General features: G+C 60.5%; 55 protein-coding genes, 1 tRNA gene and 1 other RNA gene (1 of these 57 running past the window's edge). 16 read left to right on the top strand and 41 right to left on the bottom strand.

From position 1 onward, the window contains the following. The 3 genes from WFM45_RS17500 to WFM45_RS17490 form a co-directional block, all read right to left on the bottom strand. A protein-coding gene (locus tag WFM45_RS17500; RefSeq protein WP_025304112.1) for a GMC family oxidoreductase crosses the window boundary here: on the bottom strand, window positions 1-1258 show its 5' portion. 395 nt of this gene lie to the left of the window's left edge; only the first 1258 of its 1653 coding nucleotides appear in the window; it begins with the start codon at window positions 1256-1258; its stop codon lies off the left edge, out of view. After that, a complete protein-coding gene (locus tag WFM45_RS17495) occupies window positions 1255-1845 on the bottom strand; it encodes a sugar dehydrogenase complex small subunit (protein ID WP_336956584.1) in 591 nt (196 codons plus the stop codon). The genes WFM45_RS17500 and WFM45_RS17495 overlap by 4 nt, the downstream gene beginning before the upstream one ends. 374 nt (window positions 1846-2219) lie before the next feature. Then, on the bottom strand, window positions 2220-2690 hold the full coding sequence (locus WFM45_RS17490; RefSeq protein ID WP_015378962.1) for a YhcH/YjgK/YiaL family protein: 471 nt from the start codon (window positions 2688-2690) through the stop codon (window positions 2220-2222). Between the two features lie 571 nt (window positions 2691-3261). Here WFM45_RS17490 and WFM45_RS17485 point away from each other — a divergent pair. Together WFM45_RS17485 and WFM45_RS17480 are read left to right on the top strand one after the other, a co-directional pair. Then, window positions 3262-4212, top strand: a complete 951-nt coding sequence (locus tag WFM45_RS17485) for a 2-hydroxyacid dehydrogenase (protein WP_103687356.1) — start codon at window positions 3262-3264, stop codon at window positions 4210-4212. Between the two features lie 85 nt (window positions 4213-4297). Further along, window positions 4298-5608, top strand: a complete 1311-nt coding sequence (locus WFM45_RS17480; protein WP_082997432.1) for an MFS transporter — start codon at window positions 4298-4300, stop codon at window positions 5606-5608. 200 nt (window positions 5609-5808) lie between these two features. On the opposite strand, the gene WFM45_RS17475 is transcribed toward WFM45_RS17480, so the two are convergent. The 6 genes from WFM45_RS17475 to xerD form a co-directional block, all read right to left on the bottom strand. Then, window positions 5809-5882 (bottom strand) — tRNA-Gly (locus tag WFM45_RS17475). Between the two features lie 135 nt (window positions 5883-6017). After that, on the bottom strand, window positions 6018-7535 hold the full coding sequence (gene lysS, locus WFM45_RS17470) for a lysine--tRNA ligase (RefSeq protein WP_172574927.1): 1518 nt from the start codon (window positions 7533-7535) through the stop codon (window positions 6018-6020). 9 nt (window positions 7536-7544) lie between these two features. Beyond that, window positions 7545-8643 (bottom strand): peptide chain release factor 2 gene (gene prfB, locus WFM45_RS17465; protein WP_096242572.1). Its coding sequence is split into 2 segments (ribosomal slippage): window positions 7545-8567 and window positions 8569-8643, totalling 1098 coding nucleotides; the frame shifts between segments, so codons are not numbered across the junction. A 166-nt stretch (window positions 8644-8809) separates the two neighbouring features. After that, window positions 8810-10543 (bottom strand): single-stranded-DNA-specific exonuclease RecJ, encoded by a 1734-nt coding sequence (recJ, locus tag WFM45_RS17460; protein ID WP_336956580.1) that lies wholly within the window; start codon window positions 10541-10543, stop codon window positions 8810-8812. Window positions 10544-10549: 6 nt separating this feature from the next. Beyond that, window positions 10550-11266, bottom strand: a complete 717-nt coding sequence (dsbC, locus tag WFM45_RS17455; protein ID WP_004931688.1) for a bifunctional protein-disulfide isomerase/oxidoreductase DsbC — start codon at window positions 11264-11266, stop codon at window positions 10550-10552. Between the two features lie 26 nt (window positions 11267-11292). After that, on the bottom strand, window positions 11293-12192 hold the full coding sequence (gene xerD / locus WFM45_RS17450; RefSeq protein WP_004931685.1) for a site-specific tyrosine recombinase XerD: 900 nt from the start codon (window positions 12190-12192) through the stop codon (window positions 11293-11295). A 106-nt stretch (window positions 12193-12298) separates the two neighbouring features. Between xerD and fldB the strand changes: the two genes are divergently transcribed. Next, complete coding sequence (gene fldB / locus WFM45_RS17445) at window positions 12299-12817, top strand: flavodoxin FldB (protein ID WP_004931683.1); 519 nt, start codon at window positions 12299-12301, stop codon at window positions 12815-12817. 34 nt (window positions 12818-12851) lie between these two features. Here the strand turns inward: fldB and creD are convergent, their stop codons facing one another. The 5 genes from creD to sdhE form a co-directional block, all read right to left on the bottom strand. Continuing rightward, a complete protein-coding gene (gene creD, locus WFM45_RS17440) occupies window positions 12852-14216 on the bottom strand; it encodes a cell envelope integrity protein CreD (RefSeq protein ID WP_336956575.1) in 1365 nt (454 codons plus the stop codon). An 80-nt stretch (window positions 14217-14296) separates the two neighbouring features. Continuing rightward, window positions 14297-15715, bottom strand: a complete 1419-nt coding sequence (gene creC, locus WFM45_RS17435; protein WP_033632173.1) for a two-component system sensor histidine kinase CreC — start codon at window positions 15713-15715, stop codon at window positions 14297-14299. Next, window positions 15712-16407 carry a two-component system response regulator CreB gene (gene creB / locus WFM45_RS17430; RefSeq protein ID WP_033632172.1) on the bottom strand — a complete coding sequence of 232 codons (696 nt, stop codon included), beginning with the start codon at window positions 16405-16407 and terminating at the stop codon, window positions 15712-15714. Before creB ends, creC begins: the two co-directional genes overlap by 4 nt. Next, a complete protein-coding gene (locus WFM45_RS17425; protein ID WP_033632171.1) occupies window positions 16407-16829 on the bottom strand; it encodes a protein YgfX in 423 nt (140 codons plus the stop codon). The genes creB and WFM45_RS17425 overlap by 1 nt, the downstream gene beginning before the upstream one ends. Next, window positions 16810-17076 (bottom strand): FAD assembly factor SdhE, encoded by a 267-nt coding sequence (sdhE, locus tag WFM45_RS17420; RefSeq protein WP_004931679.1) that lies wholly within the window; start codon window positions 17074-17076, stop codon window positions 16810-16812. The genes WFM45_RS17425 and sdhE overlap by 20 nt, the downstream gene beginning before the upstream one ends. Before the next feature lie 321 nt (window positions 17077-17397). Between sdhE and ygfZ the strand changes: the two genes are divergently transcribed. Next, window positions 17398-18390, top strand: a complete 993-nt coding sequence (gene ygfZ, locus WFM45_RS17415; RefSeq protein WP_085337105.1) for a tRNA-modifying protein YgfZ — start codon at window positions 17398-17400, stop codon at window positions 18388-18390. 38 nt (window positions 18391-18428) lie between these two features. Here ygfZ and WFM45_RS17410 read toward each other — a convergent pair whose 3' ends face one another. Together WFM45_RS17410 and trhA are read right to left on the bottom strand one after the other, a co-directional pair. Then, window positions 18429-18926 (bottom strand): DUF2165 family protein, encoded by a 498-nt coding sequence (locus WFM45_RS17410; RefSeq protein WP_004931675.1) that lies wholly within the window; start codon window positions 18924-18926, stop codon window positions 18429-18431. Between the two features lie 150 nt (window positions 18927-19076). Beyond that, window positions 19077-19751, bottom strand: a complete 675-nt coding sequence (trhA, locus tag WFM45_RS17405; RefSeq protein WP_033632168.1) for a PAQR family membrane homeostasis protein TrhA — start codon at window positions 19749-19751, stop codon at window positions 19077-19079. 183 nt (window positions 19752-19934) lie between these two features. Between trhA and WFM45_RS17400 the strand changes: the two genes are divergently transcribed. Beyond that, complete coding sequence (locus WFM45_RS17400; RefSeq protein ID WP_033632167.1) at window positions 19935-20543, top strand: HD domain-containing protein; 609 nt, start codon at window positions 19935-19937, stop codon at window positions 20541-20543. A 40-nt stretch (window positions 20544-20583) separates the two neighbouring features. Here WFM45_RS17400 and rbsK read toward each other — a convergent pair whose 3' ends face one another. The 12 genes from rbsK to WFM45_RS17340 all read right to left on the bottom strand — a co-directional run bounded on the left by rbsK (window position 20584) and on the right by WFM45_RS17340 (window position 30661). Beyond that, a complete protein-coding gene (gene rbsK / locus WFM45_RS17395) occupies window positions 20584-21510 on the bottom strand; it encodes a ribokinase (protein WP_015378971.1) in 927 nt (308 codons plus the stop codon). Beyond that, on the bottom strand, window positions 21507-22415 hold the full coding sequence (alsK, locus tag WFM45_RS17390; RefSeq protein ID WP_033632166.1) for an allose kinase: 909 nt from the start codon (window positions 22413-22415) through the stop codon (window positions 21507-21509). The genes rbsK and alsK overlap by 4 nt, the downstream gene beginning before the upstream one ends. A 10-nt stretch (window positions 22416-22425) precedes the next feature. After that, window positions 22426-23097 (bottom strand): D-allulose 6-phosphate 3-epimerase, encoded by a 672-nt coding sequence (alsE, locus tag WFM45_RS17385; protein ID WP_033632165.1) that lies wholly within the window; start codon window positions 23095-23097, stop codon window positions 22426-22428. A 31-nt stretch (window positions 23098-23128) separates the two neighbouring features. Further along, the gene (locus WFM45_RS17380) at window positions 23129-24163 is read right to left on the bottom strand and encodes an ABC transporter permease (protein ID WP_004931662.1); all 1035 of its coding nucleotides are present in this window, start codon (window positions 24161-24163) and stop codon (window positions 23129-23131) included. A 10-nt stretch (window positions 24164-24173) separates the two neighbouring features. Then, on the bottom strand, window positions 24174-25160 hold the full coding sequence (locus tag WFM45_RS17375) for an ABC transporter permease (protein WP_004931660.1): 987 nt from the start codon (window positions 25158-25160) through the stop codon (window positions 24174-24176). After that, window positions 25153-26670: a sugar ABC transporter ATP-binding protein gene (locus tag WFM45_RS17370; RefSeq protein ID WP_336956569.1), complete on the bottom strand. Its 1518-nt coding sequence runs from the start codon at window positions 26668-26670 to the stop codon at window positions 25153-25155. Before WFM45_RS17370 ends, WFM45_RS17375 begins: the two co-directional genes overlap by 8 nt. 2 nt (window positions 26671-26672) lie before the next feature. Continuing rightward, window positions 26673-27656 carry a substrate-binding domain-containing protein gene (locus tag WFM45_RS17365; RefSeq protein WP_025304134.1) on the bottom strand — a complete coding sequence of 328 codons (984 nt, stop codon included), beginning with the start codon at window positions 27654-27656 and terminating at the stop codon, window positions 26673-26675. 47 nt (window positions 27657-27703) lie between these two features. Then, window positions 27704-28522: a DeoR/GlpR family DNA-binding transcription regulator gene (locus tag WFM45_RS17360; protein ID WP_033632161.1), complete on the bottom strand. Its 819-nt coding sequence runs from the start codon at window positions 28520-28522 to the stop codon at window positions 27704-27706. A 381-nt stretch (window positions 28523-28903) separates the two neighbouring features. After that, the gene (locus tag WFM45_RS17355) at window positions 28904-29221 is read right to left on the bottom strand and encodes a BrnA antitoxin family protein (protein WP_004931651.1); all 318 of its coding nucleotides are present in this window, start codon (window positions 29219-29221) and stop codon (window positions 28904-28906) included. After that, the gene (locus WFM45_RS17350; RefSeq protein WP_072062332.1) at window positions 29184-29507 is read right to left on the bottom strand and encodes a BrnT family toxin; all 324 of its coding nucleotides are present in this window, start codon (window positions 29505-29507) and stop codon (window positions 29184-29186) included. Before WFM45_RS17350 ends, WFM45_RS17355 begins: the two co-directional genes overlap by 38 nt. A gap of 77 nt (window positions 29508-29584) precedes the next feature. Then, the gene (locus tag WFM45_RS17345; protein ID WP_033632159.1) at window positions 29585-30331 is read right to left on the bottom strand and encodes an SDR family oxidoreductase; all 747 of its coding nucleotides are present in this window, start codon (window positions 30329-30331) and stop codon (window positions 29585-29587) included. Window positions 30332-30427: 96 nt separating this feature from the next. Beyond that, window positions 30428-30661: a hypothetical protein gene (locus WFM45_RS17340; protein WP_033632158.1), complete on the bottom strand. Its 234-nt coding sequence runs from the start codon at window positions 30659-30661 to the stop codon at window positions 30428-30430. 189 nt (window positions 30662-30850) lie between these two features. On the opposite strand from WFM45_RS17340, the gene WFM45_RS17335 reads away from it, so the two are divergent. Genes WFM45_RS17335 through WFM45_RS17325 form a run of 3 tightly spaced genes read left to right on the top strand, consistent with a single transcriptional unit; the run spans window position 30851 to window position 33460 of the window. Beyond that, window positions 30851-31510, top strand: a complete 660-nt coding sequence (locus WFM45_RS17335; RefSeq protein ID WP_004931642.1) for a response regulator — start codon at window positions 30851-30853, stop codon at window positions 31508-31510. A 4-nt stretch (window positions 31511-31514) separates the two neighbouring features. Further along, window positions 31515-32921: an ATP-binding protein gene (locus tag WFM45_RS17330; protein WP_021505718.1), complete on the top strand. Its 1407-nt coding sequence runs from the start codon at window positions 31515-31517 to the stop codon at window positions 32919-32921. Between the two features lie 11 nt (window positions 32922-32932). Next, window positions 32933-33460 (top strand): GNAT family N-acetyltransferase, encoded by a 528-nt coding sequence (locus tag WFM45_RS17325; protein WP_049240107.1) that lies wholly within the window; start codon window positions 32933-32935, stop codon window positions 33458-33460. Window positions 33461-33470: 10 nt separating this feature from the next. Here the strand turns inward: WFM45_RS17325 and WFM45_RS17320 are convergent, their stop codons facing one another. The 8 genes from WFM45_RS17320 to WFM45_RS17285 form a co-directional block, all read right to left on the bottom strand. Continuing rightward, complete coding sequence (locus WFM45_RS17320; RefSeq protein ID WP_048324709.1) at window positions 33471-34436, bottom strand: quinone oxidoreductase family protein; 966 nt, start codon at window positions 34434-34436, stop codon at window positions 33471-33473. A 108-nt stretch (window positions 34437-34544) separates the two neighbouring features. Then, window positions 34545-37424: an aminomethyl-transferring glycine dehydrogenase gene (gene gcvP / locus WFM45_RS17315; RefSeq protein WP_015378983.1), complete on the bottom strand. Its 2880-nt coding sequence runs from the start codon at window positions 37422-37424 to the stop codon at window positions 34545-34547. 92 nt (window positions 37425-37516) lie between these two features. After that, window positions 37517-37903 carry a glycine cleavage system protein GcvH gene (gene gcvH, locus WFM45_RS17310; RefSeq protein ID WP_004931633.1) on the bottom strand — a complete coding sequence of 129 codons (387 nt, stop codon included), beginning with the start codon at window positions 37901-37903 and terminating at the stop codon, window positions 37517-37519. Between the two features lie 46 nt (window positions 37904-37949). Beyond that, window positions 37950-39047 carry a glycine cleavage system aminomethyltransferase GcvT gene (gene gcvT, locus WFM45_RS17305; RefSeq protein ID WP_004931631.1) on the bottom strand — a complete coding sequence of 366 codons (1098 nt, stop codon included), beginning with the start codon at window positions 39045-39047 and terminating at the stop codon, window positions 37950-37952. 506 nt (window positions 39048-39553) lie between these two features. Continuing rightward, window positions 39554-40756 (bottom strand): FAD-dependent 2-octaprenylphenol hydroxylase, encoded by a 1203-nt coding sequence (gene ubiI, locus WFM45_RS17300; protein ID WP_004931629.1) that lies wholly within the window; start codon window positions 40754-40756, stop codon window positions 39554-39556. Between the two features lie 81 nt (window positions 40757-40837). Beyond that, a complete protein-coding gene (gene ubiH / locus WFM45_RS17295; RefSeq protein ID WP_118891727.1) occupies window positions 40838-42016 on the bottom strand; it encodes a 2-octaprenyl-6-methoxyphenyl hydroxylase in 1179 nt (392 codons plus the stop codon). 1 nt (window position 42017) lies between these two features. Then, window positions 42018-43334 carry a Xaa-Pro aminopeptidase gene (pepP, locus tag WFM45_RS17290; RefSeq protein WP_076741298.1) on the bottom strand — a complete coding sequence of 439 codons (1317 nt, stop codon included), beginning with the start codon at window positions 43332-43334 and terminating at the stop codon, window positions 42018-42020. 55 nt (window positions 43335-43389) lie between these two features. Then, complete coding sequence (locus tag WFM45_RS17285) at window positions 43390-43968, bottom strand: YecA/YgfB family protein (protein ID WP_004931622.1); 579 nt, start codon at window positions 43966-43968, stop codon at window positions 43390-43392. Window positions 43969-44287: 319 nt separating this feature from the next. On the opposite strand from WFM45_RS17285, the gene zapA reads away from it, so the two are divergent. The 3 genes from zapA to WFM45_RS17270 all read left to right on the top strand — a co-directional run bounded on the left by zapA (window position 44288) and on the right by WFM45_RS17270 (window position 45502). Next, window positions 44288-44617 carry a cell division protein ZapA gene (zapA, locus tag WFM45_RS17280; protein WP_004931621.1) on the top strand — a complete coding sequence of 110 codons (330 nt, stop codon included), beginning with the start codon at window positions 44288-44290 and terminating at the stop codon, window positions 44615-44617. Window positions 44618-44658: 41 nt separating this feature from the next. Beyond that, window positions 44659-44841: non-coding RNA, 6S RNA (gene ssrS / locus WFM45_RS17275), on the top strand. Between the two features lie 52 nt (window positions 44842-44893). Beyond that, the gene (locus WFM45_RS17270; protein ID WP_033632150.1) at window positions 44894-45502 is read left to right on the top strand and encodes a 5-formyltetrahydrofolate cyclo-ligase; all 609 of its coding nucleotides are present in this window, start codon (window positions 44894-44896) and stop codon (window positions 45500-45502) included. A 48-nt stretch (window positions 45503-45550) separates the two neighbouring features. Here WFM45_RS17270 and serA read toward each other — a convergent pair whose 3' ends face one another. Together serA and rpiA are read right to left on the bottom strand one after the other, a co-directional pair. Next, window positions 45551-46789, bottom strand: a complete 1239-nt coding sequence (gene serA / locus WFM45_RS17265) for a phosphoglycerate dehydrogenase (protein WP_004931617.1) — start codon at window positions 46787-46789, stop codon at window positions 45551-45553. Window positions 46790-47081: 292 nt separating this feature from the next. Then, window positions 47082-47738: a ribose-5-phosphate isomerase RpiA gene (rpiA, locus tag WFM45_RS17260; RefSeq protein ID WP_004931614.1), complete on the bottom strand. Its 657-nt coding sequence runs from the start codon at window positions 47736-47738 to the stop codon at window positions 47082-47084. Between the two features lie 204 nt (window positions 47739-47942). Between rpiA and WFM45_RS17255 the strand changes: the two genes are divergently transcribed. Beyond that, complete coding sequence (locus WFM45_RS17255; RefSeq protein ID WP_004931613.1) at window positions 47943-48836, top strand: LysR family transcriptional regulator ArgP; 894 nt, start codon at window positions 47943-47945, stop codon at window positions 48834-48836. Window positions 48837-48884: 48 nt separating this feature from the next. Here the strand turns inward: WFM45_RS17255 and WFM45_RS17250 are convergent, their stop codons facing one another. From WFM45_RS17250 to WFM45_RS17240, 3 genes are all read right to left on the bottom strand, one after another. After that, window positions 48885-49616, bottom strand: coding sequence for an oxidative stress defense protein (locus tag WFM45_RS17250; protein WP_031300626.1), 732 nt, complete (start codon window positions 49614-49616; stop codon window positions 48885-48887). 121 nt (window positions 49617-49737) lie between these two features. Beyond that, the gene (gene argO, locus WFM45_RS17245) at window positions 49738-50355 is read right to left on the bottom strand and encodes an arginine exporter ArgO (protein ID WP_336956555.1); all 618 of its coding nucleotides are present in this window, start codon (window positions 50353-50355) and stop codon (window positions 49738-49740) included. Window positions 50356-50480: 125 nt separating this feature from the next. After that, entirely contained in the window at window positions 50481-51299 is an 819-nt protein-coding gene (locus tag WFM45_RS17240; RefSeq protein ID WP_033632146.1) for an IclR family transcriptional regulator, read from the bottom strand. 374 nt (window positions 51300-51673) lie between these two features. Here WFM45_RS17240 and WFM45_RS17235 point away from each other — a divergent pair, with 374 nt between their 5' ends. From WFM45_RS17235 to WFM45_RS17220, 4 genes are read left to right on the top strand one after another with little or no spacing between them, the layout of a single operon-like run. Continuing rightward, window positions 51674-53227 (top strand): sugar ABC transporter ATP-binding protein, encoded by a 1554-nt coding sequence (locus tag WFM45_RS17235; protein ID WP_085337108.1) that lies wholly within the window; start codon window positions 51674-51676, stop codon window positions 53225-53227. Further along, entirely contained in the window at window positions 53220-54305 is a 1086-nt protein-coding gene (locus WFM45_RS17230) for an ABC transporter permease (protein ID WP_103086245.1), read from the top strand. Before WFM45_RS17235 ends, WFM45_RS17230 begins: the two co-directional genes overlap by 8 nt. A gap of 14 nt (window positions 54306-54319) precedes the next feature. Next, a complete protein-coding gene (locus WFM45_RS17225; RefSeq protein WP_033632144.1) occupies window positions 54320-55420 on the top strand; it encodes an ABC transporter substrate-binding protein in 1101 nt (366 codons plus the stop codon). Next, window positions 55417-56292 (top strand): SMP-30/gluconolactonase/LRE family protein, encoded by an 876-nt coding sequence (locus WFM45_RS17220; protein WP_174435778.1) that lies wholly within the window; start codon window positions 55417-55419, stop codon window positions 56290-56292. Before WFM45_RS17225 ends, WFM45_RS17220 begins: the two co-directional genes overlap by 4 nt. The last annotated feature ends 26 nt before the right edge of the window (window positions 56293-56318 follow it).

Genomic DNA, 56318 nt, shown 5'->3' with positions numbered 1-56318 from the left:
CCGGCAGCGGTTCCAGGCTGATGGAGAGATCCACCGAGCGGCTGGCGCGATCGCGCACTTCATCCTGCAGCGCCTTGCCGACCTTGCCCGTTTTCAGAACTTCAAGGGCTGAGGGGATCACCCGGTTGATATTGTTGATGATGATCTTGTTGGCGGAGTGGTCGCTGCGGAACGCGCCGTCACGATACCCCACCATGCAGCTGCTCTGCGCCGGGCCGCGTCCAACCCACAGAGCCTCTCGCGCCAGGAAGGAGCAGTGCAGGCCAGAGTGATCCATCATGTTGCGCCCCACCTGATCCGAGCTGTTCGCGATGCCGTTCGGGTTCTTTTCGTTGGCCGCCAGCAGCAGTAAGCGCGGGTTCTCAATCCCATTGCAGGCCAGAACGAACGTTTTACCGATCGCCCGATGGGAGTTGTGCGCCGTGTCGTACCAGTGAACGGCGGTGACGCGGTTATTATCGTCGGTGTCAATTTTGTACACCACCGCCTCGGGGATCACCTTCGCCCCCTTGTGTTCGGCCCGTTCAACGTGGTGAATGCCGTTGTACATCGCCCCGATCGGGCAAATCGGCTGGCAATTGTTATTGCCGCAGCAGGTGGGCCGTCCGTTCCAGGGCCGGGTGCTGCGGCCTTGCGGAATGGGCACCGATTTAAAACCGTGAGGATTAACAATCTCAGCAATGCGTCTGTCGCCGTAGGCCCAGGGCACCATGTCCATCGGGTAAGGCCCGCTGCGTTCCGCAGGGGACTGCCACTCCGGATTATTCGGGCCGGCAACGCCGATTTCCTCTTCGGCTTTCGCGTACCACGGTTCGATATCTTCGTAGGAAATAGGCCAGTCTCTCCCCACGCCATAGAGGGATTTCATGCGAAAATCATTGGGATGGTTGCGCCAGCAAGAAGCGGCCCAGTGCCAGGTGGTTCCCCCCACCACACGCAAATAGCCCTGTTTAAAGCCTGAGCCATTGGGGCCGGTCAGTTTGATATAGTCGTTCTCCGGGAAATAGAGCGGCGCGGTGGCGTACTCCGATTGCGGGTAAAGCCCCTGAAAATCCGACCCCGCACGATTGTGCAGTGGCATATTGCGCCAGTTTTCCACAGCCTGTGCGCGCTCAATGCGCGGGCCTGCCTCAAGCACCAGCACCGAGTAGCCCTGGCTCACCAAAGCATCCGCCATCAGACCGCCCACAATACCGGAACCGACAATGACGACATCGGCCTCTGCATCGCCGGAAGCATTAATTATTGGGCTTTTCACACGCGGTCCTCATATTTTTTTTTATCGGCTACGGCAGGCAAATCTGTTGCGGGAATGGAAGGTTGGCGGGTAACGCCCGGCGGCAAGCCGGTCCACCACAGCGGGCCAAAATTGCACCAGGTCGGCACAATCAGGGCATCCTGAACCGTGCGATACATCAGCGCCTCTTTATAACTAATCAGCTGACCCTGCTCAGCGTTTGAAGGATCTACGGTTCCGGTATACCACGCGGTCACGATCGCCTGGATAAGCTCCCTCTGCCCCTGTTCAATCGCATGTCGGTTCAAGACTTCCGCATCGGTGGCTTGCTGGCTCAGGATGAACAGGGCGTTGAGTTGCGAGTTCAACTGCGGAAAATGTTCACGCAGTGCGGAAAAATAGCGGGCGGAGAGTGTGACGTCCAAATCGTCAAACTCGGTAATTTTTCTCGAAATTTGCAAAAATTGCGCGTATTCAACGGGCGAGGCGGCAATTTGCGTCCGTTCGGCATAGGTTATATTTGAATAAGGCAACAGGCTGGCGGCGACGATTACGCCCACCATTTTCCCCAGCGCCTCCCTGCGGGTAAGCACGATTTGCAACGACATTATTAGCTCCGAAATAATTTATTTTTATATAGTTTTTTTAATATCTATCAGAACGCAGGCAAACCAAAATAAAAAATTGTGCTGATGGGGAGGAACCGCATTAAAAGATCAAGGCGTTATGGGATTGGCTACATCGACTACAGAGGTAAACTCCGGCCTTAATGATGTAATCTGAACCTGAAGCAAATATCCCTGTAAATAATACGGCGTAATCTCTGCCGTACATTTATTCAACCCAACTCAATCTTTAAAAGTTAGGGGCTATGGCTTTGACGGGAAAGGCGCATTCTTCGGAATCGCTGCAGACGGCGGATGAGCAAGGCTTTCCGCCGGGCAGCCTGAAGTAGCGATACCAGCCGCCGCTGAACGTCTTGCTACGTCAGCAGGGCGCCGTCGATTTTCGCCACAATTTTACGCAGAACTGCCGGCGTTGTGCAGGTACTCATCGGGCGATGCAGCTCCCCCGGAAAGATAACGGCCAGTTCACCGGGTTGCAGGTGGATGAGAGTCTCACCGGGGATCGCCGGGCTAAACCCAAGGTCGTGCGCCTCGTTAAATGGCTCACTCAGGGGCAAAGGCAGCCCCAGAACCCCGGCGCCAATCACTTCTCTCCCTTCCAGGACAAGATGGATATCCAGATACTGGCGATGAAACTCCGGCTTCTGGTCGGCCAACAGTTTGGTTTCCCCTTCAACGACGTTAAAGAACATCTGTTTACCCTGCACCTGATAGTGGCCGACAGGTAAATTGTACGGCTCACTTTCAATAATGCTGGCCAGCATTTTTCGAATGGCTGCCGGATAGAATTTATTATTTACGGCAGTGGTTAAGGCATCAATAATCATAATATTTTCTCTGGTAGAGATCGATTCGGCATTTCACCGACAAGAACAATGTCTGGGTATTTTTATGGCAACAGGCAATCTCGGCATAATTACGGTAGAATCGCTATTCGATCGTTCTACGGGCGCCACTATGAATAAGCCACAAAGCAAACCGCTTTGTTGTTAATATTTACAACCTATCACCACTGTGAGTAAACTCCACCTGAAAGGCTATTCGGCATGGTGAAATAAGTCATGACCTATCTCACGGTTTTTAGCCGCTTAAAACTGTGACAAAAGTCACTTAATTAAGTGTTACGAAACAACGTTACTTATCCTGTGATCCACGGCAGAAAATCACTGGATATTCACCGCCCTCACCAAAATCGATCGATTCCGCCTTCTCCCCCTACGGGCATAATGGGTTATTTTCCCTGATAGTCACTGGCAGAAACCACGAAATTGCACACGAGATCACGCCAGCAGTAACATGCTTTTTTAACACTCTTTGGCGTGATGCAGATCGCAAAAATAAGCGGTAAAAAAACGTCTGATACAGGGTATCCCCTATTTTTCAGACAGGATCGCAACGATGCACACTGACACTCAACCTACCATTTTACTTATCGCGCCGGTGATGGATGCTTTGCAAGCCGCGTTGGACGCCCGCTACCGGGTATTCCGTCTCTATGAACAATCAGATATTCCAGCCTTCCTGGTTCGCCATGGCGCAGACGTTCAGGCGGTGGTCACCCGTGGTGATGTGGGGGTAACCCGAGAGACGCTGGAGCAGTTGCCGCAGGTGGGCATGATTGCTGTCTTTGGCGTGGGAACCGACGCTATCGATCTCAACTACACCCGGGAACGCCATATCAGCGTCGGGATCACCGCCGGCGTGCTGACCGATGATGTGGCAGATCTGGCTCTGGGGCTAATGCTGTCCGCCGGCCGCCGCCTCTGCCAAGGGGACCGATTTGTACGCGAAGGCCGCTGGGAAACGACGCCGCCACCGCTGGCGACCAAAGTGAGCGGTAAACGCATCGGTATTTTCGGCATGGGGAATATCGGCCAAGCCATCGCCCGCCGGGCGAAAGGCTTCGATATGACCATCCTGTATACTGACCGCCAGCGCAAAGACGGCCTGGATTACCAGTGGTGCGCCGATCTGCACACGCTCGCAGCACAGAGTGATTTCCTGGTGATCGCGGCATCCGGCAGTGCGGAAAACCGCGGGATTATTGATGCCAGCGTATTTAACGCCATGCCCGAACGCGCCTGGCTTATCAATATCGCCCGCGGCAGCCTGGTCGATGAGGCGGCGCTGATAAAGGCGTTACAAAATCATGTTATCGCCGGGGCCGCTCTGGATGTCTTTGAAAACGAACCCCATGTCCCGACAGCGTTCTTTGCTCTCGAGAATGTTCTGCTTCAACCCCATGTGGCCAGCGCTACCGTAGAAACCCGTCAGGGAATGAGCCAATCCGTTTTGGATAATCTGGCAGGTTATTTTTCACATCAGGATATTCCTGGGTTAATTCAATAAAAATGATCGTTTGAGTTACGAATAATCATTTTTATCCGCCAACACAATATTCTCTGTGAATGGCGGACATCATCGAGACGCTATTATGACCGATAAAATACCAGGAACTCGCTGGCTGCGGGTTATCGCGCCGATCCTTATCACCTGTATTATTTCATTTATGGATCGCGTTAATATCAGCTTTGCTCTGCCGGGTGGCATGGAACAGGATTTAGGCATTACCAGCCAGATGGCTGGCGTGGCCAGCGGTATCTTTTTTATTGGTTATTTATTTCTGCAAATCCCTGGCGGACGACTTGCGGTTTACGGTAGCGGAAAACGTTTTATAGCCTGGTCGCTCGTGGCCTGGGCGATTGTCTCTATCGCCACCGGGTTCGTCACCCATGAATATCAACTGCTCGTGCTGCGTTTTATTCTCGGGATCTCCGAAGGGGGAATGTTGCCCGTCGTGCTGACCATGGTAAGCAATTGGTTCCCGGAAAAAGAACTGGGCCGCGCCAATGCCTTTGTCATGATGTTTGCCCCACTAGGGGGGATGCTGACCGCCCCGGTTTCCGGCGCGATTATTGCCACTCTCGACTGGCGCTGGCTGTTCATTATCGAAGGCTTGTTGTCGGTCGTGGTGTTGACCATTTGGTGGCTGGTAATCAGTGACCGTCCGGAAGAGGCGCGTTGGCTACCGGCGAAGGAACGCGACTATTTATTGACCGAACTGGCCCGGGAGCGCAAAGCGCGGGAAGGGATGACGCCGGCGGCCAAAGCGCCGTTAAAAGCGGTGTTTCGCAACAAGGGATTGATGCGCCTGGTCGTGCTGAATTTCTTTTACCAGACCGGAGACTATGGGTATACGTTGTGGCTGCCCACCATCTTGAAAAACCTGACCGGTGGCAGCATGGCCAATGTTGGGGTATTGGCGATCCTGCCGTTTGTTGCCACTCTGGCGGGGATTTATGTGATTTCGATGTTCAGCGATCGCAGCGGTAAACGCCGTTTGTGGGTCAGGATCTCCCTGTACTGTTTTGCAGCGGCGCTGATAGCCTCGGTGATCCTGCATGAGCACGTGGTGGCCGCCTATATCGCGTTGGTGGTGTGCGGCTTCTTCCTTAAAGCGGCGACCAGCCCCTTCTGGTCAATTCCCGGACGCATTGCGGCGGCGGAAGTGGCGGGCAGCGCACGCGGGGTGATCAACGGGCTGGGCAACCTCGGTGGGTTTTGCGGCCCCTATCTGGTAGGCGTCATGATTTATCTGTACGGACAGAACGTCGCGGTTTGCGCGCTGGCGGCATCGCTGTTGCTGGCAGGAAGTATCACCTTCCTGCTGCCGAAAGAATGCGACCGCTCCTGCGAAGAAACGGACAACCGCCTGCCATCCGGGGCTAAACAGAAGTGGAGTTAAACGGTAATGGCGCGCTGTGGGCAGCAACGGCGGCTCACACCCGCATCAGGATTGGGCGGCGCGTTGTGTTATCGCGGTTAAATGCCAGGCCAATGGCTTGAGCGACTCACACGCCAACCCGCACCAAACGGTGATGCGATCGTTGAGAATCAGCTTTTCTAAAAACGGTTATAACTCAATGGGGTGATGCATAGGGAGATTGGAGCGGGTGAAGGGAATCGAACCCTCGTATGCAGCTTGGGAAGCTGCCGTTCTACCATTGAACTACACCCGCATCGGTGTGCGACAGGCATTATAACCGGTTATCGGCGGCGGGCAAGCGGAGATGGCGCGTAACTGTCGATGTTTTAAGCGGTTAAGTCCCGTAGACGAAAAAAAACCGGCGCAGTCGCCTGCACCGGTTGTTGGATTATTTCTGTGGGCGCATCGCCGGGAACAGAATCACGTCGCGGATGGTGTGGCTGTTGGTGAACAGCATCACCATGCGGTCGATACCGATGCCCAGACCGGCGGTCGGCGGCAGGCCGTGCTCCAGCGCGGTGACGTAGTCTTCGTCGTAGAACATCGCTTCGTCGTCGCCGGCGTCTTTAGCATTCACCTGATCGGCGAAGCGTTGCGCCTGGTCTTCGGCGTCGTTCAGCTCGGAGAAGCCGTTGCCGATTTCACGGCCGCCGATGAAGAACTCGAAGCGGTCGGTGATTTCCGGGTTCACGTCGTTGCGGCGCGCCAGCGGCGACACTTCAGCCGGGTACTCGGTGATGAAGGTCGGCTGAATCAGATGGCTTTCCGCCACTTCTTCGAAGATTTCGGTCACGACGCGGCCCAGGCCCCAGCTCTTCTCAACCTTGATGCCGATGGATTCGGCGATGGCCACCGCTTTGCCCATGTCGGCCAGGTCAGCCAGATCGGTTTCCGGACGGTATTTCTTGATCGCCTCGGTCATGGTCAGCTTCTCGAACGGCTTGCCGAAGTCGAACACTTCATCGCCATACTGCACCTGAGAGGTGCCCAGCACTTTCTCGGTCAGGGTGCGGAACAGCGTCTCGGTCAGCTCGATCAGGTCTTTGTAATCCGCGTAAGCCATGTAGAGTTCCATCATGGTGAACTCTGGGTTATGACGCGGAGAAACGCCTTCGTTGCGGAAGTTGCGGTTGATTTCGAACACGCGCTCGAAGCCGCCGACCACCAGACGCTTCAGATACAGTTCCGGCGCGATGCGCAGGTACATGTCGATATCCAGCGCATTGTGGTGCGTGATGAACGGACGCGCGGACGCGCCGCCCGGGATCACCTGCATCATCGGGGTTTCGACTTCCATGAAGCCGCGTTCCACCATGAAGTTACGAATAGCGGACATCACCTGCGAACGCACCTTGAAGGTGTTGCGCGATTCTTCGTTGGCGATCAGATCCAGATAACGCTGGCGGTAACGGGTTTCCTGATCCGCCAGACCGTGGAATTTGTCCGGCAGCGGGCGCAGCGCTTTGGTCAGCAGACGCAGTTCGGTGCAGTGGATCGACAGTTCGCCGGTCTTGGTTTTGAACAGCTTGCCGCGCGCGCCGAGGATATCGCCCAGGTCCCACTTCTTGAACTGCTCGTTGTACACGCCTTCAGCCAGATCGTCGCGCGCGACGTACAGCTGAATGCGGCCGCCCACGTCCTGCAGCGTAACGAAGGATGCCTTGCCCATAATGCGGCGGGTCATCATGCGGCCGGCGACGGTCACTTCTACGTCCAGCGCTTCCAGCTCTTCGTTGTCTTTATCGCCGTACGCGGCGTGCAGTTTGTCGGAGGTGGAGTCGCGACGGAAGTCGTTCGGGAACGCAATGCCGTTCTCACGCAGGCCGGCCAGTTTCTCGCGGCGGGACTGCAGTTCGTTATTGAGATCCAGCGCCTGATCGGCGCCCTGTACTTGTTGTTCAGACATTTCTATTCCTCATAACCCGGCTTTCAAACTTGCCTCAATGAATTTATCCAGGTCGCCATCCAGTACGGCCTGCGTGTTACGCGTTTCGACGTTGGTGCGCAAATCCTTGATGCGGGAGTCATCCAGCACGTAAGAACGGATTTGGCTGCCCCAGCCGATGTCGGACTTGTTGTCTTCCATCGTCTGCTTATCAGCATTTTTCTTTTGCATCTCAAACTCGTACAGCTTGGCTCGCAGCTGTTTAAACGCTTGATCCTTGTTCTTATGCTGAGAACGATCGTTCTGGCACTGCACCACGATGTTGGTTGGCAGGTGAGTAATACGTACGGCGGATTCGGTTTTGTTGACGTGCTGACCGCCCGCACCGGAGGCGCGGTACACGTCGATACGCAGATCCGCCGGGTTGATTTCGATATCGATATCGTCGTCGACTTCCGGGTAGATGAACACCGAGCTGAACGAGGTGTGGCGACGGCCGCCGGAGTCGAACGGGCTCTTGCGCACCAGGCGATGAACGCCGGTTTCAGTGCGCAACCAGCCGAACGCGTAGTCGCCGATGATCTTGATGGTGGCCGATTTCAGGCCCGCGACGTCGCCGTCGGATTCTTCGATCACTTCGGTCTTGAAGCCCTTGGCTTCGGCCCAGCGCAGGTACATGCGCAGCAGCATGCTGGCCCAGTCCTGCGCCTCGGTGCCGCCGGAGCCGGCCTGGATATCCAGGTAGCAGTCGGCACTGTCGTATTCGCCGGAGAACATGCGGCGGAATTCCAACTGATCCAGCTTGCTCATCAGTTGATCCAGCTCGGCGACCGCTTCGTTGAAGGTCTCTTCATCGTCGGCTTCCACCGCCAGTTCCAGCAGCCCGCCGACGTCTTCGCCGCCCTGCTCCAGCTGATCGATGGTTTCAACGATGGCTTCCAGCGCGGCGCGCTCTTTGCCGAGCGCCTGCGCGCGCTCCGGCTCGTTCCAGACGTCCGGCTGTTCCAGCTCGGCGTTGACTTCTTCTAGGCGTTCCTTCTTGGCATCATAGTCAAAGATACCCCCTAAGAACCGCAGTCCGCTCGGACAGGTCCTGAATTCGGTTTTTTACCGGGTTAATTTCAAACATGGTTTCGTTCTTTTACGTTGATGTCGTCGATGGCGGAATGCCATTGGAACCGCTAATTCTAACGGATCCGGGCGGCAGTTTATAGCGAGTTGGTCAGTTTTTGTGGCGATCGGGAAGGATGCCGGGGATTGGAGAGCCCAATCCCCGAATTGTGTTCAATTTCACTTCAGCGCGGCCAAAGATGCTGGATCAGCAGTTGCACGTTGCGGTTGCCGCGAAACTCGTTGACGTCGAGCTTGTAGGCCAGTTCCACTTCGCGCACGCTGCTGTCCGGCCACAGCGTGGTGTCCACATTGAACGCGATGCCGTCGAGCAGCGGGCCGCCGCCGAGCGGTTCCACCATCAGTTTCAGGTGTTTCTCGCCCACCAGCCGCTGCTGCAGAATGCGGAACTTGCCGTCGAAGGTCGGTTCCGGGAACGCCTGGCCCCACGGGCCGCCCTCGCGCAGCAGCTCCGCCGTGGTCAGCGACAGCTCCTGCATCGCCAGTTCGCCGTCAGACCAGATAACCCCTTCCAGCATCGCCGGATCGAGCCATTCCCCCACCAGCTCGCCGAAACGCTGGCGGAACTCGTCGAATTTGGCCTCTTCCAGCGACAGCCCGGCCGCCATCGCGTGGCCGCCGAACTTCATCATCAGCCCAGGATTCAGCATATCCAGCCGCTCCAGCGCGTCGCGCATGTGCAGGCCGGGCACCGAACGGCCGGAGCCCTTCAGGATGCCGTCGCCCGCCGGCGCGAACGCGATCACCGGGCGGTGGAAACGCTCTTTGATGCGCGAAGCGAGGATGCCCACCACGCCCTGGTGCCATTCCGGGTGATACATCGCCAACCCATAAGGCAGCTCGGTGCTGGTGCGCTCCAGCTGATCGCACAGCTGCAAGGCCTCCACCTGCATGCCCTGCTCGATCTCGCGGCGCGTCTGGTTCAGCGCATCGAGATCGTTGGCCAGCATGCGCGCCTGCGCAATGTCGTCGCTCAGCAGCAGCGCCACGCCGATCGACATGTCGTCCAGCCGGCCGGCGGCGTTGAGCCGCGGGCCGAGGGCGAAACCGAGATCGTTGGCCGCCAGCTGACGGGCGTCGCGGTTGGCCACCTCAAGCAGCACGCGGATGCCCGGGCGGCATTTGCCGGCGCGGATGCGGTTTAACCCCTGATACACCAGAATGCGGTTGTTGGCGTCCAGCGGCACCACGTCGGCCACGGTGCCGAGCGCCACCAGATCCAGCAGCTCCGCCAGATTGGGCATCGCCAGCGCGCGCTGCTCGAACCAGCCGCTGTCCCGCAGGCGGGCGCGCAGCGCCAGCATCAGGTAGAACGCCACGCCTACCCCCGCCAGCGATTTGGACGGGAAGGCGCAGCCGCGCAGGTTGGGGTTAACGATCGCTTCGGCCGCCGGCAGGGTCTCACCCGGCAGGTGGTGATCGGTCACCAGCACCTGCATGCCCTTGGCGTGCGCCACATCGACGCCGGCGTGGGAGGAGATGCCGTTATCGACGGTAACAATGAGTTCTGCGCCGCGCGCCGCCGCCTGCTCCACCACTTCGGGGCTCAGGCCGTAGCCGTCTTCGAAGCGGTTTGGCACCAGATAATCGACGGCTGCGCCGCCCATGCTGCGCAGCGCCAACACCGTCAGCGCGGTGCTGGTGGCGCCATCGGCGTCGAAATCGCCCACCACCATGATGCGGCGGCCGTCGGCCAGCGCCTGTTGCAGCAGGCTGACGGCGTCGTCGATACCGTCCAGCTGTTGCCAAGGCAGCATGCCCTTGACGCTGCGTTCCAGCTCTTGCTCAGCCTGCACGCCGCGCAGGGCGTAAAGCCGACGCAGCAGCGGCGGCAAACTGGCGGGCAGATGCGTGTCGTCCGCCGCCGGGCGGCGGCGTAGTTGCGTTTTGATACTCACCGGCGATTAACCACCGGCTTTGGTGGCGGCCTGGTGCGCATCCAGCATGGCGGCCATCTCTTTCGGCCCCTGATAGCCCGGGATCATCATGCCGTTTTCCAGGATGATGGCCGGCGTGCCCTGAATGCCGAACTGCACGCCCAGCTCGTAATGCTTGCTGATGTCGGTTTTACAGGTCGCCGGAGAAACGGCGTCGCCCTTCATGGCGGCGTCGAACGCCTTGGCCTTGTCGGCGGTGCACCAGATCGACTGCATGTCTTTTTCAGCCTGGGATGCCAGCCCCTGGCGCGGGAATGCCAGGTAACGCACGGTAATGCCCAGATCGTTGTACTCTTTCATCTGCTGATGCAGCTTGTGACAGTAACCGCAGGTGATGTCGGTGAACACGGTGATCACGTGTTTCTCTTTCGGCGCCTTGTACACGATCATCTGATCTTTCAGCGCGTCCATCTTGCTGCTCAGCAGTTGGTTGGTCACGTTGACCGGCTCTTTGCCGCTGACGTCGAACAGCGGGCCCTGCAGGATGTGCTTGCCGTCTTCGGAGGCGTACAGCACGCCGCTGTCGGTCAGCACAGTTTTCAGGCCGTTGACCGGTGAAGGCTGCACGTCCGCCTGCTGGATGCCCAGGCTGGCGAGCGCTTTTTTGATCGCCGCGTCATCGGCATGGGCGGCGCCGGCCACCGAGGCCACCAGCAGTGAAAGCAGCATTAAACCTTTTTTCATTATTCCAATCCTTTCGAACCCGCCGCTCAGGCGCGCGGGTGATGCTGTTGATGTAGCTGTTTCAGTCGTTCGGTCGCTACATGTGTATAAATTTGCGTGGTCGAGAGATCGCTGTGCCCTAACAACATCTGTACGACACGGAGATCGGCCCCATGGTTCAGCAAATGGGTAGCGAACGCGTGCCGCAACACGTGCGGCGACAGACGCTCGCTGTCGATGCCCGCAAGGATGGCATAGTGTTTGATGCGATGCCAGAACGTCTGTCGGGTCATTTGCTGGCAGCGGGTGCTGGGGAACAGCACATCCAGCGTCTGGCCGTTGACCAGCCATGGGCGGCCGTGCTCCAGATAGTTTTCGATCCAGTAGACCGCCTCTTCGCCCAGCGGCACCAGCCGCTCCTTGTTGCCCTTGCCGATCACCCGCACCACGCCCTGACGCAGGCTGACGTCGCTGATGTTCAGCCCCACCAGCTCGGAAACCCGCAGCCCGGTGGCGTACAACACTTCGAGCATCGCCTTGTCGCGCAGCTCCAGCGGCTGATCGACGCAGGGCGCCTGCAGCAATGCATCGACCTGCGCCTCGCTCAGATCCTTCGGCAAGCGCTGCGGCAATTTGGGAGACGCCAGCTGCGCGGTGGGATCGTCGGCGCGCAGCTTTTCGCGGTACAGATATTGAAACAGGCGCCTCATGGCGCTCAACAAACGCGCGGAGCTGGTGGCCTTGTAACCGCCATCCACCCGCTCGGCGAGAAACGCCTGCAGATCCAACGCCTGCGCCTGCAGCAAATCGGTCTTCTGCTGGCCAAGCCAGGCGCCCAGGGCCTGCAAATCCAGCCGATAGGAGGCCAGCGTATTTTCCGCCAGATTGCGCTCAAGCCACAGCGCATCCAGGAATTGTTCAATCAGCGCATTGTCTTGCTGTTGCACGCGGTCCTCTCTTTGTTGCATTTCCACCCGCGCCATTATGCCTTAAGCCGGGGCAAATCAGGTATACTCGCTGCAATTCTCTAAACAGCAACGTAACGGTTTACACATGAAGATTGGTCTGTTTTACGGCTCCAGCACCTGCTACACCGAAATGGCGGCAGAAAAAATCCGTGAGATTCTGGGTGAAGACCTGGTCGACCTGCACAACCTGAAAGACGTATCGCCCAAGCTGATGGAGGACTATTCCATTCTGATCCTCGGCATCCCGACCTGGGATTTCGGCGAACTGCAGGAAGACTGGGAAGCGATCTGGCCGCAGCTGGCGGCGCTGGATCTGAAAGGCAAGATCGTCGCCATGTACGGCATGGGCGATCAACTCGGTTACGGTGAGTGGTTCCTCGACGCGCTGGGCATGCTGCACGATCACATCGCGCCGCTGGGCGTACAGTTCATCGGCTTCTGGCCCACTGAGGGTTTCGAGTTCACCAGCCCCAAACCGCTGAGCGCCGACGGCAAACACTTCGTCGGCCTGGCGCTCGATGAGGTCAACCAATACGATCTGAGCGAAGAGCGCCTGCAGCAATGGTGCGAACAGATCCTGTTGGAGATGGAGCCGCTGCTGTAGCCGCTATCGGGCGCGTAGCGCCCGATTTCCCTCACTATTTCCACAGCCGGAAGCGTGGCTCGTCTTCCCCGGCCGGCGTTTCCTTGGTCAAACGCGCCGGATCGGCCACCTGATACCAGTCCAGCTTGCGCGTCAACAGCATAATGCCCGCCAGAATGGCGAACAGCAGCCCAGCCCCCAGCACCAACGCATTGTCCTCCGACTGCAACAGCAAATAGAGCACGCCGTACAACAGCAATAGGCTCGCGGCGAACAGCGTACCGCGCAGCTTGCCGCGCAGTACGGCGCACAGATAGAAGCCGATCAGGCCGCTGCAGGCGATGCTGGCCGCCAGGTAAGCGAGAGCGAATCCCAGGTGTTCGGAGAAAGCCAGCAGAATCAGGTAGAACAACACCAGCGCCGCGCCGACCAGCAGGTACTGAATCGGATGCACCCGCAGCCCGGTCAGGGTTTCGAACAGGAAAAACGCCATAAACGTCAGCCCGATAAACAACAGCGCGTATTTGACCGCGCGCTCGGTCAGCTGATAGTGATCGACCGGTTCGACCAGGCTGGCGCTGAAGGCAGGCAGTTTGTCCTCGTCGATAATGCCATCGTCGTAATGAAACGCACTGTTGATGTTGTTGGCGAACCAGGTGCTGCGCCAGCGAGCGCTAAACCCTTGCTCCGTCACCTTACGTTCATCCGGCAGGAAGTTGCCGAGGAAATTCGGGTGTGGCCAGTTGCTTTGCAGTTGCAGCTCGCTGCTGCGCCCCAGCGGCACCAGCGACAGGCTGCTGGTGCCCGCCAGCGTCAGGGTAAAGTCGGCGTTCAGCCCCTCTTTTTGTTGCAGAGCCGCCAGCGTCAGCGGTGCGTGGATCCCCTGACGCAACAAACCCACGCCGGTGCCCGGTTCAAACGCCACCGGCTGCGGTGTTGCCAGCGGGGAAATGCGCTTGATGCCGCGAGAGTCGCTCAGCGCCACCAGCAGGAACGGCTGGCCGACGGTCACGTTGGCGCGTTGCAAATCCGACAGCTCCGGCTGGCCGAAACGCACCTTGAAGTTTAGCGGCCCCTGGTAAACCTGTGTCTGATAAATGCCCAGCTTGCGCACCTCCACATTCGGCGCGCCCTGTACCTGAAGCGACTCCGGCAGCACATAGCGGTAATGCTGCACTCGCTGCACCACCGTTTGCCCTTTCTCGTCTTTCTTCTCTTCTTGTTCGACGTAGGGAATGACAATCAACGGACCGAGTATGCGCTGAGCCCCGCTGGTGCTTTCGCTCATCTGCCCGACCACGCTTTGCCGATAGCCGCTGCGTTCGTCGATCACGCTCATCAGTTGGGTGATGGGGATCAACATCACCACCATCAATCCCAGCAGCGTGGTTATTTTCCAGAAAAGTACCGATTTCATCATGCTCACTCCTCGTAGGTAATGAGGCCACGATAAAACCCGCTGGTGAAATCAGAATGTGGTTATGTGAAGGGAAGGTGAAGTCACAGCGATAAAATGAAAGTCGCTTCCACCCCGTGCGGCCGGCGGTTGCGCAGGTGAATGCCGCCATGATGCAGACGCGCGACCTCCTGCACGAAGTTCAGGCCCAGCCCGCTGCTTTTCGGCCGTTCGGCGCGCGGCAGCGAATAAAAACGCTCAAACACCTTATCGAGCGCATAGTCCGGAATGCCGCTGCCGTCATCGCAAACGCTGATGCAATAACGCTGTTCCCGCCGTTCGCCTCGCACGCTGACGCAACCGCCCGGCGGGGTAAAGTCGATCGCGTTGTCCAGCAGGTTGGTCAGCGCCTGGCTGATCAGCAACGCATCGCCGTTCAGCGTCACCTCCGCCAACGCCTCCAGTTGCAATCTGACGCCGCGCTGCGTCGCCTGCGCCTCTTTGCCCGCCACCGTCTGGCCGATCAGCGCCGCGATCGCGAGGGGCGCGGTCTCCATTTCTGGCCGGCTCTCCAGCCGCGCCTGCACCAGCAGTTTGTCCACCAGTTGCTGGATACGTGCGCTTTGCTGCTCAATATTGGTGAGAAAGCGCCGGGCTGTCTCCGGCGGTGGCAGCTCCTGCAACAGCTCCGCCGCCCCCCGGATCGCCGCCAGCGGGCTTTTCAGCTCATGCGTCAGGGTATGTGCATACTGTTCGATATAAGCTTTGCCTTCCAGCTTCAGACGCATGCTCTCCAACGCCTGCGCCAGCTGCGTCAATTCCCGGCCGCCCACTTTGGGCAACGGCGCGGTTTCCCCTTGCGCCACCCCGTCGGCATAACGCACCAGCCGGCCTATGGAACGGTTGATCCACCAGACGAACGCCGCCCCGATCAGCAGCGCGATCCCCAGCAGCAATGCGCCGGCCCACAAAATGCGCCGTTCGCTGCGTTTGATCACCGGCGCCATGGTGCTGTTGGGCTTGCCCACGGTAAGCACGCCGATAATATGCCCTTGTTCTATCACCGGCGCGGCCACATACATCACCGAACTGTTTTCATCCTGCGGGTCGCTGCGGGTGCTGCGGGCGCCGTATTGGCCGCGCAGCGTCCGATAAACGTCATTCCAGCGGGAATAATCCTGCCCCTGCGCGCGGCCGGCGGAATCGAAGATGACCTTGCCTCGCGCATCGGTAAGATAGACGTGGTATTCGCTGCGATCCTTGCGGATGCCGGAGATATTGGCGCCGATCGGCCGCTGGTTCAGCTGCGTAAACGCCTGCGCCAGTTGGCCATGCGCCGCATCGCCGCGCTGCATGTCCTGACGGGCGATCTGCGCCAGCAGATTGGCGGTATCCACCAGCGTGCCTTCGGTGGCGCGCCGCACGCCGGGCTTCACTTCCTGGACGAAAATGCTCAGCACGAAGTACCCGGCCACCGCCACAATCAGGAAATATCCCAGCAGCAGGCGCAGGCCAATTTTCATGGCTGGCGGCTCACGCTGTAGCCCAATCCGCGGTGGGTGTGGATCGGCGGCTCACCGGGTTCAACCGCACGCAGCTTGGCGCGCAGGGTTTTTATGTGGGTATCGACGGTGCGCTCCAGGCTTTCTTCCGCCTGCGCCCAAACGCTTTCCATCAGTTGCTGCCGCGAGAACACCCGTCCAGGCGCCAACAACAGTGTCTTCAGCAACAGGTATTCATAACGGGTCAGCGGCAGCGGCCGCTGATGGTAGGAGATGGTGGCCGCATCTTCGTCGAGGACGAAAGCGCCGAAATGGTAGCGCGCGCTCTGTTGCAGGCGCTGCTGCTTATGCAGGCGGCGCAAAATGGTGCGCACCCGTGCGCTGACCTCGCGCGGGGAGAACGGCTTGGCGACATAGTCGTCGGCGCCGATCTCCAGCCCGATCAGGCGATCCACTTCATCACTGCGGGCGGTAAGAAACAGAATCGGCAGGTCGGCCGCCTGAGCCAACAGGCGGCGACACAATTCAAAGCCGTTGATATCCGGCAAACCAACATCGAGGATAGCGAGCGCGGGCGCCCCCTGCGCCAGTGCCTGCAACGCCGGCTCCGCGCGTTCGAACCAACGTACCTCGAAGCCTTCGCTCTCCAGCGTGTAAACCAGCGTATCGGCAATGCTGGGTTCATCCTCCACCAACCAGAGTACGGGTTTCATCAGGACTCCTCGCCGTCACCCGCCGGCGGATACAGCAACAGCTGCCGCAGGTGGCGCCATTCCTCTTTGCTCATGCAGTCGGAAGCCAGCCACAGCCGGCGGCGCTTTTTGCCTTCCATCGGCTGCAGCGTCAACAGCATGCCGTAACCCGGCATCCACGGTTTTTTCGCCAGTCGCCACTCGCGGCCGTGCCAGCTGAAACGCCGATCCGCCAGCAGCCGCAGCTCGCCCTGCACCGCGGCGATGCGCTTCTGGCTGCGAATGCACTGAAACACCACCAGCGTCAGCAGCACCAGCCAGAGCGGGCCAAAGCCTTCCGGCCAGGGCGAAATCAGGATCAGCAGGATCAGAACGCCGTGGGTTAACAGTGAAAACAGCTGGGTGCGCCAGGAAATGCGGATATCACATCGCCACTGGGCCACGGTCTTTATTTCGCGTTTGGATCAGGGTCACCATTCTCTGCAGCTCGCCGTCCTGCGGCGCGCCATGATTCATCAGCCAGTTGAACAAATCGGGATCGTCGCACTCCAGCAGGCGGATAAACAGCGCCTTGTCCGCGTCATTCAGGCTGTCGTATTCGTATTCGAAGAACGGCATGATGGAAATGTCCAGCTCGCGCATGCCACGGCGGCAAGCCCAGTGAATACGTGCTTTGTTGTTAATATCCATGTTGTTATGACTCACCTCTTTTCAGCGCGGCAGCGCCAGCGCAGGGTTCAAATGACACACTGTATGGCAACGCCGTCGCAATATAATTCCATCAGCCGGGGGGGCTGTGTGCAAGGGTGCCCTGGCCACAAGTCTATAGAGTAACAATTTGACATACACGCCGGGAAGGCGCTTTGTGGCGGAAAACGCAATAAAGCGCAAAATGCCAAAAAAAGCGCCCCCCGGCGCCGCGGCGCGAATAACAGTTTGCAAAGCCCGCCGCCTCTTTTACCATGGGTTCAATACCCTTCAGGTAAGCTAAACGTTGAGCAGGAACTTACTATGGCGCATAACATTCCATTCCCACCCCGTCAGCCCTCCGCTTCCACCCATCTGCCCCTGACGCTGATCTCGCTGGAAGATTGGGCGCTGGTGAAGCTGAACGGGCCGGACACGGTGAAATATCTCCAGGGCCAGGTGACGGCGGACATCGACGCGCTGGCGGCCGATCAACACGTGCTGTGCGCCCACTGCGACGCCAAGGGCAAAATGTGGAGCAACCTGCGTCTGTTCCACCGCGGCGAAGGCTTCGCCTATCTGGAACGCCGCAGCGTGCTGGACAGCCAACTGGCGGAAATCAAAAAATATGCGGTGTTCTCCAAAGTCACCATCGCCGCCGATAATGACGCGGTATTGCTGGGCGTCGCCGGTTTCCAGGCGCGCGCCGCGCTGGCGGGCCTGTTCGCCACGCTGCCGAGCGCTGAGCACCCGGTAGTGCAGGACGGCGAGACCACGATTCTGCACTTCAATGCGCCGGCAGAACGTTTTCTGCTGGTGACCCGCCCCGCCGTGGCCGAACAGCTGATCGGCAAACTGCATGACCAGGCGGAACGGAATGACAGCAACCAGTGGCTGGCGCTGGAGATCGAAGCCGGTTATCCGGTTATCGACGCCGCCAACAGCGCGCAGCTGATCCCGCAGGCCACCAACCTCCAGGCGCTGGAAGGCATCAGTTTCAGCAAGGGCTGCTATACCGGTCAGGAGATGGTGGCACGCGCCAAGTTCCGCGGCGCCAACAAACGTGCGCTCTACTGGCTGGAAGGTAAAGCGGCCCGCGCCCCGCAGGCGGCGGAAGATCTGGAGCTGCAGCTGGGGGAAAACTGGCGTCGCACCGGCACCGTACTGGCGTCGAGTCAGTTAGCCGACGGTACGCTGTGGGTGCAGGTGGTGATGAACAACGATCTGGATGCCGACAGCAAGCTGCGGGTGCGCGACGATGCCGCCAGCCAGCTGACGATCAAACCTTTGCCCTACTCGCTGGCCGAAGAGAAATAATCCGTCGGCCGCAGGCCCCCTGCCTGCGGCCATCTTCGTTACTCGTCCAACTCCCCGTCGCGCTGCACCAGATAGATCAGCACCAAGATGATGGTGACGAAGAAGCGAAACGCGCTCGGCACGCCGTTCCATTGCTGCGACATCCACATGCCGAACCACTCCCCCCCAATCGACATAAAACCGACCTGCCAGGTAAGGAAGCCCAGCGTCAGCCCCGCTACCGCCCATTTTTTTCGGCCGTTGAAAGCGTTGGCGGGCAGTTTCAGGCCGCCCAGCAGGCGCAGGCCACCAATCCAGCACAGCAGCGCGGTCAGACTCTCCAACGCAATGATGAAAATATAACCGGCGTGATGCAGCCACGGCGTCTGTATCGAGCGGTAGCCGATGGTGGCGTCGGGGAAAAGGGTATCCATCATAAAGACGTGGCGCACGAAGGCGAAATTGGAGCCGTAGTCGGTGAGGTTACCGAAGGCCACCAGCGAAGCGAACAAGGCGATAGCGCAGACCAGCAGCGCTTTGGATAAGCGAACGATCATCTTGATGAGTCCTGAACAGAAGTGAGAGAAACGGTATGCGGGCTCAGAAATGAAAGACAGGGCTTGCTGGATACCCGAAAGAAGCAAGCGCCTCTTTTTTAAAACAAAAGAGGCGCCTGTTCAATACGCATTCAGATGTAGCGGCAACGCTTAGACGTACAGGTAGATCGCCATGAAGTGGCAGGCGCTGCCGCCGAGCACGAAGCCGTGCCAGATGGCGTGGCCAAAGCGAATGCGCTTGGAGGCATAGAAAATCACGCCCAGGGTATAGACCACCCCGCCGATCGCCAGCAGCGTGACGCCGCCGGCCTCCAGCCGCGTAACCAGCTGATAAATCACGATCAGCGACAGCCAGCCCATCGTCAGGTAGGTCACCAGTGACAGGGCTTCAAAACGGTGGGCGAAGGCCAGCTTGAACAGCACGCCGAGCAGCGCCAACCCCCAGATTACCGCCATCAGACCCTTCGCCAGCGGCGAATCCAGCCCCACCAGCAAAAACGGCGTGTAAGTGCCGGCAATCAGGAGATAAATGGCGCAGTGATCGAACTTTTTCAGCCAATGCTTGGCCTTCTGATGCGGGATCGCATGGTACAGCGTGGAAGCGAGAAACAGCAGGATCATGCTGCCGCCGTACAGGCTGTAACTGGTGATGGCCGTCGCATCGGCGCCGGTATTCACCGCCTGCACCAACAGCAACACCAGGCCGACGATGCCGAACACCAGCCCGATGCCGTGGCTGATGCTGTTGGCGATCTCTTCCGCCCACGGATAAGCCGCGGCGACAATCTTATTGCTCCCGGCTTTCACTACGTCCGTTTTCCCCATAACGCGCAACCCCTCAAAATGCCCTGCTTTGTTCGAAATTAACGCAAAGCAGCTTAACTGAGAATAATTCCAGTGTACACGTGTACGCTAAAATAAAAATGTGAACGCGTGTAACCATCGAAATCCCCCGCCCGCTGGTCTACAATCGTCAGGCTTCAACCCACCCACCTTGAGGTTTACACCATGTCATCCGCTGTACCCGCGTTAGATTTCGGTTCAATGACCCAGGCCATCCAGTTCCTGATGGAAATCGATAAGTTAAAAGGCGTACAACGCCGCACCAAGGTACTGGGCACCCAGCGCCAGGAAAACTCCGCCGAACACAGCTGGCATTTCGCCATCGCCGCCATGAGCCTGGCGCCCTACGCCGGTGATGACGTAGACATTCAGCGCGTGATCCAGATGGCGCTGCTGCATGACATCGTGGAAATCGACGCCGGCGACGTGCTGGTCTACGATCTGGCGGCCCGCGCGGCGATCCACGATCAGGAAGTGGCGGCGGCGCGCCGTCTGTTCGGCATGTTGCCGGAGGCTCAGCGCGAGTATTTCACCGCTTTATGGCAGGAATATGAAGACGGCGAAAGCGCCGATGCGCGCTTTGCCTTGCTGCTGGATCGCACCATGCCGATGCTGATGAATCTGCACAATGAAGGCCAGAGCTGGGTAGAAAACGGCATCAGCCTGGAGCAGGTACTGGCGCGCAATGCGTCGATCGCCGACGTACACCCCGAGCTGTGGCACCATATGGAGCAACATCTGCGGGACGCGCAGCGCAAAGGCTGGTTGAAGTAAGGGAGCCGGGCTGCCGCCTCTGCGCCGCAGCCCGTCAACGTCAAGCGAACGCCTGCTGGCGTTCCAACGCCTCCTCATAACTCGGCATCGATCCCGCCGCCCCGGCGCGTTCCACGCAGACCGCCGCGTAGGCGGCGGCGAAGCGCGCCGCATCGGCTAACGGCACCTGATTCGCCAGCTGCGCCGCCAGAGCGCCGTTAAACGCATCCCCCGCGCCGGTGGTGTCTTTCGGCTGCGCCGGAAACGCCGGGATCAGCTCGCTGTTTTCCCCGTCCGAGAACAACGCCCCCTGCGTGCCCAAGGTCACGATCAGCAAACGAATGCCCTTGGCGTGCAGCACCTGCGCCGCCTGACGCGCCGAAGCCACATCCCGCACCGGCACGCCGGTCAGCAACGTGCATTCGGTGGCGTTGGGCGTCAGCAGATCGACCTGCGCCAGTAGGCTGTCCGGCACCGGCTGAAACGGCGCCGGGTTGAGAATGATGAACGTCCGCGCCTCGCGGGCGATGGCTATCACTTGTTCGATCGCCGGCAGGTTGTTCTCCAGCTGGGTCAACAGAATATCCGCCGCGGCGATCGCCGGGCGGCACTGGCGCACCTCGTCCTCGCTGACCGTCAGGTTGGCGCCGGGATCGACGGCGATCATGTTCTCCGCATCCTCGCCGGCAACGTAGATAAGCGCATTGCCGGTCGGGCAATCGCCGGTCGAGAACAGCGTCACCGCATCGAAGCCGGCGGCAGCGAGATGACGCCGGGCGAAGGTGCCGAAGTCGTCGCGCCCCACCTTGCCGATATAATGCACCCGCGCCCCGGCGCGCAGCGCGGCGGTGGCCTGGTTGGCGCCCTTGCCGCCCGCCCCCATCATACTGTTACGGGCGATCAGCGATTCGCCGGGCTGCGGAAACCGCGCCATGCCGGCGACGATATCCAGGTTGAACGAACCGAACACGCAGACTTTGCCTTTCATTGCTGGTACTCCCTGCTCAATTGGAGGTGGCGCCGGGCGGCCAGACAGGCGCCTTTGCTGCCGGTTTCATCGGTCAGGCGGCTGATGGAGATCGCCAATCCCTGTGCCGGCTGCGGCCCGCGCAGATGACGGCGGATCTCTTGCTCCAGCCGCGCCAACGGAAAACCGCGCATGGCGATCACGCCGCCGCCCAGGATCAGCCGTTGGGGGTCGATCACATTCATTTCGATGGCGATGGTCTGCGCCAATCGTTCAACGAAACGCTGCAAATCCGGATGATCGCCATGGCGTTCGAACAGCCGGTCGAACGGCGTTTGCGCCGCGTTGGCGCGCGCCCAGCCGGTCAGCCAATGGCCGGAGGTCAAACTCTCGACGCAGCCCCGTTTGCCGCATGGGCACTCGCCCAGATGGCCCGGCCAGGGAATGTGCCCCAACTCGCCGGCGGCGCCATGCGCCCCGTGGTAAAAATCGCCGTTCAGCCACAGGCTGTTGCCCATGCCGGTGCCCAGATACAGCCCTACCGCCACCTGCGGCAGCGCCGGCAGCTGCTGCAAGTCCCACCACAACAGATGGTTGACGTCCTTGTCCATTCGCACCGGCAGCGCCAGCAAATCGGCCAACAGCGCCGCCACCGGCTGGGCATCCAGCGCCGGAATGAACGGCAGCGACAGCACCCGCGAGCGATCGCGGCTGAGGATCCCCGGCAACCCGAGCATCACCTGCGCCACCTGACGATCCTGGCTATGCCCGGCGATCAGGCGGCCCAACGCCGCCAGCGGATCGGCCTGCCGTGCCCAGTCGGCGGTCGCTATCTTGCGGTAAGCGCTAAACTCGCCGTCATCATCCATCAACAGCAGGCGGGTATTGGTGCCGCCGACGTCAACGCCAAGAAAATGCCGCATCATGTCCCCCGCCTCAGGCCGCCTGCCGCATCTGATCCAGCATTTTTTCCCATGCCGCCTCCAGATCCGGATCGAGATTGAACAACCCGGAGCTGCCGACGATCAACACTTCCGCGCCGGCGCCCATCAGATCGCGATAAGTACGCTGGTTGCAGGATCCGTCGATCTCGATCAGATAGCGCAGATTTTGTTGGCTTTTCAGATCGCGCAACTGGCGGATCTTGTCCAGCATTTCGGGAATGAACGGCTGCCCGGCATAGCCCGGATCGACGGTCATGACGGTGACCTTGTCCAGCAGGTGAAGGTAGTGGCGAATAAACTCCACCGGCGTGGCCGGGTTCAGCACCACCCCCACTTTTTTGCCCAGCGCGCGGATTTGATTGATCACGCGGAACGCGTCGCGGTTGATGGTTTCGGCATGCGGGCAGATAAAGTCCGCCCCGGCGCGGGCGATCGGCTCGATAAAATCGGTCGGGTTCTCCACCATCAAATGCACGTCCAGCAACAACGAGGTATGCGGGCGGATCTGTTCGATAAAGAACGGCGACAGCGTGATGTTTTTAACGTAGTGCCCGTCCATGATGTCGATATGCAGCATATCGGCGCGGCGATTCAGCACCGCCAATTGCTGCCGGATATCCATCAGGTTCATGCACATCAGTGAAGGTGAAATCTGGTATTTCATTAGCGTTATCCTGCGCAAAAGGGAAAAGGGATCAGTGGCCCGCCGCGATTCTGGCCTGGGCCGCGCTGCGGCGCATCGCCCGCCGCTGCCGATAGCGATGGCGGAAAAACTTCAGCGCCAGCACCGCGATCAGCACCGCGCCCCACATCGCCAGACTGAAATGCGGGCTGACGTTCATCAGGTTCAAACCGGTCGCGATCACCTGCAGCACGATCAGCGCCAACACCACGCCGCTGACCCGGCCAAAACCGCCGAACGGATCGGTGCCGCCCAGAATGATCGCCAGCACCGTGAGCAGCAGGTAGGAGTCGCCGTAACCCATGCGCGCCGAGTTGAAGCGCGCCATCATCACCAGCCCGGCAATGACGCACAGCAGGCTGGAGAGGGTGTAAATGGCGATCAACACCCGATGGGTATTCACGCCGCTGAAGTGGGTGGCGTTGATGTTGCTGCCGCTCATGTAGATGCATTTGCCGAGCCGGGTTTTCTGCAAGAACAGCGCCAGCAAGGCGGCGACCACCAGGAAAATCCACAGCGGTACCGGCACGCCCAGCACGCGCTCAGCGCCGATAAACCGCACGATCTCCGGCATGCCGCTCAGGGCCGCGCCGCGCGTCAGGTAGATGCCGATGCCGTTGACCGTGGTCATGGTGGCCAGCGTCACCAGAATCGGATGCGCGCCGACGTAAGCCACCAGCGCGCCGGTCGCCGCGCCGATAAGCCCGGCCAACAGCATCGCCGCCGCCAGCGCCAACGCCAGCCACAGCGCCTGCAAACCCAGCCCGGCATCCGCCGGCAGGTAGCTGATGAACAGCCAGGCCATCAGCAGGCTGGTCAGGTTGGCGCTGGCGATAATGCACAGGTTCAGGCCACCGCTGAGGATCGGGATGAACATCGCCAGCGTCAGCAGGCCCAGCTCCGGCAGCTGGAAGGCCACGCTGGTGAAGGTGGCGCCGCTGAAGAAGCGCCCCGGCATCAGCAGGCTAAAGGCCAGCACCACCGCCAGCAGCAATGCCAGCAGACCGACGGCGACCCCGTCCGGACGAAATTTCAGGTTGTTGCCCATCAGGCGCTCCTCAGGCGAAACCGACGTCGGTTTCTTTACGTTTCTTGTAGTGGGTGACGGTGATCGCCGCGACGATCACCAGACCGATCACCACGTTCATGAAGTAGCTGGACACGCCGATCAGGTTGAGGCCGTTTTTCAGCACGCCGATCAGGAAGACGCCCATCAGCGTGCCGACCACGCTGCCCTTGCCGCCGTTCAGGCTGGCGCCGCCCAGCACCGCCGCCGCCAGCACGTCGAGCTCCCCGCCCACCAGCGCGTTGGGCACCACTTCCCCCATGCGATACACCTGCACCAAGCCGCCGATCGCCGCCATCGCGCCCAGATAGCCATAGGCGAACAAATGCAGCAGGCCAACACGGATGCCGATGCGCCGCGCCGATTCCGCATCCCCGCCCACGGCAAACAGCTGGCGCCCGAGGTGCGTTTTGTTCAGCAGCAGCCAGGTCAACAGCGCCACCGCCAGCATCACCAGCGTCGGCAAACCGAGCTGATAGCTCTGTTCACCCAGCTGGAACGGCAGCACGCTGCGCGGCAGCGTCCACCAGTCCGGCAATGCGTACAGGCTGCGGCCGTTGGTCAGCCACATCAGCATGCCGAACAACAACGCCTGCATGCTGATGGTGACGATGATCGAGACGATGCGCAGGCAGTAGATCAACAGCGCGTTGACCATGCCCAGCGCGGCGCCGATCGCCAACGCCAGCAAAATGCTGCCCGCCGGGCTGGCCAGGCCGTAGTGGGTCGCCAGCGTGGCGATCAGGTACTGCACCACCGAGGCGACTGCGGCGAAGGAGATATCGATGCCACCGGTCACCAGCACCACAAACAGGCCGAGGGCGAATATGCCGCTCACCGCGTAGCTTTCGCTGAGATCGAGCAGGTTTTGCACCGTTAAAAACCGATCGCTAAGCAGTGAAAAGACCATGACCGTCAGCAGCAACACCCAGGCCAGATAGCCTTCGTTGCCGCGCGGTTTCAAACTGAACCTACGCATTGACCGCCTCCGCCAGCTGCTGCTGGCTCACCTGCCCCGGCAGGTATTCGCCGATCACGCTGCCGCCGCTGAAGTGCAGCACCCGATCGCAGTTGTAATACACCTCCGGCACCTCGTCGGAGATCAGCAAAATGGCGATCCCCTCCTGCGCCAGCAGATGGATCAGTTGGTAGATGCTGGCCTTGGCGCCGACGTCGACGCCGACGGTCGGCGAGTCTAGGATCAAGATCCGCGGCTGGGTCAGCACCCACTTGGCCAGCACGATCTTTTGCTGATTGCCGCCGGACAGCGTCGAAACCGCCTGATCCGGATCCGCCACCCGCACGCCGAGCTTGGCGATCCACTCCGCCACGATGCGATTCTTGCGGTAATCGTCGATCAGGCGAAAGCGCCCGCGCAGCTTATCGAGAATGGTCAGCACCGCGTTATCCGCCACCGACTGTTGCTGCACCAGCCCCAGCGTCAGGCGATCCTCCGAGACGTAGCCGATGCCGGCCTTGATCGCGTCCTCATGGCCGCGAAAGCGCACCGGTTTGCTGTCGAGGTAGAGTTTGCCGCTGTCCGGCCGGGTCATGCCGAACAGGCTCAGCGCCAGCTCGGTACGCCCGGAGCCGAGCAGCCCGCACAGACCGAGCACCTCCCCCTGATGCAGACGGAAGCTCACATCCTGATACTGCCCAGCGCGGCTGAGGCGATCCGCCTCCAGCATCACCCGATCCTTATTCAGGCTGGGCGCTTTCAGGTGATAGTCCAGCTTCAGACCGGTCATCAGCTCGGTCAGACGATCGCCGGTGATCTCCGCCGCCGGCCAGGTGCCGACTTTGTTGCCGTCGCGGATCACCGTGACGCGATCCGAGATCTCCAGCACCTCGTCCAGCCGGTGGCTGACGAACACCACGCAGATGCCCTGCGCTTTCAGATAGTCCACCGTGCGCAGCAGTTGGTTGACCTCGGTGCGAGTCAGCGAAGCGGTCGGTTCGTCCATGATCACCAGCCGCGCCTGCGCCACCAGCGCGCGGCAGATCGCCACCTGTTGGCGCTGCGCGATCGGCAGCTCCGCCACCTGCTTGTCGAGATCCAGATTGAAACTCAGCGATTGCAGCTGGCGCTCGGCGGCGCGCCGCAGCCGCGCCGGGCGGTGCCAACCCAGCAACCCGCGCAGGTTGTGTTCGAAGGCGATGTTTTCCGCCACCGTCAGGTTGGGAAACAGCGACAGATCCTGATAGATCACCTGAATGCCGAAGGCGCGCGCCTGATCCGGCGACAGCCGGCCGAAGGTTTGTCCATCGAGGGTAATGCGGCTGCCGTCGTCCGGTTGATAGACGCCGGCAATCGCCTTGATCAACGTGCTCTTGCCGCAGCCGTTGGTGCCGGCCAGACAGTGCACCTCCCCCGGCATCAGCGCCAATGAAATATCGTTCAGCGCACGCTGCCCGCCAAAGGTCATCGACAGCTGTTGCAGTTCGATAAGCGGCGCGCCCTGCGTTGCCGTATTGCCGGAAATCGCCATGATTACAGCCCCATCTTCACCAGTTTCGGCAGGTTTTGCTTATCCAGGCTTTCGGTGGCGTTGCCGAGAATGGTGTGCTGCTGCGCATCCACCTGCACCTTGCCCATGCCTTCGATGGTCATGCCGTCGGTGATTTTCTCCCCCTTGTGCATCATGTCGGCGATGCGCACGAACACTTCGCCGGCCACCATCGGATTCCAGATGTAACCGCCCTTGATGGCGCCGCGATTGACCAGCGAAGCGCCCTGGCCCGGGCTGAACGGCCCGATGACGCAGATATCGTTGCTTTTGCCGCGGTTGAGCACCGCGCGCCCGGCGCCGATCGGCCCCTGCGAACCGAACGCCAGCACGCCTTTCAGATCGGGATACTTGGCCATCAGATCGTTGGTGGTGCGCACGCTGTCATCCAGCGATTCCCCCACGCCGAACTTGTCGCCCACCAGTTGCATGTTCGGGTAGTGCTGCTTCTGGTAGTTGATGGCCGAGTCCGACCAGGTGATGTGCAGCGGCACCGTCAGGCTGCCGACGTATACCGCGTACTTGCCCTGCTCTTTCATGCAGGCGGCCAGCGCTTTCATGTGGTTGACCCCGTGCTGCGAGGCGTCCACCAGCTCAAAATCCCAGTCGGCGTACTTCTGGCCGGGGGATTCGTGCACGATCACCTTGATGCCCGCTTCCTGCGCGCGCTTGAGCACCGGCTCCAGCACCCGGGCGTCGTTCGGCACCACGCCGATGATGTCCACCTTCTGCGCGATCAGATCCTCGATGGCGCGCACCTGCAGCGCCGGATCCGCCGCCGTCGGCCCGACCATCCAGGCGTCGATGCCGCGTTTGGCGCTCTCACTTTTGATGCCGGCCTCCATGGCGTTGAACCAGGGAATGCCGCCGATCTTCACCACCACGCCCATTTTCAGCTTGTCCGCCGCCTGCGCGGAGACCGACAGCAGCAGCGAGGCAAACAGACCGACCAGTACGGATTTTTTCATTGTTCTCTCTCCACAAGTGTTGGCTGTAATAAGGGTTTTCGTTGTTGTTATCGCGCCGCCCTTTTCGCGGCGGGTGAAACTTCAATCACGTCGACGTTGTTCCAGGCCAGTTCCTGACGAAATTCGTCGTCGCTGAGCCTATCGGTGATCAGCGTGTCTATTTCCCGGTAATGACAAATGCGGGCGAACGAGCGGCGGCCGAACTTGTTGCTGTCCACCAGCAGGAACTTGCGTTCCGACGCCAGCAGCATCTGCTGCTTCAGCCGCGCATGGTGCTCATTGCTCTCGCGGATGCCGCCGTCCTGGCAGATGCCGTGGCAGGAGAAAAACAGCTTGTTGATCACGAACTCCTTCAGCATCTGCTCCGCCAGCACGCCGATAAAATCCTCGTACTTGGCGGAATACTCGCCCCCCAGGCCGATGGTGCGCACATTGGCCTTGCAGGCCAGCGTCTGGATGATGTGCAGCGAGTTGGTCAGCACCACCAGCGAGATATCCGGCAGTTGGCGCGCCAAAAACCAACTGGTGGAACTGCTGTCCAGCAGCAGGCAGTCCCCCGGCGCAATAAATTCCAGCGCGCGTTTGGCAATGCGCGTCTTGTGTTCCGGCGCCTCGTTGCTGCGCTGGCGGAAAGATTCCCCCTGGTCTATCTCGGCGGGCACATAGGTTTTCTCCACCGCCGGCGGCTCGACGAACACCGCGCCACCGTGGCTGCGCAGCAGCAGGCCGCGCCGTTCAAGCAAGGCCAGATCACGCCGCGCCGTCTCGATAGAGATGTGGCACAGCTGCGCCACCTCCTGCACCATCACGCGGCCGCGCTGGCTCAAGACTTCGGTGATAAAGCGATGACGTTCTACAGGCAGCATGTTTCTTTTCTCCTCCACAACGTTGATTACGATATCGATTTGCCGCGCCGCGTTTTGCGCGCGGACGCAAAGCGCATCGCCCTGCGATCGGTCAACGATCGCGATGTGATAGTTGTCAAAAAAATCGGGAAGGAAATGAAATGAATAATTATGAAAGTGTGGAGTAACAGGCAGTTATGATGCGCGTACGCCTGAGGTAAACAGGAGAGAAACGGTAAACGGTCACAATTCCACGCTCCGCAGTATGACCGTTAATGACCGTTTGTGTGGTTTTGACCGAGCGCCGCAATTAGACCGCCGGCGTTGATAACGCATTACCTGAAAAAACAGCAAAAAAAATCCGGTGAGAACCTCACCGGATCGTTAGCCGCCTAGCACACATTATTCCCCGTGTTCATGCTCTTTCAACATCGCCTCACGCAACACGGCGTTCAGGCGTTTCTGATAGCCTTTGCCTGGCCGCTGAAGCCAGGCCAACACATCCGCATCGATTCGGATGGTTTTCGATACTTTCATCGGTTTATAAAAACGCCCCTGAACCGCAGCCTGCCACTTTTCCTCATCCAGTGCCGGCGCATCGGCATAATCGATGTCCTCGTCCGGCAACGCACTCAGTGAAGCAATTTGCGCTTTCTGCTCCTCCGTCAACGGCGGGAGTACGCTATGGGCCAGATTTTTGGCGGAATTTTTGCGCTTCATATCTTCCCCTCTCTTTGGCATCGGCCTTGCGTGCTGAAATGATACGCACGATCTCTACTGTATCGCCTTCGACATCCGTTTCGATCGTCGTATGCGCCACCAGCAACAGCAAGCAGGATCCGACCATGCCGATCGTTTGCCAACGTTCTTCTCCACCCTCGATCCTTTCCAACACAGCCAAATGGTTGGGATCCAGAAAAACCCGTTGCGCAATCTCAAAACTGACACGGTGTTTGTGCTGGTTACTGTGATTTTTATCCTGATTCCATTCAAAATAAACATACATTTTTGTAACTACATTTTGATTGTTATTTAATCAAAATACCTCGCATCCGGAGGGATGTCAAAACCCTACGGATGCGTTCAACGCCCGCCTGCGGCCTCGATAAAGGTGCCGGTCACGTAAGATGCGGCGTCAGACAGCAACCAGGCGATCGCCTCCGCCACTTCCTGCGGCTGGCCGCCGCGCTGCATCGGCAAACTGTCCTTCACGCGATCCACCCGGCCAGGCTCGCCGCCGCTGGCGTGCATCTCGGTATAGATGAATCCGGGCCGCACGCCGTTGACGCGAATGCCCTGCGCCGCCACTTCCCGCGATAACCCGATGGTCAGCGTATCGACGGCGCCTTTCGAGGCGGCATAGTCGACGTACTCTCCCGGCGCGCCTAAACGAGAAGCGGCGGAAGACACATTGACGATAGCGCCGCCCTGCCCGCCATGACGCTGCGCCATGCGCTTCACCGCCTCGCGGCAACACAGGAAGTAACCGGTAACGTTGGTGCTGAGCACCTGATTGATGCGCTCGGCGGTCAACTGTTCAATGTTCGCCTGCTGGAACAGAATGCCGGCGTTGTTGACCAGCGCGCTGAGCGTGCCCAGCCCGGCATCCAGTGCGCCGAACATTGCCATCACCTGCGCTTCGTCGGCCACGTCAGCCTGCAATGCCAGCGCCTTACCGCCCTGCGTCTCAATCTCCGCCACCACCTGGCGCGCCGCACTTTCGTCACGCAGGTAATTCACGCCCACCGCATAGCCCTGCCGGGCCAGCAGCAAAGCGGTCGCGCGGCCAATTCCCCGGCTTGCGCCGGTTACCAATGCCACTTTCGTCATCGTATTTTTTCTCTGGTTGGCGATATAAAAATAACGGCCTGCGCACAGGCTCCCCGTTTGCCAGTCAGAGTATAGAGCGGCGCTCTAGAAAACGCTTCAGAGCTGAGCCAGGCGGCGCAGCAGCTTTTTAATCCGATATTTCGCGCAGCCGGAGGCGTCCGTTACCGCCACCTGATGGCCCCGCTGCAAACCGGAAGCATGCAGGCCTTTGTGAGCAGGGCTGTGCACATCGCCGCGAAACGACAGCATCAACAGAATGAGCAGCATCGCCACGCCTGAATACATCAGCCGCCGCGAGGCGCCCGCGAGCGGGGAACCGTCAGTCTGCATGTTTCGCTCCCTCAGCCATGATTTCGAATGGCAGCAAAATAACTGAAATCCCCCCTCGTTCCCTTAACGCGAGATTAAAGCCAGATTAAGGTTTGCTTAAGAACGTGCAGGCAGCGCAGGTTTCCCCGTTGTCTTCCCGTCAGCGTTATAGTTAGATAAGCGCGACTCAAGGATCTCAGCGGAAATAACGTGAACATACTGTTGGTGGAAGACGACCTGCAATTAGGCAAGGCGCTGTGCCGAGCATTGGAGCTGGCCGGCTTTAATTTGTGCTGGGTGCGCCTGCTCGTCGACGCGGAAAATAAACTTTCATCCGGCGGGTTCGATTTGATGCTGCTGGATCTCACGCTGCCGGACGGTGACGGTTTGCAGAGGCTGATCGCCTGGCGCGCCGCTGGGCAAAATATCCCGATCATCATCCTGACCGCCCGCGACCGCATTGAAAGCCTGGTGAACAGCCTGGATTCCGGCGCGGACGACTTTCTGGCCAAACCCTTTGCGCTGCCCGAACTCATCTCGCGCGTCAAGGCGGTCAACCGGCGCATGGCGGGCTTCGCGTCACAAACCTGGAGCCTCGGCGCGCTGTATCTCGATCCGGTCAACCATCAGGTCATGCTGGATAACGAACTGCTGATGCTGTCGAAAAAAGAGTATCACCTGCTGCACGAACTGATGCGCTGCGCCGGCACCGTGGTGCGCAAAGCGGTGTTGGAACAGCGGCTGTTCGGCCACGGCGACAGCGTGGAAAGCAACTCGCTGGAAGTGCACATGCATAATTTACGGCGCAAGATCGGTAAAGAAAGAATTATTACCGTACGCGGCATTGGTTATTTGCTGAAGAAAGAGTAGCGAAATGATCGGTTTCAAATCCTTCTTTATGCGCACCATTATTTTCCAGGTGCTGGCCATTTTATTATTGTGGGGGATCCTCGTCGCCTGGGTGAAATATTGGTATTACCCCGACATGGAGAAATATTTCGATAACCAGCAACGCATCGTCGCTGCAGGCATCGCCAATATTCTCGACGAAACCGGCACTGACCATATCGATTACCGCGGCATCATCAAGACCATTGAAGGCATGTACATTGATTCCATCAATAACGGCATGCAGGACGAAATCGACTATCACCCGCTGTTTGTGGTTTACGATCGAGACAACCGGGTGCTTTACAGTTCGCAAACGCAGGGAGAGCCGCTGCGCCTGCCGCCTTCGGTGCTGTCCGGCTCGGTCAATTACGCCGGCGCCAACTGGCATCTCGCCGGCAGCTGGAGCGAGAATCGCCAGTACCGGGTGATCGTCGGCGAATCGTTCAACGATCGCACCACGCTGTTCGGCAACCCGGCGGAGAGCACCGCCGTACCGCTGCTGGGCATTCTGGCGGCCATCATCATCACCTTGCTGTTTACCGCCTATTTCAGCCTGCGGCCGCTGCGCCAGATCGCCCGCACCATTTCCGATCGTCAGCCCGGCAATCTGTCGCCGATCAACGTCAGCGAACAGTATCAGGAAATCCGGCCGGTGGTGATGGAGGTCAACAAACTGATGGCGCGCATCGACGCCGCCAATCAGCGCGAGAAACGATTTATGGCCGACGCCGCGCATGAGCTGCGCACGCCGATCGCCGCCGTGCTGGCGCAGCTGCATTTGCTGACCCAGGTCAGCGAGCAGCAGGAGCGCCGGGAAATCATCGGCGACATGCAGCAGGGGCTGGATCGGGCGGCGTCGCTGTCGCGCCAGCTGATCAACCTGGCCAAGCTGGAGGCGGAAGATTTTCCGCTGAAGATTGAGGCGGTGGATATCTATGCGGAGATCGGCAAATGCATCGCGCAGCACGTTCCCTATGCATTGGAAAAGGATGTCGAACTGTCGCTCGACGGCAGCGAGGAGGTGGTGGTGAGTACCGACCGCCATGCGCTGATCGCCATCTTCACCAATCTGCTGGACAATGCGCTCAAATACGCGCCGCCCGGCAGCCGCATCGAAGCCAATATCCGCTCGCTGGCGCCGCTCGGCTGCTATATTACGTTGCGCGACAACGGCCCCGGGGTGAGCGAAGAGCACCTTCCGCGCCTGTTTGAGCGCTTTTACCGCGTGCCCGGCACGCAACAGACCGGCAGCGGGCTGGGATTGGCCATCGCCCGCAACCTGGCCGACAAAATCGGCGCGCAGCTGCGCGTCACCGAAGGCCTCGACGATCGCGGCATCGGCTTTATCATCGATTTGCCGGAAAGTTACCGGCCACAGATTGAGAGTTAACCACGAGCATGATCGCCCCTGTACTGCTGCAACGGCAGCAACTCGACCGGCTGTGGGATATCGACCGCAGCGAAATTATCGACACCCTGTATCGCCTGCAGGATGGCAAGCTGCACCCCTACCCGGACTACTACGATGTGCGCGGCTGGGATCCGCACGATCGGGAAACCTATACGCCGATCCACGAAGCGTGCTTCGATCGCGGCGGCGCGTTCTTCGCGCTGTTCGAAGGCGAGGAGATCGTGGCAGCGGCGGCGCTGGACACCGAACCACGCGGCCCGCGGCAAGATCTGCGCCAATTGCTGTTCTTTTACGTCAGCGCGCACCAACGCGGCCAGGGGTTAGGCAAGCAGCTGTTCCAGCTCTGCCTGCGGCAGGCGGCGCAAGAAGGCGCCGCCGGGCTGTACGTCTCCTCCATTCCCAACAAAAGTACCGTAGACTTCTATCTGGCGCAGGGCTGCCGGCTCATCGAACATCCGGATACCGAATTGTTCGCCCGTGAGCCGGAGGACATTCACCTGGTCTGCCTCTGCCGCTAGCGGCCGGGGATTAACGGGCGATGCGTATCACCGAACGCACGTCGCTTTTCTTGTTCAGATCCCACACCTCGTTGATATCCGCCAACGCGTGCTCCTGCGTCTCGATAGTGAGCGCTCCGGTCGCCGCCAGCGCCAAAATCTCGGTCGCGTAGCGCTGCATCTCCGGGATCGGCGGGAAGTTGCCGGTGCCGCTGCCGAGGATCTGCAGCTGATTGCTGCGCAGCACCGCCGCCGGCAGCCGGATGTCCGGCGCGGCCATCGAGCCGACGTTGACCAAGCGAATGCCGCGCCCCCCGGCGTAAGACGAGAGATCGTGATTATTGAGCGTCGCCAGCAGCGCTTCGGTCGCCGGGCCCCAGATGTAATCGACAATCACCTGATAACCACCCGGCCCCGCCGCCGCCGCGAAGGCCTGCGCCAGCGCCTCGCCCTGCAGGCTCAGATCCACCGTGGCGTCCACACCCAACGCCTCCAGCACGCTCAGGCGCCGACCGGCGGCAACGATGCGCCCGGCTCCCGCCTGACGCGCCGCTGCAACCGCCAGTTTGCCCGAGGTGCCGGTAGCGCCGATGATCAGCACCGTTTCACCAGGCTGCAGATCCGCTCGCCAGCGCAGCGGCAGCCAGGCGGCGAAGGCCGGATTGATCAGCGCCGCCGCCGTGGCGTCGTCCACCGCCTCCGGCACCGGCACCGTCCATGACGCGACGCTGCGCTCTGCCATCGCGCCGTAAGGGCGACGGAAAGAGGCGAAGTACACTCGTTGCCCGTCCGCCGTGCGGCCCACGCCGTCGGTGCCGGGCACGATCGGCAATTGCTTCGGGCTGGAATAATGAGTGCCGGCGACGGTGGCGCGATCCAGCTGCTTGATGCCGGCCGCCAGAACGTCGATCGGCACTTCATTCGCCTGCGCCTGAGGCTCCTCAAAGGTGCCGAAAACCGGGGCTTGCCCCAGCGCTGTTACGATTGCCGCTTGCATGATGACTCCTCAAATCGTGGGAACGTACCGGAAAGAATAGGCCGCGATAAAATAAAAAGGGACACCGCATCATGCGGTGTCCCCCAAACACAAACTTTGCCGAACGTGTTATTCGTAATCGCTCATCGGCACGCAAGAGCAGAACAGGTTACGGTCGCCGTACACGTCGTCCAGACGCTTAACGCTCGGCCAGTACTTGTTCTCGCGTACGCCGGCCACCGGGAACACCGCCAGCTCGCGGCTGTACGGGTGCTGCCAGTCGTTGACCAGCTCCGCCTGCACGTGCGGCGCATTCACCAGCGGGTTGTCTTCCAGCGGCCATTCGCCTTTGGCGACGCGGTCGATTTCGCTGCGGATCGCCAGCATCGCATCGATAAAGCGATCCAGCTCCACCTTGCTTTCCGACTCGGTCGGCTCGACCATCAGCGTGCCCGCCACCGGGAACGACATGGTCGGCGCGTGGAAACCGAAGTCGATCAGGCGCTTGGCGATGTCCATTTCGCTGATGCCGGTCTCTTCCTTCAGCGGACGAATATCGAGGATGCATTCGTGCGCCACACGGTGATCGCGGCCGGTATACAGAATCGGGTACGCGTCTTTCAGACGGGTAGCGATGTAGTTGGCGTTCAGGATCGCCATCTGGCTGGCCTGCTTCAGGCCCTCCGCGCCCATCATGCGGATGTACATCCAACTGATAGGCAGGATGGAGGCGCTGCCGAACGGCGCCGCGGAGACCGCGCCCTGCTGGGTGGTCACGCCGTCGATCTGCACCACGCTGTGGCCCGGCACGAACGGCGCCAGGTGCGCTTTCACGCCGATAGGGCCCATGCCCGGGCCGCCGCCGCCGTGCGGAATGCAGAAGGTTTTATGCAGGTTGAGGTGCGAAACGTCTGCGCCGATGTAGCCAGGCGTGGTGATGCCCACCTGGGCGTTCATGTTGGCACCGTCGAGATACACCTGACCGCCGAACTGATGCACGATCTGGCATACTTCACGGATGGTTTCTTCATACACGCCGTGGGTCGACGGGTAGGTCACCATGATGCAAGAGAGTTCTTCGCCTGCCTGCTCCGCCTTGACGCGCAGATCGTGCAGATCGATGTTGCCGTTCTTGTCGCAGGCCACCACCACCACGCTCATGCCCGCCATCTGGGCGGAGGCCGGGTTGGTGCCGTGCGCCGAGCTTGGGATCAGGCAGACATGACGGCCCGCTTCATTACGGCTTTCGTGGTAGCGGCGGATCGCCAGCAGGCCGGCGTATTCGCCCTGCGCGCCGGAGTTCGGCTGCATGCACACCGCGTCATAGCCGGTCAGCTGCACCAGCCACTGAGACAGTTGGCCGATCATCTGCTGGTAACCGGCCGCCTGCTCCGGCGGGCAGAACGGGTGCAGTTCGGAGAATTCAGGCCAGGTGATCGGGATCATTTCCGCCGCGGCGTTCAATTTCATGGTGCAGGAACCCAGCGGGATCATCGCCTGGTTCAGCGCCAGATCCTTACGCTCCAAGCGATGCATGTAACGCATCATCTCGGTTTCGCTGTGATAGCGGTTGAATACCGGGTGGGTCAGGATCGGATCCTGGCGCAGCATGGCGGCCGGGATCGATTGACTGTTTTTGCTCACCGCCGCGTCTAACGCGTCGATGTCCAGACCGTGATTGTCGCCGGCCAGCAGTGCGAACAGCGTTTGCACGTCTTCACGCGAGGTGGCTTCATCCAGCGTGATGCCGACGGCGCCGTGAATGTCGGTACGCAGGTTGATACCGAAGCTCAGCGCGCGCTCCAGCACGGCGGCCTTGTCCTTCACTTCGACGGTCAGGGTGTCGAACCAGGTGTGGTGACGCAGCGTCAGGCCGGCCTTCTGCAGCCCGGCGGCCAAAATGTCGGTCAGGCGATGGATGCGCCCGGCGATGCGCTGCAGGCCTTGCGGGCCGTGATACACCGCATACAGGCTGGCGATGTTGGCCAGCAGCACCTGCGAAGTACAGATATTCGAGTTGGCTTTCTCGCGGCGGATATGCTGCTCGCGGGTCTGCATCGCCATGCGCAGCGCGGTGTTGCCGGCGGCATCGCGGGAAACGCCGATGATGCGGCCCGGCATCGAGCGCTTGAACTCGTCGCGGCAGGCGAAGAAGGCGGCGTGCGGGCCGCCGTAGCCCATCGGCACGCCGAAGCGCTGCGCGGAGCCGAACACCACGTCGGCGCCCTGCTTGCCCGGCGCGGTCAGCAGCACCAGGGCCATGATGTCGGCAGCCACGCTGGTGATGATTTTGCGCGATTTCAGTTCGGCCAGCAGCGCGCTGTAGTCGTGCAGTTCACCGGTGGTGCCCACCTGCTGCAGCAACACGCCGAACACGCCGTCCAGCTCCAGCACTTTTTCCGCTTTATCGACGATGACGTCGAAGCCGAAGGTTTCGGCGCGGGTGCGTACCACGTCCAGCGTCTGTGGATGCACGTCGTCAGCCACGAAGAAGCGGTTGGCGTCTTTCAGCTTGCTGGCGCGTTTGGCCAACGCCATCGCCTCGGCGGCGGCGGTGGCTTCATCCAGCAGCGATGCGGAGGCCAGATCCAGGCCGGTCAGATCGAGGGTCACAGTCTGGAAGTTCAGCAGCGCTTCCAGACGGCCCTGCGACACTTCCGGCTGATAAGGGGTGTAAGCGGTGTACCAGCCCGGGTTTTCCAGCATATTGCGCAGGATCACCGGCGGCGTCAGCACGGCGCTGTAGCCCATGCCGATGTAGGATTTGTAGCGCTGATTCTGCGAGGCGATCGCCTTCAGCTCAGCCAGCGCCTGATGTTCGGTCGCCGCGTCGCCAACCGGCGGCGGCCCCGGCAGCTGAATGTCCGCCGGCACGATCTGTTGGATCAGCGCGCTGAGCGAGCGAGCGCCCACCGCTGCCAGCAACTCCTGGCGTTGTTCCGCAGAAGAGCCGATGTGGCGTTCGATGAACGCTTCGCTGTGTTCGAGTTGGCTGAGTGTCTGAGTCATTGCTACAAATTCCTGAATGCTTGCGTGATACGGGATATAGCTTGAACGGTAACTAAAACGCCCCGGCCGAAAGGCCTGGGGCGTGGGCACGATTACTCGTCGATCGAGGCCTGATAAGCCGCGGCGTCCAGCAGGTTCGCCAGCTCGCCTTCGTCGGAGGCTTTAATCTGGAACAGGAAGCCGTCACCGTAAGGTTCGCTGTTCACCAGCTCCGGGGAGCTTTCCAGCTCGGCGTTCACCGCCACGATTTCACCGCTGATTGGCGCGTAGATGTCCGACGCCGCCTTGACGGATTCCGCCACGGCGCAGTCTTCACCGGCGGCGACTGTGCGGCCCACTTCCGGCAGATCGACAAACACCATATCGCCCAGCAGTTCCTGCGCGTGTTCGGTGATGCCTACGGTGTAAACGCCGTTACCTTCTGCGCGAACCCACTCGTGAGAGGATGCGTATTTCAATTCTGTTGGCACATTGCTCATCGCCGGTTACTCCTTCGAAGAAATAAAAGAATCAATCAATAAAAAATCAATTTGTCAGCGGCTTGCCGGCGCGAACGAAACCGGGCTTGGTCACTTTGACCGGCATCTCGCGGTTGCGGATCTGCACGATGGCCTGCTCGCCGATGCCCGCCGGCACGCGCGCCAGCGCGATGCTGAAGCCCAGCGTCGGGGAGAACGAACCGCTGGTGATCACGCCTTCGTGGGTTTGCCCCGCCGCGTCGGTGAAACGCACCGGCAGCTCATTACGTAATACGCCTTTTTCCGTCATGATCAAGCCGACCAGTTGCTCGGTGCCCTGCTCGCGCTGTTGTTCCAGCGCTTCGCGGCCGATGAAACGGCGATCTTCCGGCTGCCAGGCGATGGTCCAGCCCATATTGGCGGCCAGCGGCGAAACGCCTTCATCCATCTCTTGCCCGTAGAGGTTCATGCCCGCTTCCAGGCGCAGGGTGTCGCGCGCGCCCAGACCGGCCGGCTTGACGCCCGCGGCCAGCAATTTTTGCCAGAAATCCGCCGCCTGCTCTTTCGGCAGCGCGATCTCATAGCCGGCCTCGCCGGTGTAACCGGTGGTGGCGATGAACAGCTCGCCGGCCTGCACGCCGAAGAATGGCTTCATGCCTTCGACCGCGCTTTTTTGTTCCGGGGTGAACAGGGTGCCGGCGCGCTCTTTGGCCTGCGGGCCCTGCACCGCGATCAGCGCCAGATCGTCTCGCACCGTCAGCGCGACGCCATACGGCGCGGCGTGCTCTTCGATCCAGGCCAGGTCTTTGTCGCGGGTGGCGGAGTTCACCACCAGACGGAAATAGTCTTCAGTGAGGAAATAAACGATCAGGTCATCGATCACGCCGCCGGAGGCATTCAGCATGCCGGTGTACAGCGCCTTGCCGGGTTGGGTCAGTTTGGCGACGTCGTTCGCCAGCAGGTAGCGCAGGAACTCGCGGGTGCGAGCGCCGTGCAGATCCACGATGGTCATGTGAGACACGTCGAACATGCCGGCATCCTGACGCACCGCGTGGTGCTCATCGAGCTGCGAGCCGTAGTGCAGCGGCATCATCCAGCCGTGAAAGTCTACCATGCGCGCACCGCACGCCACGTGCTGGTCGTACAGTGGGGTTTGCTTTGCCATCTTTTCCCTCTTTCCACTCGTCGCTAGAAGTTAGGGTGCTGCCACGCAATGCGGCGGAGCCTGGCTCGCGGCCCGATCGCCATGGCGCACTGACTGCTCAACACAAATGCTGCGCCGGGACGGGCGAAAACTGCGTGCAACCGCCGTGACGCAAACGATACCTTTCCCCCGAACTTATCACCGAACGACCACATTAACCATAAGTTAAAATAGGCTCATCGCCGTTCCGGGGCGGTAAAATGCCGGGCTAGTGTGCAGAGTTTTTCACTGGAAAAATGCGCCTTAAGGCACAAAATTAACAATTAAAGCGGCAAAATGCCGAACTTATATAACAAACCTATGGCCGCACATGGGATCCGGACTTTTGATAACCGAACATGGAATTAGAAAAAGTAATGATAAAAAGCGGCTGAAATTAGATTATTTCAAATGAAGGGTTATATAAGGAAACGCGATGGCATAAAGCGAGAAGCGCGAGCCCGCTGCGGGCTCGCAGAAGGCAGGTGTCAGGCAAGCCACTCGGGCAGATCGTTCAGGCCCATCGCCTGACGCACCAGCTTAGGCTTGACGCCAGGCAGGCTGTCCGCCAGCCGCAGCCCCACGTCGCGCAGCAGCTTTTTGGCCGGGTGGTTGCCGTCGAACAGTTCGCGGAAACCCTGCATGCTGGCCAACATCACCGCCGCGCCGTGTTTGCGGCGGCGCTCATAGCGGCGCAGATAGAGGTGCTGGCCAATATCCTTGCCCTGCCGCTGCAGGCGGCGCAGTTCGGAAATCAGCTCGGCGGCGTCCATAAAGCCCAGATTCACGCCCTGTCCGGCCAGCGGATGCACGGTATGCGCCGCATCGCCCACCAGCGCCAAGCGGTGCGCCGCGAAGCTGCGCGCATAGCGGCCGGTCAGCGGGAACGCCAGCCGTTCGCTTTCCAGGCTGCAGGCGCCCAGACGCATATCGAAGGCCATCGCCAGTTCGCGGTTGAATTGTTCCGGCTCCAGCTGCTTGAGACGCTCAGCGTCTTCCGGCGCGACCGACCAGACGATGGAGCTCAAATGCGGATCGCTGAACGGCAGGAACGCCAGAATGCCGTCGCCGTGGAAAATTTGCCGCGCCGTAGCCTGATGCGGCTCTTCGGTGCGGATGGTGGCCACCAACGCGTGGTGGCGATAGTCCCAGAAGGTCAGCGGGATATCGGCATGCTGGCGCAGCCATGACTGGGCGCCGTCGGCGCCAATCACCAACCGGGCGGTCAGCATACGGCCGTCCTCCAGCGTGATGAAGGCGTCATTCTCGCCCCACGCCACCTGCTTGAGCGCGGCCGGGGTAATCAGCGTGATGTCCGACAGGCTTTCGGCGCGCTTCCACAGCGCCTGCTGGATCACCGAATTTTCGATGATGTGGCCGAGATGGCTGAAACCGCACTCGTCGCCGCGGAAGGCGATTTTGCCGAAGCTGTCGCGATCCCACACTTCCATCGCGTTGTAGGCGCTGGCGCGCTGCTGGAGGATGTCGTCCCACACGCCGATATGCTGCAGCAAACGCTCGCTGGCGGCATTGATGGCGGAAACGCGCAGCGCAGGCTGCTCCGACGGCGGCGCCATATCCGGCTGGCGCTGCTCCAGCACCGCCACGCGCAGCCCGCTGCCCTGCAGGCCGCAGGCCAACGCCAGCCCCACCATACCGCCACCGGCGATAATCACGTCAAATGATTGCATGCTGCTCGATTTCCTTAAATAACGCGCGACGCCTTGCCACGCCGCGTTTTTGGGCGCGCCACAGGGCGCCCGATTCTGTGTCTAACGTTCCACCCAACCCAATGTGCGCTTGGCGAAGGCGTCGCGCACCGCCGGCAAACGCGCCATCGCCATCAGCCCCAGATTGCGGCCGACCACCAGCGGGGCATAACGGTTGGCGAACAGGCGGATCAATCCGTCGGTCACGCCGATCGTCGCCTGCTGATCGTTTTGCCGCCGCTGCTGATAGCGGCTCAGCAGCGCATAACCGCCGGCGTCTTCGCCGCTGTTCATCGCTTCCGCCAGCGTTTCCGCCAGCGACATCACATCGCGCAGACCAAGGTTGAACCCCTGCCCGGCGATCGGATGCAGCGTCTGCGCCGCGTTGCCCACCAGCGCCAGCCGGTGGCTGACATGACGATCGGCGGTTAGCAGGCCAAGTGGATAACTGTGCCGCTTACCGGCCTTGAGGATGCGCCCCAGCCGCCAGCCGAAGGCCTGTTGCAGCTCGGCGATAAAACGCGCGTCGTCCCAGGCATCCACCTGGGCGCGATCTTCACGCGCATGGCACCACACCAGCGAACTGCGCCCCTGTGACATCGGCAACAGCGCCAGCGGCCCATAACGGGTAAAGCGCTCGAAAGCTCGCCCCTGCGGATCTTCCGCCGTGGTGACGTTGGCGATGGTGGCGAACTGCGGATAGTCCTCCTGCCGCCACTGCACGTTGCAGGCCTGCGCCAGCGCCGAACGCGAGCCGTCGGCCGCCACCAGCAGCTGCCCGCGCAGACGCTGGCCGTTGTCCAGCAGCACTTCCGCCCGCTCCGCAGTGCGAATCACGTCCACCACCCGCGCGGGGCAGTGCAGCGTGACGCCCGGCGCCTTCGCCAGCAGCGCGAACAGCCGCTGCCCGGCGTCGTGCAGTTCGATCACCTGGCCGAGCGCATCGACCTGATAATCCTGCGCCTGCAGATTAACGAAACCGGCGTGACCGCGATCGCTGACGTGCACCTGAGTGATCGGCGTGGCGCAGTCGCGCAGCGTCGGCCAAACGCCGATGCGCGCCAGCTGTTGGCAGGTGCCCTGCGCCAAAGCGATGGCGCGGGCGTCAAAGCCAGGATGGCTGCGGTCGTCCGGCCGGGTCGCCTCGACCAAATCCACCGCCATTCTTCCCTGAGTAAGCGACGAAATGGCCAGCGCCAACGTCGCGCCCGCCATCCCGCCGCCAACGATAATTACGCTCATGCTACGACCTTGCCGCCGCCATCAAGGCCTCGATGGCATCGGCGTCTTTCACCACGGTGGCGGTCAGGTTTTCATTGCCGTCGGCGGTGATCACGATGTCGTCCTCGATGCGGATGCCGATGCCGCGGTATTCCTCCGGCACGTCCGCATCCGGCGCGATATACAGCCCCGGCTCCACGGTCAGCACCATGCCCGGCTCCAGCAGCCGATCGCGGCTCGGCGTGCCATAGTGGCCGACGTCGTGCACGTCCAGGCCCAACCAGTGGCTCAACCCGTGCATAAAGAACTGACGGTGAGCCTGCTCGGCGATCAATTGATCGACTTCACCTTTCAATACGCCCAGCTCCACCAGCCCGACCACCATGATGCGCACCACTTCGTCGTTGACTTCGCGGATGCTGGTGCCGGGCTTAAACAGCTCCAGCGCACGCTGCAGCGACGCCAGCACGATATCGTACACCGCGCGCTGCGGCCGGCTGAACTTGCCGTTGACCGGGAAGGTGCGGGTGATGTCGCCGGCATACCCCTGGAACTCGCAGCCCGCGTCGATCAGCACCAGATCGCCGTCGCGCATCTGGCTCTCGTTCTCGGTGTAGTGCAGGATGCAGCCGTTTTCGCCGCTGCCGACAATGGTGTTGTAAGACGGGTAGCGAGCGCCGAGGCGGGTGAACTCATGATGAATTTCCGCTTCCAGCTGATATTCGAACATGCCCGGGCGGCATTTTTCCATCGCGCGGGTATGCGCCAACGCGCTGATCTCACCGGCGCGGCGCATCACCGCCAGCTCTTCCGGCGATTTGAACAGGCGCATGTCGTGCAGCCACGGCCGCCAGTCGGTCACGGTGGCAGGCGCCTGCAGATTCTGGCGGAACCCCTTGCGCAGCTTGTCCAACGCGCCGAACAGGATCTGATCGGCATAGGCGTATTCGCCCTGCGCGTGGTAGACCGTATCCAGGCCGTTGAGCAGCAGGTGCAGTTGGTCATTGATTTCATCGAACGGCAGCGCGCGATCCACGCCCAGCTTTGCCGGTGCGGCGTCTTGCCCCAGGCGGCGGCCAAACCAGATTTCCGCCGTCAAATCGCGCACCCGGTTGAACAACACGCTGTGGTTGTGCGTTTCGTCGCTTTTAATCAGCACCAGCACCGCTTCCGGCTCATTGAAGCCGGTCAGGTACCAAAAATCGCTGTTCTGCCGGTAGGGATAGTCTGAATCTGCACTGCGCGTCGTTTCCGGCGCAGAGAAAATAACCGCCGCGCTGGCCGGCGCCATTTTCGCCAACAGCGCCTGGCGGCGGTTGTTGAATTCCTGCTGAGTCATTACCTTCTCCTGAAATCATGCCATCCGCACCGCCGGCGGAGGGGCGATAGAACGTTTAGTGCAGCGTCGGTTTGATATTTTCCGGCGCCGTCGGCTTGTGACGGGTGAATTCGCCGTGGCACATGATGGCGGCGACCCGCACATACTCCGCCACTTCTTCCAACGACTGTTCCAATTCTTCCTGATCTTCGTCTTCGTCGTAGCCCAGTTGCGCGATGTTGCGCAGATCGTCGATCGCTTCACCGACTTCGTCTTTCACCTGGGCCAGCTTCGGCTGCATCATGCCCAGACCGAGCAGGAAGTGGTTGACCCAACCGGCCAGCGCGTCGGCGCGATCGAACACGCTGACGATCTCCCCTTCAGGCAGCATCAGTTGGAACAGGAACTCGTCATCTTCCAGCGTGTCACGCGTCGCTTCATACAGCTGCTGCAACGGTTGGCTGAGCGCCTGTGGGAAGGCGACACCTTCGTTGGTCAGATCGTGCACCAGCGCCTGCCAGCCGGCGTCACGGCTGCCGCCACACAGCAGGCCGCTGATCAGGCCGTGCATTTCTGCCGCGGTCAGCGCCACCGACTGCTGGTTGAGGGCCACGGTTAAAGATTGGTAACTTGGAAATGTATTCTGTATAGACATGCGCATTCGTCATCGTTGGCAGGATAAGTTCGTGTTATGCTACCACCAAGGTCCGTCGCTATACCAGATAAGCGCGACACCTCAGTGGCTAGTTATAATCGCGATGTGGCAGGTTTCACACTGCGCCGGCGGGTGACGAAAGTGCGGTAAATACGCATTTTGAAACCCTTTTTTGACTGGCAATGTGCGCCACAGTAGATTACAACCAGGTACTGAAAAAGGGGTTGTATCTTGGTACCGAGGTATATATAGTGGCGCCCGCTTTGACGGCCCGGCCAGGGCGGACAAGGCTGGCGCGAAATTTAGGCAGGAAGGTGGCATGTCTGCACAACCGGTAGATATTCAAATTTTTGGCCGCTCGTTAAGAGTCAATTGCCCGCCAGAACAACAAGATGCGTTGAATATGGCGGCGGACGATCTTAACCAACGGTTGCAAGATCTTAAAGTTCGCACTAGAGTCTCCAATACTGAGCAACTGGTTTTCATCGCGGCATTGAACGTCTGTCACGAACTTGCTCAAGAACGGTTGAAAACCCGTGACTACGCGTCCAATATGGAACAACGCATACGGATGCTGCAGCAGACCATTGAACAAGCGCTGCTTGAACAAGGTCGCATCTCTGAACGTCAGGATGCACAATTCGAATAACTTAAGTTGTTGAAATCACAGTTTTCAGCAACGAGTACAAAATTTCTCTGAGATGTTCGCCAGCGGGCCAGTCCCCTGAGCCGATATTTAGTACAAACAGAATGTGTTGCTCCGCGATCGGTGAGCACGCTCGGTGCGCCGAGAAGCCTTAAGATTGCGACGGCACGTTCACCTTGAACCATGGGTTCAAGGGTTACAGCCTGCGACGGCATCTCGGAGATTCCCCTTCTCAGCGGTTTATGTGTGCTGAACACCACACAGAGCAAGCCTGATACGATGCCTTTTCAACCCCAATTCGCGCAGCAGCGCCAAACCATTCGTCAACTCATTCGCCAACGTCGGCGCGAGCTTACGCCGGGCCAGCAACGCTTTGCCGCAGAAAAGATAGCCGAACGCCTCGTCACGCATGAACGCATTCAGGCGGCGCACAGCATCGCGGTGTTTTTGTCGTTTGACGGCGAACTCGATACCGGGCCGCTGATCGAGCGGCTGTGGACGCTCGGCAAACGGGTTTACCTACCGGTGCTGCATCCGTTCAGCCCGGGCCACCTGCTGTTCCTGCGCTATGCGCCGGAAACGCCGCTGGTGCGCAATCGCTTCAATATTCTCGAACCGCGCCTCGATGTGCGCAAGGTGTTGCCGCTGGGTGAACTGGAAGTGGTGCTGACACCGCTGGTGGCGTTCGATCATACCGGGCAGCGTCTGGGCATGGGCGGCGGCTTTTACGATCGCACCCTGCAAAACTGGCGCAGCGGCGGCCCCTATCCCATCGGCCTGGCTCATGATTGCCAGCAGGTGGAACATCTGCCGACCGAACACTGGGATATCCCGCTGCCGGAAATCCTCACCCCGCTCTGCAGCTGGGCATGGCATGAGCCAAAATAGCAAAAGGCCGGATCGCTCCGGCCTTTTTCGTTGCGGCATGCCGCCGAATCAGAACAGCAGGCGGGCGCGGATGGTGCCGTCGATGGCTTTCATACGCTGCAGCGCGGCGTCGGCGCGCGCGGTTTCCGCTTCGATGTCGATCACCACATAGCCGATTTCCGGCCCGGTTTGCAAATACTGTGCGGCGATGTTAACCCCCTCTTCGGCAAAGATCTGGTTAATCTGCGTCAGCACGCCCGGACGGTTTTCGTGGATGTGCAGCAGGCGGCTGGCGTTCGGGCCATGCGCCGGCAGCGACACTTCCGGGAAGTTGACGGCGGACAGAGTCGATCCGTTGTCGGAGTATTTCGCCAGCTTGCCGGCCACTTCGTCGCCGATGTTCTCCTGCGCTTCCTGAGTGGAACCGCCGATGTGCGGCGTCAGCAGCACGTTGTCGAACTCACACAGCGGCGAATTGAACGGATCGCTGTTGGTCGCAGGCTCTTCCGGGAAGACGTCGATCGCCGCGCCCGCCAGGTGATTGCTGGCCAGCGCGTCGCACAGCGCGGGAATATCCACCACGGTGCCGCGCGAGGCGTTGATCAGAATGGCGCCCGGTTTCATCAGCGCCAGCTCTTCCGCCCCCATCATATTTTTGGTCGATGGCGTTTCCGGCACGTGCAGCGTCACCACGTCGCTCATATTGAGCAGATCGGACAGATGGCGCACCTGCTGCGCATTGCCCAGCGGCAGCTTGTTCTCGATGTCGTAGAAGAACACCTTCATGCCCAGCCCTTCGGCCAGAATGCCCAGTTGGGTACCGATATGGCCGTAGCCGATGATGCCCAGCTTTTTGCCGCGCGCCTCATAGGAGCCCACGGCCAGTTTGTGCCACACGCCGCGGTGCGCCTTGGCGTTGGCGGCCGGAATGCCGCGCAGCATCAACAGCAGCTCGCCCAGCACCATTTCGGCCACGGATCGGGTATTGGAGAAGGGGGCGTTGAAGACCGGAATACCGCGTTTGGTCGCCGCTTTCAGATCAACCTGGTTGGTGCCGATGCAGAAGCAGCCCACCGCCACCAGTTTTTCTGCGGCGGCGAACACCTCTTCAGTCAGATGCGTACGCGATCGGATGCCGACGAAGTGTGCATCGCGGATGGATGCCTTCAACGATTCGGTGTCTAACGCACCCTTGTGGTATTCGATGTTGGTATAACCGGCGGCACGCAAATTATCGACCGTGCTCTGATGAACCCCTTCCACCAACAGGAATTTAATCCTGTCTTTCTCCAATGATACTTTTGCCATTTACCCGACCCTATGTTCAGACTTCAGAAGCGGCTGTGACGACACAGCTCCCATCCAACATAACAAAAATAACGCGGGCGGCAATACAAACGATTGCCTGCTTGGCAGGACAAGGCGCAGCGTCGATGGCGGTTTACGGCAGAAAATGCCATAGGGAAAGTTTTCGGCAGAAGCTTTGGGGAGTCAGTTTTCACAATGTGACATAAGTCACCAAATTTGCCGTTTTTCAGAAAAGATATTTTAACCGAAGAATTATGCGGCCCGGCACCGCCGGGCCACAAACGGCAGAAGCTTATTTGACCACTTTCACGCCTTCCGGGGTGCCGACCAGCGCCACGTCCGCGCCACGGTTGGCGAACAGCCCCACGGTCACCACGCCGGCGATGCCGTTGATCTTGTTCTCCAGCGCCACGGCGTCGGTAATGCTCAGGTTATGCACATCGAGGATCACGTTGCCGTTGTCGGTCACCACGTTCTGGCGATACTCCGGCAGGCCGCCGAGTTTCACCAGCTCACGCGCCACGTAAGAGCGAGCCATCGGGATCACTTCCACCGGCAGCGGGAATTTGCCCAGCACGTCCACCTGCTTGCTGGCGTCGACGATACAGATAAATTTCTTGGCGATGGCGGCAATGATCTTCTCGCGCGTCAGCGCCGCGCCGCCGCCCTTGATCATCTGCATATGGCCGTTGATTTCGTCCGCGCCGTCCACGTAGATATCGAGCGAGTCCACTTCGTTGCTGTCGAACACGTGGATGCCGAGGCTTTTCAGCTTGGCGGTGGAGGCATCGGAGCTGGACACCGCGCCTTCGATCTGGTGCTTGATGGAGCCCAGCGCGTCAATAAAGTGGGCGGCGGTAGAGCCGGTGCCGACCCCGACGATGGTGCCCGGCGTCACGTATTCCAGCGCCGCCCAGCCCACCGCTTTTTTCAGTTCATCCTGCGTCATAATATGTCCCTTGCCTCTGTACGAAAACGTGTGCGTATTATAGGGTAAAACGCTGTTTTTCACGCTGGCAGGATCACACTTATTTACCGCAGCCCGCATTTTTACCCGCCTGGCGGCGAGCTGGGGGCGTGATTTTTCCACCTGCGCCATGCGTAAAATGTGGCATAGTGCCGGTATCATTCTAATTTAAGGGATATCTTTCCGATGAAACGCCCAGACTATCGTACGCTGCAAGCGCTGGACGCGGTGATCCGTGAGCGCGGCTTCGAGCGCGCCGCGCAAAAACTCTGTATCACGCAATCGGCGGTATCCCAACGCATCAAACAGCTGGAAAACCTGTTCGGCCAACCGCTGCTGGTTCGTACCGTGCCGCCGCGCCCGACCGAACAGGGGCAAAAGCTGCTGGCGCTGCTGCATCAGGTGGAGCTGCTGGAAGAAGAGTGGCTGGGCAACGACACCGGAGTCGATACGCCGCTGCTGCTGTCGCTGGCGGTCAACGCCGACAGTCTGGCGACCTGGCTGCTGCCGGCGCTGAAGCCGGTGCTGGCGGACTCCCCCATTCGCCTGAATCTGCAGGTGGAAGATGAAACCCGCACCCAGGAGCGGCTGCGCCGCGGTGAAGTGGTGGGCGCGGTGAGTATTCAGCCGCAGCCGCTGCCGAGCTGCCTGGTGGATCGGCTGGGGGCGCTGGACTACCTGTTTGTGGCCTCCAGCGGCTTCGCCGAGCGCTATTTCCCGAACGGCGTCACCCGCTCCGCGCTGCTGAAAGCGCCGGCGGTGGCCTTCGACCATCTCGACGACATGCACCAGGCATTCCTGCAGCAGAACTTCGATCTGTCGCCGGGCAGCGTGCCCTGCCACATCGTGAACTCATCGGAAGCCTTCGTGCAGCTGGCGCGTCAGGGCACCACCTGCTGCATGATCCCGCATCTGCAGATCGAAAAGGAGCTGGCATCCGGTGAACTGATCGATCTGACGCCGGGGCTGTACCAGCGCCGCATGCTGTACTGGCACCGCTTCGCGCCGGAAAGCCGCATGATGCGTAAAGTGACCGACGCGTTGCTGGAGCACGGTCACCAGGTATTGCGCCAGGATTAAAACGAAAAAAGGTTCGCCGCGGCGAACCTTTTCTTCAATACCACACCCTTACTGCGCGGCGTTACGCTGCAGCTCAAACACCACATCCACCTGATCGTCGAAGTGAATGCTTTGCTGTTCATAGGTTTGCGCCGCGTCGTTTTCCGCCGCCGCGCCGGCCGCCTTATACATCCGCGCCACCGGCATCGGCTGGTAGTTGGCGACCCGGTAGCGAATGCTGTACACCGGCCCCAGCTTGGCGTGGAAGCCTTTGGCCAGGGATTCCGCCTGCTGAGTCGCGTTCTCGATCGCTTTTTGCCGCGCCTGCTCGCGATACACGTCCGGCTTGGCGACGCCCAGCTCCACCGCGCGGATCTCGTTCAGGCCGGATTTCAGCGCGCCGTCCAGCAACTCGTTCAGCTTGTCCAACTGGCGCAGGGTGACCTGCACCTGGCGCACCGCCCGGTAGCCCTTCAGCACCGACTCGCCGGTTTTCAGGTAGTCGTATTCCGGCTGAGTGCGCAGGTTGGCGGCGCTGATGTCTTTCTTCTCGATGTTGTTTTTCTGCAGGAAATCAAAGTACTGCGCCACGCGCTCGTCTACCTGCTTCTTCGCCTGGGCGGCGTCTTTGGAGGAAACGCTCACCTCGATCGCCAGGGTGGCGATATCCGGCGTGGCGTCCACGCTGGCGGTGCCGGAGGTGACGACGTGCGGCCCTTCAGGCAATTCAGCCGCCTGCAGCGCCATCGGTAGCGTCCCTAATCCGACCATTGCGGCCATAGCCAATGCTTTTAGCTTCACAGTGTCTCCTTAATGACAGGCTGTCTCTGATCGCCGGCTTTTCCCTGCGAGAACCGCCGGATTCCTGGCATCAAACGTAGCATATCGCACGGCGTTTTGAATTCGGATTAGTGACAAATTCTTATAAATTTGCCCCCTGCCAGGCCAGCTGCAGCGCGATGCCCCACATCACCAGCCCGACCAGCGCATTGATGATGCGCTGCGCTCGCTGGGTGTTCAGCCACGGCGCCAGCCAGGAGGCCAGCAGCGCCAGGCCGAAGAACCACACCGCCGACGCGCTGACCGCGCCAAGAGCGAACCAGGAGCGCACATCCGCCGTCAGCTGTCCGCCCAGGCTGCCGAGCACCACGAAAGTGTCCAGATAGACGTGCGGATTCAGCCAGGTGACCGCCAGCATGGTGACCACGATGCGCCAGCGGCTCTGCGCCAGCTCTTGCGCCGCAGCCTGCGCCGGTTGCGGACTGAAGGCTGAACGGAACGCGCCCCAGCCGTACCACAGCAGAAACGCCACCCCGCCCCAGGTCACCAGCGCCAGCAGCAACGGCGAACGGGTCAGCAACGCGCTGCCGCCGAAAATACCGGCGCAAATCAGCATGATATCGCTCAGTGCGCACAATGAGGCGATCATCAAATGGTACTGACGGCGAATGCCCTGATTCATCACGAATACGTTCTGCGGGCCCAGCGGCAGGATCATGGCGGCGCTCAGGGCAAAACCCTGCAGGAAGACGGCTAACATGGGAAATTCCTCGAATGATAAAAGGCGCCGGACGCGGGCGCGTATCGGTCAACACGCGCATCATACGAGGAAGCGATCATTAGGTGAAATTGATGTTTCTAATCCAGCATCAGCAGAACTAATACTCAAATCGGCGTGACGAACCCCAGCTCCTGCGAGATGCGTTGCGCGGTGGCCAGCACCGGTTTGATCAGGCTTTTGACGCCGATCTGCTGCAGCTTGGCGGTCGGCAGAGAAACTGACACCGCATAAGGCACGCGCTGTTGAATATCGAACACCGGTGCCGCCACGCAGGAGACCCCCAGCTCGTTTTCCTCGCGATCCATCGCCAAGCCGCGCTGGCGAATATCGGCCAGTTCCTCATACATCTTCGGCAGCTCGGTAATGGTATTGCGCGTCAGCGTCTGAATCTCCTGCTGGTGAGTCTGCCAGTAGTGAGCCGGATAATCGTCGTTGCCGTAGGCCATGAAGATTTTACCCATCGCCGAACAGTACAGCGGCATATGCTGGCCGATATAGGCGCGAGTGCGCATCATGCCGGTGGTCGGCTCCAGCTTGTAGATCAGGATGACGTGGTCGTCTTCGCGGCTGGAGAAGTTGACCGTCTCCCCCACTTCCAGGTTCAGCTGCTCCAAATGCGGCGCAGCCACGTGGATGATGTTGAGTGACGACAGCGCCTTCTGGCCGATGGAAATGAACTTGGTGGTCAGGCGGTAACTGCCCGGCGACGGCGCCTGGGTCACATAGCCGCTGGTGTGCAACCCCTGCAGCAGACGATGCACCGTGCTCTTGTTCATGCCGGCCAGCTCAGACAGATGCGCCAGTGGGCACCCGTTGGGAAAATTGCTCAGGATCTCAATCAACTGCAAACCGCGGAACAGGCTTTGGCTGCCCAGCGGTTTGTCTTTCTTGTCATCTTTCTCGTCGACGGCTTTCAGACTCATAGCGAAAATCTCTCCAGTGTCGAACCGCCAACCGGCGCTGCGGCGAAGTCAGCAGGCTCTTTGCCGGGCATGTTACCCCAAGGCCCGCATCAGGTGAAGACGGAACGCCGTTTCATTGTCCGCAGCGGGCCAAAAATCCGCAATATTTCCCCCGCATTGAAGTGAGCCATCGGTCACACTTCCGCAAAGTAAAAAATAACCCATTGTTTAATAACAGTAATTAAAACCTCATCGCCTTTGATTTAGCGCAACGAACGTCATATTATTTTTGAAATTGAATTTCGCATGTTGAAATTTAAAGGCCAGATACTCACCAGCGGTTTAGCTGATTTGCCCGGCATCTTCGCACGGGCGCAACACCAGGGGCGCATCACATGACTATCGATAATGCGGCACAGCCCATCCTTACCCTCAGCCACATCGTCAAACGATTTGGCGGCAACGTGGCGGTCAACGACGTCAGCCTGCAGGTGATGCCGGGCGAGGTTCTGGCGCTGCTGGGCGAAAACGGCGCCGGCAAATCGACGCTGATCAAAGTGCTGGCGGGCGTCTACCCGCGTGACGGCGGCGATATTCGCTTTCAGGGCGCAAGCATCGCCTCCGCCGCCGCGATAAAAAGCGCCAGCCGCCAGCCGATCGCCTTTATTCATCAGGATCTCGGCCTGATCGAATGGATGACGGTGGCGGAAAACATGGCGCTGGTGATGGGGTTTCCCCGCCGCTTTGGGTTGATCGACTGGCGCGCCATTCGCCGCCGGGCGGTGCAGGCGCTGCAAGACGTCGGCATCGCGCTCGATCCCGATGCGCGCGTCTTCGAACTGTCTCGCACCGAAAAATCGCTGCTGGCGATCGCCCGCGCGGTGGCGGTCAACGCCGAGCTGCTGGTGCTGGATGAACCGACCGCCTCCCTGCCCGCCAACGACGTGCGTCATCTGTTCGCCGTGATCAACCGGCTGCGCGCCAAAAAGGTCGGCATGATTTATGTCACCCACCGTCTGGACGAAGTGATCGAAATCGCCGATCGGGTCTGCGTGATGCGCGACGGGCGCTATGTCGCCGGCGGCCGCACCGCCGACTACTCGCTGCGCGATCTGGTGCAAACCATCGTCGGCGAAGCGATGGCGGACGATCAGCGCGAACCGCTGCCGGAGCATCGTCCGCCGGTGCTGCAGCTCGATAGCGTCACGGTGGGCGACATCGGCCCGGTGAGCTTCGAGTTGCAGCCGGGCGAGATGCTGGCGTTGGCCGGCCTGCGCGGGGCCGGGCAAGAAGAGATTGGCCGGCTGCTGTTCGGGTTGCGTCAGGCCGACGGCGGCGCGATTCAGTTTCGCGATCGGCCCTATCTGGCGAGCTCCCCGCAGCAGGCGATGGCCTGCGGCGTTTCACTGGTGGCGGGCGATCGCACCGGTGAAAGCCTGGTGATGTCGATGAGCGTGCGTGAAAACCTGTTTATCAACCCCTGCGCCAGCGGCCACCGGCTGCTCTCCCGCTACGGGCGGCGAGCGGAGATCGGCGCCAGTTGGTGGAAGGTGCAGCTGTTCGACGTACGCCCCAAGGACGTCAATATCGATATCAGCGCGCTGTCCGGCGGCAACCAGCAAAAGGTGGTGATGGCGCGCTGGATGCACCTGGGGGCGCCGCTGCTGATCCTGGAAGATCCCACCGCCGGCGTGGACGTCGGCGCGCGAGCGGAAATCTACCACCTGTTGAATAAATCCCTGGCGGAAGGCGTGGCGGTGCTGGTGATCTCCAACGATTTCGAGGAGATCGCCCATATTTGCAACCGCGCGCTGGTATTCAACCGTGGGAAAGTGGTCGGCGAATTGAAAAATCAACAGGTGTCATTCGCCAATTTATTGGAGCTGGCCTCCGCCAGCACCGGGGAAAGCGTCGCAATCACGTCAGAATCCGAGGTAGGCCATGTCTAAAACATCCGTTAAATCAACCGCGCTGGAGCAGCGCGTCAGCCTGGCGCAGGACGGCGCCGGCCCGTGGCTGATGCAGGTTCTCACCCGCTATGGCCTGCTGCTGCTGTGCATCGCGCTGGTCGTGCTGTTCTCACTGCTCACCCCCTCCTTCGCATCGATGCTGACGCTGCAGGCGATCCTGTCGAGCAAGGCCAAAATCGCCCTGTTGGCGCTGGCGGCGACCATCCCGATGATCGTGGGCAAGATCGATCTTAACGTCGGCTTCGGCATTGTGCTGTGGCACATCCTGGCGATCACGCTGCAGGTGGAATACGGCTTCTCCTGGCAGATGGCGGTGCTGACGGTGCTGGCGATTTCGGCGCTGTACGGGTTGCTGAACGGCATTCTGGTGGCACTGGCCGATATCGACAGCTTCGTCGCCACCCTCGGCTCCGGCACCGTACTGTACGCCATTGCCCTGTGGCACTCCGGCGGGCGGCAGATCGTCGGCGACTTGCCGGATGCCTTTATCGCGCTGCACCACACCGAGATCGCCGGCATTCCGATCGTGGCGTTTTACGTGCTGATCGTCGCGGTGGTGCTCTGGCTCATCACCGAACATACCCCGCTCGGCCGCTGCATGTATGCGGTGGGCGGCAACCCGGCGGCGGCGCGTCTGAACGGCATCTCGGTCAATCGCTTTACCATCGGCGCCTTCATCGCCTCCAGCGTGCTCACCGGTTTCAGCGGCGTATTGATCGCCGCCGAACAGGGCGTCGGCCAGGCCAGCGTCGGCATGGACTATCTGCTGCCGGCGCTGGTCGGCGCCTTCCTCGGCAGCACCACCATTCGCCCAGGGCGCGTCAACGTCTGGGGCACCGTGGTCGGCATCGCCATTCTGGCAATCGGCATCGCCGGCATTCAGCAGTTCGGCGGCGAATTCTGGGTCGAGCCGCTGTTCAACGGCGCGACGCTGTTGCTGTCGATCACCCTGGCCGGCTATGCCCAACGCCGTCGGCTGCTCAATCAGAAAGCGGTACAACGCAGCCAGGCGACGCCGGCTGACAACAACAACAATCAGACAGCGACCCACCCTTAAACCAGGAGCACACCATGAAACGCATTTGGCTGTTACCGGGGTTCACGACCTTGCTGCTCGCCGCATCGCCGGCCTGGGCCGACGCCTATCTCGATCAGGCCACCGCCGCCGTCGCGAAGGCCACCGCCAGCGCCACCCAGTGGGACGGCCCCACCAGCGGCCCGCAGCTGCAGGCCAACAAGAAGATCATTTTTATCGCCTCCGACATGAAGAACGGCGGCGTGCAAGGGGTGCAACAGGGGTTGAGCGAAGCGGCGAAAGCCGCCGGCTGGAGGCTGGAAACGCTCGACGGCGGCGGCTCGGTGAAAGATCAGCTGGCATCGCTCAATCAGGCCATCGCCCAGAAACCGGACGGCATTGTGATCGGCGGCTGGAACCCTAACGTCGCCAAGATCCCGCTGAAAAAGGCCGTACAGCAGGGCATCGTGCTGACCGCCTGGCACGCGGTGCCGGAACCGGGCCCCATCGCCAAATACAACGTGTTCTATAACGTCACGTCGGATTCCAACGAAGTGGCGCGCATCGCCGCGCAATACGCGGTGGTGCAGTCCGGCGGCAAGGCGAGCGTCTTGATCTTCACCGACTCGCTGTACCAAATCGCGTTGGACAAGGCCAACGTCATGAAAGAAGAGATCGCCAAATGCAGCGGCTGCACGCTGCTGGAATTCATCGACACGCCGCTGGCCGATACCGCCAACCGCATGCCGGCGATGACCTTCAGCCTGCTGCAGAAGTACGGCGACAAATTCCAATATGCGCTGGCGATCAACGATCTGTACTTCGACTTTATGGCTCCGGCGCTGAAGACTGCCGGCAAAGGCGGCAAGAACGCGCCTTACAACGTGTCGGCCGGCGACGGTTCGATCTCCGCTTACCAGCGTATCCGGTCAGGCGACAGCCAGTCGGCGACGGTGCCGGAGCCCTTGAAACTGCACGGTTGGCAACTGCTGGACGAATTCAACCGCGCCTTCGCCAAGCAGCCGCCTTCCGGCTACGTCACGCCGGCGCACCTGGTGACACGCGACAATATCGCCGCCGACGGCGGCGCCAATAACCTGTATGACCCGCAAAATGATTATCAGGGCCATTACAAAGCGATCTGGGGCGTGAAGTGAACGGCGGCATTCGGCATTCATTGCGCACGCACGCTCAGCTCGAGCGCTTGTGCTCACCGGCGATTTGGGCCGAAGGGCCGGTCTGGCTGCCGCAGGAGGATACGGTGGTGTTCAGCGACGTGAAAGGCAACCGCATGTTCCGCTGGTCGCGCCGGGGTGAGCTGGCCCTATACCGTTCACCGTCGCACTACGCCAACGGCAATGCGCGCGACGGCGAGGGGCGCGTGGTCAGCTGCGAACACGGGCGGCGCGGCATCAGCCGCACCGAAAGCGATGGCGAAGTGCGCCTGTTGATCGACCGCGTCGACGGCAAGCGCTTTAACTCGCCGAACGACGTGGCGGTGCGTTCCGACGGCACCCTGTGGTTCACCGATCCGCCCTACGGCATCATCGGCGACGAAGAGGGTTACAAATCGGAAAGCCAGGTGATCGGCTGTTACCTCTACAGCTTCGATCCGCGCGACGGTTCGCTAACTATTGCCGCCTGCGACCTGCAGCGCCCGAACGGCCTGGCGTTTTCACCGGATGAAAAGTGGCTGTATGTGGCGGACATGTCGATCGTGGATTTCCCGACGCTGGGCCGCCGCGAGCTGCGCGTCTATGCGGTCAACGGCCGCGAGCTGGAAGCCGGCCGCCATTTCGCGACGGTGGAGCCCGGTTTCCCAGACGGGTTCTGCGTCGATCGGGCCGGCAATCTGTTTTGCAGCTGCGCCGACGGCGTGCTGGTCTTTGATCCTGAGGGGCGACAGATCGACAAAATCAGCGTGCCGGAACGCGTCTCCAATTGTACCTTCGGCGGCCCGAACGGCGATGAGCTCTATATCACCGCCACCACCTCGCTCTACCGCATGGTGCTGAACACTCGCGGTTAGCCGGGGTCTTGCAAGACGCAGGGTGG

Source organism: Serratia sp. KG1D, from assembly GCF_037150675.1.
In the GTDB taxonomy this organism is placed as follows: domain Bacteria; phylum Pseudomonadota; class Gammaproteobacteria; order Enterobacterales; family Enterobacteriaceae; genus Serratia; species Serratia nematodiphila.
Note: the sequence above shows the minus strand (reverse complement) of the source record. Positions and strands in the feature narration are given on the sequence as shown.

What these genes read in the sequence shown, in the direction of transcription:
- WFM45_RS17495 (WP_336956584.1), bottom strand. Translation starts at nt 1,845, where the DNA reads ATGTCGTTGCAAATCGTGCTTACCCGCAGGGAGGCGCTGGGGAAAATG.
- WFM45_RS17490 (WP_015378962.1), bottom strand. Translation starts at nt 2,690, where the DNA reads ATGATTATTGATGCCTTAACCACTGCCGTAAATAATAAATTCTATCCG.
- WFM45_RS17485 (WP_103687356.1), top strand. Translation starts at nt 3,262, where the DNA reads ATGCACACTGACACTCAACCTACCATTTTACTTATCGCGCCGGTGATG.
- WFM45_RS17480 (WP_082997432.1), top strand. Translation starts at nt 4,298, where the DNA reads ATGACCGATAAAATACCAGGAACTCGCTGGCTGCGGGTTATCGCGCCG.
- lysS (WP_172574927.1), bottom strand. Translation starts at nt 7,535, where the DNA reads ATGTCTGAACAACAAGTACAGGGCGCCGATCAGGCGCTGGATCTCAAT.
- dsbC (WP_004931688.1), bottom strand. Translation starts at nt 11,266, where the DNA reads ATGAAAAAAGGTTTAATGCTGCTTTCACTGCTGGTGGCCTCGGTGGCC.
- fldB (WP_004931683.1), top strand. Translation starts at nt 12,299, where the DNA reads ATGAAGATTGGTCTGTTTTACGGCTCCAGCACCTGCTACACCGAAATG.
- creD (WP_336956575.1), bottom strand. Translation starts at nt 14,216, where the DNA reads ATGATGAAATCGGTACTTTTCTGGAAAATAACCACGCTGCTGGGATTG.
- creC (WP_033632173.1), bottom strand. Translation starts at nt 15,715, where the DNA reads ATGAAAATTGGCCTGCGCCTGCTGCTGGGATATTTCCTGATTGTGGCG.
- creB (WP_033632172.1), bottom strand. Translation starts at nt 16,407, where the DNA reads ATGAAACCCGTACTCTGGTTGGTGGAGGATGAACCCAGCATTGCCGAT.
- sdhE (WP_004931679.1), bottom strand. Translation starts at nt 17,076, where the DNA reads ATGGATATTAACAACAAAGCACGTATTCACTGGGCTTGCCGCCGTGGC.
- ygfZ (WP_085337105.1), top strand. Translation starts at nt 17,398, where the DNA reads ATGGCGCATAACATTCCATTCCCACCCCGTCAGCCCTCCGCTTCCACC.
- WFM45_RS17410 (WP_004931675.1), bottom strand. Translation starts at nt 18,926, where the DNA reads ATGATCGTTCGCTTATCCAAAGCGCTGCTGGTCTGCGCTATCGCCTTG.
- trhA (WP_033632168.1), bottom strand. Translation starts at nt 19,751, where the DNA reads ATGGGGAAAACGGACGTAGTGAAAGCCGGGAGCAATAAGATTGTCGCC.
- WFM45_RS17400 (WP_033632167.1), top strand. Translation starts at nt 19,935, where the DNA reads ATGTCATCCGCTGTACCCGCGTTAGATTTCGGTTCAATGACCCAGGCC.
- rbsK (WP_015378971.1), bottom strand. Translation starts at nt 21,510, where the DNA reads ATGAAAGGCAAAGTCTGCGTGTTCGGTTCGTTCAACCTGGATATCGTC.
- alsK (WP_033632166.1), bottom strand. Translation starts at nt 22,415, where the DNA reads ATGATGCGGCATTTTCTTGGCGTTGACGTCGGCGGCACCAATACCCGC.
- alsE (WP_033632165.1), bottom strand. Translation starts at nt 23,097, where the DNA reads ATGAAATACCAGATTTCACCTTCACTGATGTGCATGAACCTGATGGAT.
- WFM45_RS17380 (WP_004931662.1), bottom strand. Translation starts at nt 24,163, where the DNA reads ATGGGCAACAACCTGAAATTTCGTCCGGACGGGGTCGCCGTCGGTCTG.
- WFM45_RS17375 (WP_004931660.1), bottom strand. Translation starts at nt 25,160, where the DNA reads ATGCGTAGGTTCAGTTTGAAACCGCGCGGCAACGAAGGCTATCTGGCC.
- WFM45_RS17370 (WP_336956569.1), bottom strand. Translation starts at nt 26,670, where the DNA reads ATGGCGATTTCCGGCAATACGGCAACGCAGGGCGCGCCGCTTATCGAA.
- WFM45_RS17365 (WP_025304134.1), bottom strand. Translation starts at nt 27,656, where the DNA reads ATGAAAAAATCCGTACTGGTCGGTCTGTTTGCCTCGCTGCTGCTGTCG.
- WFM45_RS17360 (WP_033632161.1), bottom strand. Translation starts at nt 28,522, where the DNA reads ATGCTGCCTGTAGAACGTCATCGCTTTATCACCGAAGTCTTGAGCCAG.
- WFM45_RS17355 (WP_004931651.1), bottom strand. Translation starts at nt 29,221, where the DNA reads ATGAAGCGCAAAAATTCCGCCAAAAATCTGGCCCATAGCGTACTCCCG.
- WFM45_RS17350 (WP_072062332.1), bottom strand. Translation starts at nt 29,507, where the DNA reads ATGTATGTTTATTTTGAATGGAATCAGGATAAAAATCACAGTAACCAG.
- WFM45_RS17345 (WP_033632159.1), bottom strand. Translation starts at nt 30,331, where the DNA reads ATGACGAAAGTGGCATTGGTAACCGGCGCAAGCCGGGGAATTGGCCGC.
- WFM45_RS17340 (WP_033632158.1), bottom strand. Translation starts at nt 30,661, where the DNA reads ATGCAGACTGACGGTTCCCCGCTCGCGGGCGCCTCGCGGCGGCTGATG.
- WFM45_RS17330 (WP_021505718.1), top strand. Translation starts at nt 31,515, where the DNA reads ATGATCGGTTTCAAATCCTTCTTTATGCGCACCATTATTTTCCAGGTG.
- WFM45_RS17320 (WP_048324709.1), bottom strand. Translation starts at nt 34,436, where the DNA reads ATGCAAGCGGCAATCGTAACAGCGCTGGGGCAAGCCCCGGTTTTCGGC.
- gcvP (WP_015378983.1), bottom strand. Translation starts at nt 37,424, where the DNA reads ATGACTCAGACACTCAGCCAACTCGAACACAGCGAAGCGTTCATCGAA.
- gcvH (WP_004931633.1), bottom strand. Translation starts at nt 37,903, where the DNA reads ATGAGCAATGTGCCAACAGAATTGAAATACGCATCCTCTCACGAGTGG.
- gcvT (WP_004931631.1), bottom strand. Translation starts at nt 39,047, where the DNA reads ATGGCAAAGCAAACCCCACTGTACGACCAGCACGTGGCGTGCGGTGCG.
- ubiI (WP_004931629.1), bottom strand. Translation starts at nt 40,756, where the DNA reads ATGCAATCATTTGACGTGATTATCGCCGGTGGCGGTATGGTGGGGCTG.
- ubiH (WP_118891727.1), bottom strand. Translation starts at nt 42,016, where the DNA reads ATGAGCGTAATTATCGTTGGCGGCGGGATGGCGGGCGCGACGTTGGCG.
- pepP (WP_076741298.1), bottom strand. Translation starts at nt 43,334, where the DNA reads ATGACTCAGCAGGAATTCAACAACCGCCGCCAGGCGCTGTTGGCGAAA.
- WFM45_RS17285 (WP_004931622.1), bottom strand. Translation starts at nt 43,968, where the DNA reads ATGTCTATACAGAATACATTTCCAAGTTACCAATCTTTAACCGTGGCC.
- zapA (WP_004931621.1), top strand. Translation starts at nt 44,288, where the DNA reads ATGTCTGCACAACCGGTAGATATTCAAATTTTTGGCCGCTCGTTAAGA.
- WFM45_RS17270 (WP_033632150.1), top strand. Translation starts at nt 44,894, where the DNA reads ATGCCTTTTCAACCCCAATTCGCGCAGCAGCGCCAAACCATTCGTCAA.
- serA (WP_004931617.1), bottom strand. Translation starts at nt 46,789, where the DNA reads ATGGCAAAAGTATCATTGGAGAAAGACAGGATTAAATTCCTGTTGGTG.
- rpiA (WP_004931614.1), bottom strand. Translation starts at nt 47,738, where the DNA reads ATGACGCAGGATGAACTGAAAAAAGCGGTGGGCTGGGCGGCGCTGGAA.
- WFM45_RS17255 (WP_004931613.1), top strand. Translation starts at nt 47,943, where the DNA reads ATGAAACGCCCAGACTATCGTACGCTGCAAGCGCTGGACGCGGTGATC.
- argO (WP_336956555.1), bottom strand. Translation starts at nt 50,355, where the DNA reads ATGTTAGCCGTCTTCCTGCAGGGTTTTGCCCTGAGCGCCGCCATGATC.
- WFM45_RS17240 (WP_033632146.1), bottom strand. Translation starts at nt 51,299, where the DNA reads ATGAGTCTGAAAGCCGTCGACGAGAAAGATGACAAGAAAGACAAACCG.
- WFM45_RS17235 (WP_085337108.1), top strand. Translation starts at nt 51,674, where the DNA reads ATGACTATCGATAATGCGGCACAGCCCATCCTTACCCTCAGCCACATC.
- WFM45_RS17230 (WP_103086245.1), top strand. Translation starts at nt 53,220, where the DNA reads ATGTCTAAAACATCCGTTAAATCAACCGCGCTGGAGCAGCGCGTCAGC.
- WFM45_RS17225 (WP_033632144.1), top strand. Translation starts at nt 54,320, where the DNA reads ATGAAACGCATTTGGCTGTTACCGGGGTTCACGACCTTGCTGCTCGCC.